Source organism: Clostridium sp. 'White wine YQ', assembly GCF_028728205.1.
Classification (GTDB): Bacteria; Bacillota; Clostridia; order Clostridiales; family Clostridiaceae; genus Clostridium_T.
In genome coordinates, this window is the sequence record NZ_JAQYUU010000001.1 from 865,071 (window position 1) to 922,741 (window position 57,671).

The 57,671-nt window shown below is 31.2% G+C and carries 60 protein-coding genes (2 of these 60 cut by a window edge); 40 read left to right on the top strand and 20 right to left on the bottom strand.

What is annotated here, in order from left to right:
• The 3 genes from PTZ02_RS04235 to PTZ02_RS04245 all read left to right on the top strand — a co-directional run.
• A protein-coding gene (locus tag PTZ02_RS04235) for a TetR family transcriptional regulator (RefSeq protein ID WP_274226571.1) crosses the window boundary here: on the top strand, positions 1-351 show its 3' portion. The gene continues 231 nt to the left of window position 1, outside the view; 351 of the gene's 582 nt are visible here — the last part of the coding sequence; its start codon lies beyond the left edge, outside the window; its stop codon occupies positions 349-351.
• A gap of 347 nt (positions 352-698) precedes the next feature.
• A complete protein-coding gene (locus PTZ02_RS04240) occupies positions 699-1,466 on the top strand; it encodes an EFR1 family ferrodoxin (RefSeq protein ID WP_274226572.1) in 768 nt (255 codons plus the stop codon).
• A 25-nt stretch (positions 1,467-1,491) separates the two neighbouring features.
• A complete protein-coding gene (locus PTZ02_RS04245) occupies positions 1,492-2,322 on the top strand; it encodes an SDR family oxidoreductase (protein ID WP_274226573.1) in 831 nt (276 codons plus the stop codon).
• 158 nt (positions 2,323-2,480) lie between these two features.
• Here the strand turns inward: PTZ02_RS04245 and PTZ02_RS04250 are convergent, their stop codons facing one another.
• The gene (locus PTZ02_RS04250) at positions 2,481-7,322 is read right to left on the bottom strand and encodes a TIM-barrel domain-containing protein (protein ID WP_274226574.1); all 4,842 of its coding nucleotides are present in this window, start codon (positions 7,320-7,322) and stop codon (positions 2,481-2,483) included.
• Between the two features lie 587 nt (positions 7,323-7,909).
• Here PTZ02_RS04250 and PTZ02_RS04255 point away from each other — a divergent pair.
• Together PTZ02_RS04255 and PTZ02_RS04260 are read left to right on the top strand one after the other, a co-directional pair.
• The gene (locus PTZ02_RS04255) at positions 7,910-8,479 is read left to right on the top strand and encodes a flavodoxin family protein (RefSeq protein ID WP_274226575.1); all 570 of its coding nucleotides are present in this window, start codon (positions 7,910-7,912) and stop codon (positions 8,477-8,479) included.
• Positions 8,480-8,781: 302 nt separating this feature from the next.
• A complete protein-coding gene (locus PTZ02_RS04260) occupies positions 8,782-9,651 on the top strand; it encodes an alpha/beta fold hydrolase (protein ID WP_274226576.1) in 870 nt (289 codons plus the stop codon).
• Between the two features lie 56 nt (positions 9,652-9,707).
• Here the strand turns inward: PTZ02_RS04260 and PTZ02_RS04265 are convergent, their stop codons facing one another.
• The gene (locus tag PTZ02_RS04265; protein WP_274226577.1) at positions 9,708-10,295 is read right to left on the bottom strand and encodes a TetR/AcrR family transcriptional regulator; all 588 of its coding nucleotides are present in this window, start codon (positions 10,293-10,295) and stop codon (positions 9,708-9,710) included.
• 157 nt (positions 10,296-10,452) lie between these two features.
• Between PTZ02_RS04265 and PTZ02_RS04270 the strand changes: the two genes are divergently transcribed.
• From PTZ02_RS04270 to PTZ02_RS04280, 3 genes are all read left to right on the top strand, one after another.
• Entirely contained in the window at positions 10,453-11,346 is an 894-nt protein-coding gene (locus tag PTZ02_RS04270) for a ketopantoate reductase family protein (RefSeq protein ID WP_274226578.1), read from the top strand.
• A gap of 184 nt (positions 11,347-11,530) precedes the next feature.
• Positions 11,531-12,409 (top strand): carbon-nitrogen hydrolase family protein, encoded by an 879-nt coding sequence (locus PTZ02_RS04275; RefSeq protein WP_274226579.1) that lies wholly within the window; start codon positions 11,531-11,533, stop codon positions 12,407-12,409.
• A 37-nt stretch (positions 12,410-12,446) separates the two neighbouring features.
• On the top strand, positions 12,447-12,980 hold the full coding sequence (locus PTZ02_RS04280; protein ID WP_274226580.1) for a GNAT family N-acetyltransferase: 534 nt from the start codon (positions 12,447-12,449) through the stop codon (positions 12,978-12,980).
• Positions 12,981-13,091: 111 nt separating this feature from the next.
• Here PTZ02_RS04280 and PTZ02_RS04285 read toward each other — a convergent pair whose 3' ends face one another.
• Positions 13,092-13,673: a TetR family transcriptional regulator gene (locus tag PTZ02_RS04285; protein WP_274226581.1), complete on the bottom strand. Its 582-nt coding sequence runs from the start codon at positions 13,671-13,673 to the stop codon at positions 13,092-13,094.
• Positions 13,674-13,879: 206 nt separating this feature from the next.
• Here PTZ02_RS04285 and PTZ02_RS04290 point away from each other — a divergent pair, with 206 nt between their 5' ends.
• The 3 genes from PTZ02_RS04290 (at position 13,880) to PTZ02_RS04300 (ending at position 16,540) form a co-directional block, all read left to right on the top strand.
• Complete coding sequence (locus PTZ02_RS04290; protein ID WP_274226582.1) at positions 13,880-14,641, top strand: EFR1 family ferrodoxin; 762 nt, start codon at positions 13,880-13,882, stop codon at positions 14,639-14,641.
• 186 nt (positions 14,642-14,827) lie between these two features.
• Entirely contained in the window at positions 14,828-15,760 is a 933-nt protein-coding gene (locus PTZ02_RS04295) for a hypothetical protein (protein ID WP_274226583.1), read from the top strand.
• A 204-nt stretch (positions 15,761-15,964) separates the two neighbouring features.
• Positions 15,965-16,540: a hypothetical protein gene (locus PTZ02_RS04300; RefSeq protein ID WP_274226584.1), complete on the top strand. Its 576-nt coding sequence runs from the start codon at positions 15,965-15,967 to the stop codon at positions 16,538-16,540.
• Between the two features lie 53 nt (positions 16,541-16,593).
• Here PTZ02_RS04300 and PTZ02_RS04305 read toward each other — a convergent pair whose 3' ends face one another.
• The gene (locus PTZ02_RS04305) at positions 16,594-17,748 is read right to left on the bottom strand and encodes an epoxide hydrolase family protein (RefSeq protein WP_274226585.1); all 1,155 of its coding nucleotides are present in this window, start codon (positions 17,746-17,748) and stop codon (positions 16,594-16,596) included.
• Positions 17,749-17,864: 116 nt separating this feature from the next.
• Here PTZ02_RS04305 and PTZ02_RS04310 point away from each other — a divergent pair, with 116 nt between their 5' ends.
• Positions 17,865-18,722 (top strand): helix-turn-helix domain-containing protein, encoded by an 858-nt coding sequence (locus tag PTZ02_RS04310; RefSeq protein WP_274226586.1) that lies wholly within the window; start codon positions 17,865-17,867, stop codon positions 18,720-18,722.
• 150 nt (positions 18,723-18,872) lie between these two features.
• Here PTZ02_RS04310 and PTZ02_RS04315 read toward each other — a convergent pair whose 3' ends face one another.
• Positions 18,873-20,105, bottom strand: coding sequence for a PucR family transcriptional regulator (locus tag PTZ02_RS04315; RefSeq protein WP_274226587.1), 1,233 nt, complete (start codon positions 20,103-20,105; stop codon positions 18,873-18,875).
• A 276-nt stretch (positions 20,106-20,381) separates the two neighbouring features.
• Here PTZ02_RS04315 and PTZ02_RS04320 point away from each other — a divergent pair, with 276 nt between their 5' ends.
• Positions 20,382-21,476 carry an amidohydrolase family protein gene (locus PTZ02_RS04320; RefSeq protein WP_274226588.1) on the top strand — a complete coding sequence of 365 codons (1,095 nt, stop codon included), beginning with the start codon at positions 20,382-20,384 and terminating at the stop codon, positions 21,474-21,476.
• A gap of 103 nt (positions 21,477-21,579) precedes the next feature.
• On the opposite strand, the gene PTZ02_RS04325 is transcribed toward PTZ02_RS04320, so the two are convergent.
• Positions 21,580-22,227, bottom strand: a complete 648-nt coding sequence (locus tag PTZ02_RS04325) for a pentapeptide repeat-containing protein (RefSeq protein ID WP_274226589.1) — start codon at positions 22,225-22,227, stop codon at positions 21,580-21,582.
• Positions 22,220-23,341 carry a DEAD/DEAH box helicase gene (locus tag PTZ02_RS04330; protein ID WP_274226590.1) on the bottom strand — a complete coding sequence of 374 codons (1,122 nt, stop codon included), beginning with the start codon at positions 23,339-23,341 and terminating at the stop codon, positions 22,220-22,222. The genes PTZ02_RS04325 and PTZ02_RS04330 overlap by 8 nt, the downstream gene beginning before the upstream one ends.
• Before the next feature lie 224 nt (positions 23,342-23,565).
• Between PTZ02_RS04330 and PTZ02_RS04335 the strand changes: the two genes are divergently transcribed.
• From PTZ02_RS04335 to PTZ02_RS04350, 4 genes are all read left to right on the top strand, one after another.
• Positions 23,566-24,135, top strand: coding sequence for an RNA polymerase sigma factor (locus PTZ02_RS04335; protein WP_274226591.1), 570 nt, complete (start codon positions 23,566-23,568; stop codon positions 24,133-24,135).
• Positions 24,128-25,051 carry a hypothetical protein gene (locus PTZ02_RS04340; protein ID WP_274226592.1) on the top strand — a complete coding sequence of 308 codons (924 nt, stop codon included), beginning with the start codon at positions 24,128-24,130 and terminating at the stop codon, positions 25,049-25,051. The genes PTZ02_RS04335 and PTZ02_RS04340 overlap by 8 nt, the downstream gene beginning before the upstream one ends.
• A gap of 100 nt (positions 25,052-25,151) precedes the next feature.
• Positions 25,152-26,186, top strand: coding sequence for a DUF362 domain-containing protein (locus PTZ02_RS04345; RefSeq protein ID WP_337992982.1), 1,035 nt, complete (start codon positions 25,152-25,154; stop codon positions 26,184-26,186).
• 12 nt (positions 26,187-26,198) lie between these two features.
• A complete protein-coding gene (locus tag PTZ02_RS04350) occupies positions 26,199-26,504 on the top strand; it encodes a hypothetical protein (protein ID WP_274226594.1) in 306 nt (101 codons plus the stop codon).
• 51 nt (positions 26,505-26,555) lie between these two features.
• Here PTZ02_RS04350 and PTZ02_RS04355 read toward each other — a convergent pair whose 3' ends face one another.
• On the bottom strand, positions 26,556-27,023 hold the full coding sequence (locus tag PTZ02_RS04355; RefSeq protein ID WP_274226595.1) for a flavodoxin: 468 nt from the start codon (positions 27,021-27,023) through the stop codon (positions 26,556-26,558).
• A 174-nt stretch (positions 27,024-27,197) separates the two neighbouring features.
• Between PTZ02_RS04355 and PTZ02_RS04360 the strand changes: the two genes are divergently transcribed.
• From PTZ02_RS04360 to PTZ02_RS04385, 6 genes are all read left to right on the top strand, one after another.
• Positions 27,198-27,746, top strand: coding sequence for a sigma-70 family RNA polymerase sigma factor (locus PTZ02_RS04360; RefSeq protein ID WP_274226596.1), 549 nt, complete (start codon positions 27,198-27,200; stop codon positions 27,744-27,746).
• Positions 27,739-28,407, top strand: a complete 669-nt coding sequence (locus PTZ02_RS04365; protein WP_274226597.1) for a hypothetical protein — start codon at positions 27,739-27,741, stop codon at positions 28,405-28,407. The genes PTZ02_RS04360 and PTZ02_RS04365 overlap by 8 nt, the downstream gene beginning before the upstream one ends.
• A gap of 19 nt (positions 28,408-28,426) precedes the next feature.
• Positions 28,427-28,852: a GTP pyrophosphokinase gene (locus tag PTZ02_RS04370; RefSeq protein WP_274226598.1), complete on the top strand. Its 426-nt coding sequence runs from the start codon at positions 28,427-28,429 to the stop codon at positions 28,850-28,852.
• A 177-nt stretch (positions 28,853-29,029) separates the two neighbouring features.
• A complete protein-coding gene (locus PTZ02_RS04375; protein ID WP_274226599.1) occupies positions 29,030-29,515 on the top strand; it encodes a helix-turn-helix domain-containing protein in 486 nt (161 codons plus the stop codon).
• A gap of 1 nt (position 29,516) precedes the next feature.
• On the top strand, positions 29,517-29,882 hold the full coding sequence (locus PTZ02_RS04380; RefSeq protein ID WP_274226600.1) for a DUF4180 domain-containing protein: 366 nt from the start codon (positions 29,517-29,519) through the stop codon (positions 29,880-29,882).
• A gap of 16 nt (positions 29,883-29,898) precedes the next feature.
• The gene (locus tag PTZ02_RS04385) at positions 29,899-30,738 is read left to right on the top strand and encodes an alpha/beta fold hydrolase (protein ID WP_274226601.1); all 840 of its coding nucleotides are present in this window, start codon (positions 29,899-29,901) and stop codon (positions 30,736-30,738) included.
• Positions 30,739-30,777: 39 nt separating this feature from the next.
• Here PTZ02_RS04385 and PTZ02_RS04390 read toward each other — a convergent pair whose 3' ends face one another.
• Positions 30,778-32,058 (bottom strand): methyl-accepting chemotaxis protein, encoded by a 1,281-nt coding sequence (locus tag PTZ02_RS04390; RefSeq protein ID WP_274226602.1) that lies wholly within the window; start codon positions 32,056-32,058, stop codon positions 30,778-30,780.
• A gap of 480 nt (positions 32,059-32,538) precedes the next feature.
• Here PTZ02_RS04390 and PTZ02_RS04395 point away from each other — a divergent pair, with 480 nt between their 5' ends.
• Together PTZ02_RS04395 and PTZ02_RS04400 are read left to right on the top strand one after the other, a co-directional pair.
• Positions 32,539-33,273 (top strand): EcsC family protein, encoded by a 735-nt coding sequence (locus tag PTZ02_RS04395; protein WP_274226603.1) that lies wholly within the window; start codon positions 32,539-32,541, stop codon positions 33,271-33,273.
• Between the two features lie 122 nt (positions 33,274-33,395).
• Entirely contained in the window at positions 33,396-34,592 is a 1,197-nt protein-coding gene (locus PTZ02_RS04400) for a glycosyltransferase family 4 protein (protein WP_274226604.1), read from the top strand.
• A gap of 35 nt (positions 34,593-34,627) precedes the next feature.
• On the opposite strand, the gene PTZ02_RS04405 is transcribed toward PTZ02_RS04400, so the two are convergent.
• From PTZ02_RS04405 to PTZ02_RS04415, 3 genes are all read right to left on the bottom strand, one after another.
• A complete protein-coding gene (locus tag PTZ02_RS04405; RefSeq protein ID WP_274226605.1) occupies positions 34,628-35,653 on the bottom strand; it encodes a lysylphosphatidylglycerol synthase transmembrane domain-containing protein in 1,026 nt (341 codons plus the stop codon).
• Positions 35,643-36,701 (bottom strand): glycosyltransferase family 4 protein, encoded by a 1,059-nt coding sequence (locus PTZ02_RS04410; RefSeq protein ID WP_274226606.1) that lies wholly within the window; start codon positions 36,699-36,701, stop codon positions 35,643-35,645. Before PTZ02_RS04410 ends, PTZ02_RS04405 begins: the two co-directional genes overlap by 11 nt.
• 94 nt (positions 36,702-36,795) lie before the next feature.
• The gene (locus PTZ02_RS04415; RefSeq protein ID WP_274226607.1) at positions 36,796-38,130 is read right to left on the bottom strand and encodes a helix-turn-helix domain-containing protein; all 1,335 of its coding nucleotides are present in this window, start codon (positions 38,128-38,130) and stop codon (positions 36,796-36,798) included.
• 260 nt (positions 38,131-38,390) lie between these two features.
• Here PTZ02_RS04415 and PTZ02_RS04420 point away from each other — a divergent pair, with 260 nt between their 5' ends.
• From PTZ02_RS04420 to PTZ02_RS04430, 3 genes are all read left to right on the top strand, one after another.
• Positions 38,391-39,188, top strand: coding sequence for a CPBP family intramembrane glutamic endopeptidase (locus tag PTZ02_RS04420; RefSeq protein WP_274226608.1), 798 nt, complete (start codon positions 38,391-38,393; stop codon positions 39,186-39,188).
• 163 nt (positions 39,189-39,351) lie between these two features.
• On the top strand, positions 39,352-40,611 hold the full coding sequence (locus PTZ02_RS04425) for a DNA polymerase Y family protein (protein WP_274226609.1): 1,260 nt from the start codon (positions 39,352-39,354) through the stop codon (positions 40,609-40,611).
• A 13-nt stretch (positions 40,612-40,624) separates the two neighbouring features.
• On the top strand, positions 40,625-40,888 hold the full coding sequence (locus tag PTZ02_RS04430) for a hypothetical protein (RefSeq protein WP_202767174.1): 264 nt from the start codon (positions 40,625-40,627) through the stop codon (positions 40,886-40,888).
• A 53-nt stretch (positions 40,889-40,941) separates the two neighbouring features.
• On the opposite strand, the gene PTZ02_RS04435 is transcribed toward PTZ02_RS04430, so the two are convergent.
• Together PTZ02_RS04435 and PTZ02_RS04440 are read right to left on the bottom strand one after the other, a co-directional pair.
• Complete coding sequence (locus tag PTZ02_RS04435) at positions 40,942-41,577, bottom strand: chloramphenicol acetyltransferase (protein WP_274226610.1); 636 nt, start codon at positions 41,575-41,577, stop codon at positions 40,942-40,944.
• Positions 41,578-41,609: 32 nt separating this feature from the next.
• Positions 41,610-42,209, bottom strand: coding sequence for a CPBP family intramembrane glutamic endopeptidase (locus PTZ02_RS04440; protein WP_274226611.1), 600 nt, complete (start codon positions 42,207-42,209; stop codon positions 41,610-41,612).
• A 287-nt stretch (positions 42,210-42,496) separates the two neighbouring features.
• Between PTZ02_RS04440 and PTZ02_RS04445 the strand changes: the two genes are divergently transcribed.
• The 7 genes from PTZ02_RS04445 (at position 42,497) to PTZ02_RS04475 (ending at position 45,389) form a co-directional block, all read left to right on the top strand.
• On the top strand, positions 42,497-42,829 hold the full coding sequence (locus tag PTZ02_RS04445) for an inorganic diphosphatase (RefSeq protein ID WP_274226612.1): 333 nt from the start codon (positions 42,497-42,499) through the stop codon (positions 42,827-42,829).
• A gap of 79 nt (positions 42,830-42,908) precedes the next feature.
• Complete coding sequence (locus tag PTZ02_RS04450; RefSeq protein ID WP_274226613.1) at positions 42,909-43,193, top strand: ArsR/SmtB family transcription factor; 285 nt, start codon at positions 42,909-42,911, stop codon at positions 43,191-43,193.
• Positions 43,194-43,366: 173 nt separating this feature from the next.
• Positions 43,367-43,684 carry a rhodanese-like domain-containing protein gene (locus PTZ02_RS04455; RefSeq protein ID WP_274226614.1) on the top strand — a complete coding sequence of 106 codons (318 nt, stop codon included), beginning with the start codon at positions 43,367-43,369 and terminating at the stop codon, positions 43,682-43,684.
• Positions 43,685-43,713: 29 nt separating this feature from the next.
• Complete coding sequence (locus tag PTZ02_RS04460; protein ID WP_274226615.1) at positions 43,714-44,076, top strand: C-GCAxxG-C-C family (seleno)protein; 363 nt, start codon at positions 43,714-43,716, stop codon at positions 44,074-44,076.
• Positions 44,077-44,101: 25 nt separating this feature from the next.
• A complete protein-coding gene (locus tag PTZ02_RS04465; RefSeq protein WP_274226616.1) occupies positions 44,102-44,422 on the top strand; it encodes a rhodanese-like domain-containing protein in 321 nt (106 codons plus the stop codon).
• 180 nt (positions 44,423-44,602) lie between these two features.
• Positions 44,603-44,866, top strand: coding sequence for an SHOCT domain-containing protein (locus PTZ02_RS04470; protein WP_274226617.1), 264 nt, complete (start codon positions 44,603-44,605; stop codon positions 44,864-44,866).
• A 154-nt stretch (positions 44,867-45,020) separates the two neighbouring features.
• Positions 45,021-45,389, top strand: coding sequence for a NifB/NifX family molybdenum-iron cluster-binding protein (locus PTZ02_RS04475; protein WP_274226618.1), 369 nt, complete (start codon positions 45,021-45,023; stop codon positions 45,387-45,389).
• A 43-nt stretch (positions 45,390-45,432) separates the two neighbouring features.
• On the opposite strand, the gene PTZ02_RS04480 is transcribed toward PTZ02_RS04475, so the two are convergent.
• The 4 genes from PTZ02_RS04480 to PTZ02_RS04495 form a co-directional block, all read right to left on the bottom strand.
• On the bottom strand, positions 45,433-47,922 hold the full coding sequence (locus PTZ02_RS04480; protein ID WP_274226619.1) for a CoA-disulfide reductase: 2,490 nt from the start codon (positions 47,920-47,922) through the stop codon (positions 45,433-45,435).
• Between the two features lie 16 nt (positions 47,923-47,938).
• Complete coding sequence (locus PTZ02_RS04485; protein ID WP_274226620.1) at positions 47,939-48,226, bottom strand: ArsR/SmtB family transcription factor; 288 nt, start codon at positions 48,224-48,226, stop codon at positions 47,939-47,941.
• A gap of 152 nt (positions 48,227-48,378) precedes the next feature.
• Complete coding sequence (locus PTZ02_RS04490; RefSeq protein WP_274226621.1) at positions 48,379-49,587, bottom strand: Bcr/CflA family efflux MFS transporter; 1,209 nt, start codon at positions 49,585-49,587, stop codon at positions 48,379-48,381.
• Positions 49,588-49,654: 67 nt separating this feature from the next.
• Positions 49,655-51,229, bottom strand: coding sequence for a ClC family H(+)/Cl(-) exchange transporter (locus tag PTZ02_RS04495; protein ID WP_274226622.1), 1,575 nt, complete (start codon positions 51,227-51,229; stop codon positions 49,655-49,657).
• A gap of 255 nt (positions 51,230-51,484) precedes the next feature.
• Here PTZ02_RS04495 and PTZ02_RS04500 point away from each other — a divergent pair, with 255 nt between their 5' ends.
• The 5 genes from PTZ02_RS04500 (at position 51,485) to PTZ02_RS04520 (ending at position 56,277) form a co-directional block, all read left to right on the top strand.
• Positions 51,485-52,912, top strand: a complete 1,428-nt coding sequence (locus tag PTZ02_RS04500; RefSeq protein WP_274226623.1) for a glycosyltransferase family 39 protein — start codon at positions 51,485-51,487, stop codon at positions 52,910-52,912.
• Positions 52,909-53,823, top strand: a complete 915-nt coding sequence (locus PTZ02_RS04505) for a glycosyltransferase family 2 protein (RefSeq protein ID WP_274226624.1) — start codon at positions 52,909-52,911, stop codon at positions 53,821-53,823. Before PTZ02_RS04500 ends, PTZ02_RS04505 begins: the two co-directional genes overlap by 4 nt.
• 14 nt (positions 53,824-53,837) lie before the next feature.
• On the top strand, positions 53,838-54,524 hold the full coding sequence (locus PTZ02_RS04510; protein WP_274226625.1) for a response regulator transcription factor: 687 nt from the start codon (positions 53,838-53,840) through the stop codon (positions 54,522-54,524).
• Positions 54,514-55,896 carry a HAMP domain-containing sensor histidine kinase gene (locus PTZ02_RS04515; RefSeq protein ID WP_274226626.1) on the top strand — a complete coding sequence of 461 codons (1,383 nt, stop codon included), beginning with the start codon at positions 54,514-54,516 and terminating at the stop codon, positions 55,894-55,896. The genes PTZ02_RS04510 and PTZ02_RS04515 overlap by 11 nt, the downstream gene beginning before the upstream one ends.
• A 99-nt stretch (positions 55,897-55,995) precedes the next feature.
• Positions 55,996-56,277, top strand: a complete 282-nt coding sequence (locus PTZ02_RS04520; RefSeq protein ID WP_274226627.1) for a YmaF family protein — start codon at positions 55,996-55,998, stop codon at positions 56,275-56,277.
• Positions 56,278-56,344: 67 nt separating this feature from the next.
• Here PTZ02_RS04520 and PTZ02_RS04525 read toward each other — a convergent pair whose 3' ends face one another.
• Positions 56,345-56,806 carry a peptidylprolyl isomerase gene (locus PTZ02_RS04525; protein WP_274228061.1) on the bottom strand — a complete coding sequence of 154 codons (462 nt, stop codon included), beginning with the start codon at positions 56,804-56,806 and terminating at the stop codon, positions 56,345-56,347.
• Between the two features lie 334 nt (positions 56,807-57,140).
• Positions 57,141-57,671: the 3' portion of a DUF2935 domain-containing protein gene (locus PTZ02_RS04530; RefSeq protein WP_274226628.1), read on the bottom strand. Its footprint extends 411 nt past the window's final position; 531 of the gene's 942 nt are visible here — the last part of the coding sequence; its start codon lies off the right edge, out of view — the gene reads right to left on this strand; it ends in the stop codon at positions 57,141-57,143.

The window sequence follows — 57,671 nt, forward strand, 5'->3', positions numbered from 1 at the left end:
CCTGCAGATATTAAGCTTTTTCGTTTACTTGAGGACTTTGCGGAAGCTAAACGTCGAAGTAGCGTTAATGATCCTGAAATGTTTGCAAATTATCTTAAACTTGCCCAAAGTTCTATGAATGTAATAGAAAAAAGTATTGAAGATGGAATAAGTAGGATTAAAGAGATTATAGAACAAGGAATTAAAGAGGGAATATTTTTTGAAGAGTTTCCCAATCAAGCAGCAATAGCTGTATATCATGCAACCAGCGCTTTTATCCATCCGAACTCATTCAAAGCTCATAATAGAAAGCAAAACATAGAATCTGTTATAAATCTTCTAATAAGAGGACTTAAAAACCCTAATAAATGAATCATTTTTAGCCCTGGACTTTCCGAATAGGATTGTTGAGGGCTTTATTTATATTTCCAAACTTTTCTCATACTTTACAAGAACTTGGTCAAGCTGACAGAGGAAAAAACATTTTAAAAAAACATTACAGGTTACATATTTGATGTATTGTAATTTGTAATGAGTTGTGATAATATTAATATCACAAGTTACAAAAAATAAATAGTGTAACTAGTAACAAATATATAAAAAACCACTGCTTGATACTCTGAATTTGCTAGAAAATATGTGGGTTAAGACAATTATTATGTCGGGAGACGGCACGAATCAAGATTTGAAAAATAGTAATTACTTTAGGGGGTTTTGAAATGTCAAAGAATATCATATTCTATTTTTCCGGTACTGGTAACAGTCTAAAAGTGGCAAAAGATATTGCTGCTACAATTGAAGACTGTGAGTTAATTTCAATGGGGAAATCGCACAAGTTAAGCGGTACATATGAGCGAATTGGCTTTGTGTATCCTGTTTATGGTGGAGGTTTGCCGGGGGCAGTTGAGAGGTTTGTAAAAGCACTTGACCTTGCAGAAAATAAAAGCAGCTTTATTTTTGCTGTTTGTACAAGCGGAAGCGGGAGTGCCGGCGGTTTGACAAATATCAGCAAAACCATTGATGGCAAGGGTGGAAAACTGAGCTACGGTGAAACAGTTAGGTGCTTTTCTAATTACGTTGGTTTGTACCCCATGGGAAGTAATGCTGATACTAAAGCAAAGGCACAAGCTCAGGCCACAAAGCAAGTTATTAAAGACATTCAAAGTCTATCTGTAAAGCCACCTTCTAAAAATAATCCAATGATACTACTTCATGGGCCTTTCATAAAGTGGCTGGCAAAAAGGGATAAAGCGTTCAATGTAAGCGAAGCTTGTAACAGCTGCGCAACCTGCAGTAAGGTTTGTCCTGTAGAAAATATAAAAATGCAAGACGGCAAGCCAATATTTTTACATCATTGCGAGCAGTGTGTTGCTTGTGTTCAGTGGTGTCCTAAACAAGCTATCAACATTAAGAATAAAACACAAAACCGTGGCCGTTATCATCACCCAGACATAACACTAGCTGATATGATTAACAAAAAATTATAAATAAATTTTTAAGGAGGATTTTACTATGCGTGTTTTTGTAACAGGAGCAACAGGATATATTGGTTCTGAGGTTGTACGTGAACTTATTAATGCTGGACATAAAGTTATTGGGTTAACACGTTCAGACAATGGTGCATTAAAATTAAAGGAAGCTGGAGCCGAAGTGCATCTAGGTTCACTTGATGATCTAGATAGCCTTCGAAGTGGAGCTGCAATTGCAGATGGAGTTATTCATCTAGCATTTAAGCACGATTTCTCTGATTTTGCTGGTTCACTTGCTACAGATTTAAAAGCAATCGAGGCTATAGGGGAAGTACTTGAGGGTACTGGCAAGCCATTTTTGACTACAGCTCATGCAAATGGTACAGCATCAGACAATGCTACTTTGGCACTTGCAAAACGTGGCGTGAGGGCATCAGTGGTGTCGCTCTCAACATCAGTACATGGGGATGGTGATAAGGGATTTGTTCCAAGATTAATCAATATTGCCCGTGAAAAAGGTTTCTCTGCATACATTGGTGACGGTTCCAACCGCTGGCCAGCAGTACATCGTAAAGATGCGGCAAGACTTTTTCGTTTAGCATTAGAAACTGCTCCGGCAGGGTCGAAGTTGGATGGGGTTGGAGATGAGGGGATACCGTTCCGTGATATTGCAAATGTAATAGGTCGTCATCTGAACTTACCAGTAGTCAGTATTAAACGCGAGGAGGCAGAGGCTCACTTTGGTTTCCTAGGTCCTATTGCAGCTTTTGACATGCCAAGGTCAAGTGCACAGACTCAAGAACTTTTGAACTGGAGGCCAGTGCATACTACCCTGATTGAGGATCTCGAACAAGGGGACTATTTTAAAAAATGATTTAGTGACAAATGCTACTAATCATGACTAATGAATGAAGAACTTCGTATTTTATATATAGAAAAAATTACTACAGAGAAAGTTTCTCTGTAGTAATTTTTTTATCAAGTCTAATATATTAAGATTTTGGTTTTTGGAATTACTTATCTATAATAATCCTATTCACTTTTACCTGACCAGATTTTAATAATTGCATCTGCATCAGCATTTAAGACTGTTTTAGCATTTTTCCCTACGTTTATAGCCCAAACATCGTTGTTAAGGTGTTTTTTGAAGTCCTGCATTTGTTTTATAGCATTGTCTTTCCTTCCCTTATCAAGCTGATGCTGCGCTTGGTTAAGACTGTTGTTAAGTTGAACTATTATTGGTCCACAGAGTTCATCTGTTTTAATATAGTTACATATGAGACTTCTCATAGAAGTTATACTTGTTGTCACTCTAAATGAGAAGTTATCCTCAAGAGTGTTGCCAGCATTGTCTTTAGCCGTTATAACAGCTGTATAGCTTCCTGGTTTTCCAATGAAGTCTAGTGTTAATTTGGTCTGAGTTTTAGGATCAATAGTATAGGTCTTATCTCCAATGACAAGTTGTGCTGAATCAATACCTGAGAGATTATCCCAAATGCTAAAGGTCAGTGGAAGATTATCATCAAACACTGCAGTTTTATTTATTACTTCTCCATTTAAGGTAAAGTTGTATGCTGGAGGAGTTTTATCCACCATAACGCTGATGGTGTCTGTTTTGGTTACCCCACGCAAAGTTACAGATACCGTAATGTTTGTTTTTCCTTCTCCTATTCCTGAAACAACTCCATTATTATCAACTGATGCTATCAATTTATTATCACTGCGGTATATTATTGTGCTGTGGCTTAAGTCTGTTTGACTGCCATCAGTTAAAACTCCACTTACTGACAATTTTGCTGTGTCTCCAGGCTTTAAAATAAATTTATCAGCAGTGAGAGTGATCTTATCTAGTGGTGGCACATATTTTACAGTGACTTTTGAAGTTACCTTTAAATCAATTGGAGTATCAGGCTGTTCTACATCTTCTGGTAGAGTGAAGGTGCCTGTTGCAGTCAACTGACCAGCCTTGCTGCTGTCAAAGTCTTCTATGCTCCAGTTTAGAGGAACTTCATAAACCTGCCCCCAATTGTCAGTAATAGTAGTGGTTTTAGAAAGGGTTAAAAGGGCTTCTTCCATACTAGTACCGCTTTCTATTTCTATATCAGGAACTGGCTGTATTTTTTCAAGGAGATTTTTTAACGGTGATAGGGTAGCTCCTTGAATAGAAGTATTTCCTCCTTCCATGTCATTTGTATATCTTACTGTTACAGTTTGAGCTTTAAACCCACTGCCAGGTATGAAATCTACAGTCCAGCAAGTATAGCCGTTGCCATTTGGAGAACTGAAATATTCAATAACAGGTTTTGATTTGCCATCTTCAGAAATAACCTCAAATTTTCCGTCATTTCTCCAGGTGGTTGTATAAACTTTTAATCTGCTTGGCTTGTCAACTTTCACCTTGATTTCAGATCCTTTGTTTGCACCCCATACATATACTGCTTGAGTCGCATTATCAGCGCTCTGAACAGGGGCGCCATCGTTCCAGGACATATTTATCTGTGAATCCCCCAAACGATTCTTACCTGCAGAGCTGATAAGATCTCCTATAAGCTGAGCTCCGCTCTTATAATTGTAGGAATTTGCATCATTCAGACCATAATGGGCCCAAGAGGTTGTACCTTCCTGAGATAAGTTAACTTTTCCAGTAAAGGCTTCTCCATGGCCTGTAATATAATCTTTTTGAGTAGGGTCCACTGCTGCAAGAGTTGCTCCCTGTATAGACGTGTTTCCGCCATATACATAGGTGCTATCAGTAGTATACCGAATGTATAATCTCTGTTTACCGACCTTACTGCTATCCGGATTTAAATCCAATGTCCACATATTATATTCGTTACCAGCAGGGGAGTCATAATATGCAACTGCAGGTTGTGTGACTCCATCCTTATTAACGTACTCAATAGGTATCTTCAAGCCGTTTTCATCCTCTTTGAATACCTCAAGCTTACCTTTTGCTTTCCAAGTAGTGGTATAAACCTTCAATCTCTGTGTTTCATGAGATGTAAGATCTACCGTAAACTCTGAAGCATTACCAGGATTGCGGATAAAGGATGAATTTATTACTCCGTCAGCCTTTTTCACTGGAGCGCCATCATTCCATGACATGGTGATTCTTGAATCCAACACCTGTTCAAGGCCTGCGTTTCCAATGACTTTTAGCTCACTAATCTGGTCATTTCCGTTTTTATGATTGAAACCAGTTGCACTTCCTAGGCCATATTGAGCCCATGCAATTTTTCCTTCTTCAGTTAGGTTAACAGCTTCTTTAAATAATTTTCCTTTAAAATCATTAACCTCGATTTTAGGATTTACAAGGGTAAGCTTATCTATAGCTGTTTTTAATGCCTTTGTTGCTGCATCTACCTCTATCTGTGAAGGGTCAGCACTATTATTCACTGATATTGCTGTATTACGAGTGTTCATTAATGCTTCCCAAGAATCTTTTGTATAATCTTCCTCAGAAGCTGATTGTAATATTTTATCTGCTTCGCTTAGTACTGATACTAAGCTGGATTTATCAGCGTTATTTGCTTCTACAGAGTAGGTTACTTCTATTACTCTTTTATCTGATACTGCTGCCTTGGGCACTACCACCTCAACAATATCACCATCACGTGAACCGCCATTGTTTACGAAAGGCATTGCATTTTCATCTTTGGTTTTAATTGAAAATTCAGTATTTACACCATCTACAGTAACGGATTTTGGAATAGGATTTTTCCATTCCGCAGTTTTATGCAGTCTTACTACCCATGAACGTTCACTTATGGCTCCATTAAAGGTTCCCTGAGCAGGGTCTATATTTACAGTGATTTTCTTAGTAGCATTGTCTACTTTGGCGTTCATTTCAGTAGTTCTAAAAGCTCCATCTTTATAGTCATTACTCTTTGTGTCGTCCTCATATAGCTGTCCTTTTGCCTCATTAACAACACTTGGATATAAGTCTAAAGTAACAGGATCCCATGGTTTTTCTCCGGTATATGACATTTCCGGAGCAAGTGGTACCATGGTTCCAGCTTTGATATACATTGGCATTTTATCAATTGGAACATTAGCAGTGATAGTCTGAGGGCCTGTTATTATGTTTCCGCTCCAGGCATCAATCCAGTTCCCTTCCGGAATCCATAAGGTTCTGGTAGCGTTCATGCTTGGGGTCGCAGCTCTCCATTTTAGACTAATTAGCGCATTTCTGGAACCTTCATTATATTCTATCTTGATAGAATGGGTTGTACCTTTAGCTAATGAGACATTTGCATCAAGTGTTGATGAATCATGAGGTCCCCATGCGTCTATCACAAGCTTGTCATCTATATACATACGGACTCCATCATCAATAGTGGTAGCCAAAATTGCATCCTGGTCTCCTACGGTAATATTTCCTGTCCATCTAGCGCTAAAGTTATCTGCTGGTACTCCACTTGCAGGGCTGTTGGTTCCCCAATTAAAATTCACTGAACTGTCAGTTCTGGTCAAAACCGGGCTGCCTGATAAATCACTATTTGCATAATATTCACCCTTAAGGCCCATTGAACCATCGCTTGTTTTTAGCCAGTCAGATGGAACAACATTATAACCGCTGGTTTCGTCCAATACAGGTGCTACAAGTATTCCATCTCCTAAAAGGTATTGAGTATTGCTACTTGCTTCTTTGTAACCAGGGTAATAAAAATCGCAGCGTCTTAGCATAGGCATTCCTGTATCATAGCTTTCTCTTGCTAGTGAATAGAAAAGTGGGAGTAAGCGGTATCTCATTTTAACAAAATCTCGTGTTATATTCTCTGCAGTTTCTCCAAAAGTCCAGGGCATTCTTGTTAAATTTAACGTACAGTGAGGCCTTGTTATAGGAGAAAGAGCACCATATTGAAGCCATCTTATATATCCTTCAGGGGTAGGGTTTGATGTATGTCCACCTAAATCAGCACTGATGTATGGATAGGCTGCATACATACCACTATAAACTGCATTATCAACCTCTCGCTGCAAGGATGCAAAGTCAGGTTGGATATCACCAGTCCACTGAATTGGGTAACGGTGTGATGCAATTGATGGAGCGGTGTTGCGGTATCCATTGTCTATTCCATCTACATTAGCCATAATCATGGAACGTTTGTTTTTATTAACGTCCGCGGTAATCCCATTATACATATACATTCCCCAGGTCTCTTTCACAAGACCAGTTGGTGGAGTTAATGCAACACTCCAGTTCCTGTCATACCACCAGGTATCTAGTCCTTTATCAAGTAAGCTTCTGAGTCCATTGTTTCGGAAAGTAACTTCCTTGGTATCCAATGCGCCTGCCACAGGTTCTGGATGGTCATTGAACATAACACTTACATTCTTGTCATGGGCCTCGCTTAAGAACTTAGTCATATCTGGAAAGCAATCAGTGGCTATATCATACCCAGTTGAACCATTTACACGCCAATCAGTATCAATAACCAGATTATCAAGTGGAATGTCATGTGCCCTGTAGTCATCTATTTGCTTTAGTGCTGAGTCCTCAGTATATTTGTACCAACGACTGTCCCAGTATCCTAAAGCACTGAGTGGTACCATATCTGTATGTCCTGTAAGGTCTAAAAAATCTTTTCGAAGCTGTTTGCCATCTCCATTGGGCAAAAATACATACATATCAGGAGCATTGTTGTTCAAATCCCAGCCATTGTTAACGGTTTCAGTTGGAGCTAGATTATAGCCCCATTCTGCTGGTACCATTCTAGGGTTGTCGGCAATTGCCCAAGCCATGGTTTTTTCGCTTATTGTGGGTAGCCAAACCTTTTCACTTGGCAGTGAGGTGTAGGTCCAAATCTTAGTTCCATCTGGTTTTGTGATGTCAATACCAGTTAGAGACGTTGCTCCCTGTGGTACTTTCACAATAAATTGGGATGTGTTTATATATTCGTAGCCGTCAACTGTTGTCCGTGTACACTCTGTCCCGGACCAGGAACGGTTCACAATAAAATACGTCTTGCGGTCTTCAAACCCCTTTGTCCCCTTTACTTCTAGTCTTACAAGGGTTGAAGACAAAACCTGTACCCTGACATTCCCTATGATGATTCCTGTTTTAGCTTCTTCAGAAGATACTTTGACTCCGACACTCGAATTTAACTGTCCTGTTGCATATGATTTGATTACGTATACATTGGTGAGCGCGAAGAAAAGCACAATCAGAAATGCTATGTGCCGTTTCAGTTTTCCTTTTAAATTCATTTTTACTTATCCCCCCCTAATTAAAGTGTAAAGTTACATAAAACACCTCCTTCCATATATTTCCATTATAGCAGTGGGCACTGCCACCTTCAAGTGAGATTTTATGTATTCTTAAAAGGCGTTATGTTGACTCATCAAAGGAATAAATGGACAATTTTTATTTAGGAATTAAGCACAGGGGATGTCTCTAAAAAGTGATTAATGTTATTATTGATAGGTAATGGGAATGATTTTGAGAGGGGATAATGAAATTGAAATTTTGTGTCTTGATGGCTAGTCCTAGATTAAAAGGAAATACAGTTGAATTGTTAAAACCATTTTTAGCTGAACTTGAAAATAATAAGGCTGATGTTAAATACATCTGCTTGTCAGAAAAACATATTTTGCCTTGCAAAGGGTGCTATGCCTGTCAGAATATAAGTGATAAATATGGTTGCATACAACAAGATGATGTATTGGAAATTATGGAAGAAATAATTGCCTGTGATTGTATCGTTTTGGCTACACCTATATATTCATGGTATTGCACAGCACCTATGAAGGCTTTGCTTGATAGGCATTATGGACTTAATAAGTTCTACGGTAGAGCTAAAGGTTCTTTATGGGAAGGTAAAAAGGTGGCAATAATAGCTACACATGGATATGATGCAGAATATGGTGCAGGTCCTTTTGAAACTGGCATAAAGAGATTATGTGAACATTCAAATTTAGAATATATGGGGATGTATTCTGTCCGAGATGAGGACAACATAGCATCATTTCAAACAGTGGATGCAAAGAATGGTGCAAGAATATTTGCAAGGAAGTTGCTCGCAAAATGATGATGATGTTTTATTTCCGTATACTATTAGAAGAATAATTGGAGAAGTAAAGATTAAATAGATAAGGCAGTACTTGAAATCAGGAATTGTGATGTTCAAGTACTGCTTTTGCATATTATAGCAGTGAAATGATTAACTTTATTACAGAACTGTTTAGTTCCTTGAGAGAAAAAGATAAAGCGATATATAATATTTAGAGAAGTTTAGGATAATAAAGATTTCTTCAAAGTATAGGTGTACAACAAGAATTTGAAGTTAAGTGAATTATAAATTTTAATAATAAAAAATAGGAGGTAATTAGTATGATTACAAAAGATAAAAATATAGAGTGCGGATATGTAACAACTGAAGGTGATAACTTATACTACGAAGTACGTGGTAATGGTAAAACTCTATTGTTGATTCCTGCTGGTGAGGGAAAATACTATTCAGGTCTTGCAGATATACTTAGCAATGAGTATAAAGTTATAACTTATGATCGTCGTGCAAATGGACGAAGTACGATAAATGACCCTCAGAATTTTGAGATTGGCCAGCAAAGTCGTGATGCTGTAGCTATTTTACACGCAGTAGGTGAGGAATCAAGTTTTGTATTTGGTAATAGTGCAGGTGCAGTAATTGCACTGGATATGGCAAAGACATATCCAGGTTCTGTTCTTGCTGTGATAGCCCACGAAGCACCAATGGCAAGGATGCATCCAGAAGCTCCAAAATGGCAACGATTTTTTGCTAGGGTATATTTAACAGCATTTCGCTTTGGGTCAACAGTTGCATCACTTAGGTTTATGTTTGGTGCTCAGGTTCCTGTAATAAAGATGATTAAGGCATCAAAAAAGGCAGAAGAATATATAAGAAAATACAACAGTCCAACAGATGAACATCATAAAAGTTCAAATAATGAAGCAGATATCCCAATGAAGCTTGAATTGCTCCAAGTTACTAACTATATGCCAGATGTTGAAAGACTTAAGAAGAGTGGTGTCAAGGTATTTATGGCAGTTGGAGAATGGTCTTTAAATAAGAAGACATGGTATGCAATAAGTAATAAAGTTTTAGCAGAGAAATTAGAGTGTGAGCTGGTGACCTTTCCAGGACATCATGGTTCCTTAGCGGATATGCCTGATGAATGGGCTTTAACGCTAAGGAATATATTACACAAGGTAGAATACTAAAGGGAGGATTTATACTAATGAATTGATATAAATCCTCGCTGAAAAAAATAAGATAGTTATACATTACTAGTGCGATATAAATCCAGACCTTTCATTACATAGGGACGGACAATATCTACAAGTAAATTGATTTGATTATTTTCACCAGATATAAACCAAGAATAAGTAGCACTATAGATAGCTGAACATGTCATGGCTGAAATGATTTTTATATTTAGGTTGTCTTTTATACTGAAAGTATTTCCTTTCGAAAATATATCTCCTATAGTTTGCTCAAGCATATTTTTTATCTTATTGTCAACAAGCGTAGCGATGGATTTGGAATTCCATCCGCATATCTTATAAAAAGTTACAATGTAATTGTGTGTTAATAAGATTAATTTGTTACATATTTCATCTGTAAATTCCTGAGCAGACATAACTTCTTCAGGAATCATCTTATAAAAAGCTTGTTCTGTAATTTCTTCTAACAAAGCATATTTATCTTCATAATGTGCATAAAAGGTAGCACGGTTAATAGAAGCTCTCTCTGCAATATCTTTTATAGTAATTGCATCAAATCCTTTTTTCTGTAATAAAATGCTGAAGGCGTCCCTTATTAATTGTCGTGTGCGTAAAACTCTTGGATCTTCTTGATTTACCATATATATTCCTTTCCAAAACATCAAATTTTAAAATTTGTTGTTTAAGCAACTTTTCATTTATTCTGATGGTTGTAGTCATAAGAGCATCGTACTAATATAATATCATACAGGTGTTGCTTAAACAACGTGTGAATAATTTTAAGAAAGGAATGACAATATGAATATAAAGCAAAAAAGAATTTTGATATTTGGAGCAGGGGTGGTTGGAAGTATATATGCACTCAGATTTGCTCAGTCTGGAATGGATGTCACACTACTATCGAGAGGAAAGAGGTTAGAGGAATTAAAAAATGATGGATTACGATATAACGACAATGGAAAGATAAAGAGTATGTCTATTAAGACAATCGAAAAATTGGAAGATGATGATATTTATGATTTCATCTTTGTTACTGTACGTTATGATCAGGCTGAATCTGCGCTGCATACAATTAAGAATAATCGTAGTAAAACTATTATCACCTTAACCAATACTATGGGATATGACCACTGGCTTGAAATTGTAGGAGACAGATTGCTTCCTGGATTTCCAGGCGCAGGTGGAGATATGAAGGAGGGTATTCTGTATGCACAATTTGGTTCCGAAAAGCATCAAGGAACTATTTTTGGTGAAATAAATGGACAAATTACCGAAAGAGTGAAAGAACTTGCGCAAATATTTGAAGCTTCAAATTTACATTATGAAATACAAGAAAACATAACAGCATTTCACATTTCCCATACAGCAACTGCTATAGTTATAAAACATTTTTATACCAATACTGGTATGATGGATATAGAAACAGCAAAAAGCGAAAGCACCTTACTAAACATTGCCACAGAGTTAAAACAAAATATACATATGGTAGCCCAAGCTGGAATTCCAGTAATCCCACCAGAAACTAAGGCATTAGGAGAAATGTCAGAAATGGATATTATTAATATGTACAGAAAGATGCTCAGCATAGAGTTTACCATTGATGTTTTGCTTGGAAACCATGCTGTAAGTGCAAAAGAAGAAATAATGCAGTTAGATGAGATATTTAATAAAAAGATACGTGATAGACCATGAAATAAACATTAAATTTATAAGTAACAGAAGTTTTTAGTCTTGATCAAGTATATTACTTGGTTAAGGCTATTTTTATTCTTATAAACCTGGTTCGTTAGCAATGCACTTTTACAAAATATGTTATAATAGAAAGATAATTGATTTTTAGTGAGATACAAGAAGTAATCTTAAAGGGGGCTTTAATATGGAAAATCTTAAAGTAGCTTTATTGCAGCTTATGCCTGAAGATACATTAGAGGGCAATATGCAGAAAGGATTGAACTATTGCAGAAGATCGAAAGAAATGGGTGCAGATATTGCATTGTTTCCTGAAATGTGGAGCGTCGGTTATAATATCCCTGAAGATATAGATGAATTGAAGGCAAATGCTGTATCTGCTAATAGTAATTTTGTTAATTCATTTGGTGAACTTGCAAAAGAACTTAATATGGCTATAGGAATAACATTTCTTGAAGCGTATGAGCCATTACCAAGGAACACCCTCTGTCTATTTGATCGTTTTGGTAACAAGGTACTTACCTATGCAAAGGTACATACCTGTGATTTTGGCGATGAATGTAGACTTACGGCAGGAGAAGATTTTTATGTTACTGATTTAGATACTAAGCAAGGTAATGTAAAAATAGGTGCAATGATTTGCTATGACAGGGAATTCCCAGAAAGTGCGAGAATTCTTATGCTAAAAGGCGCTGAGATTATTTTAGTACCAAACGCTTGCCCTATGGAGATAAATCGCATTTCACAACTGCGAGCAAGAGCATATGAAAATATGGTTGGTATTGCAACAGTAAATTATCCAAAAGGCAAACCTGACTGCAATGGCCATTCTTCTGCATTTGATGGAATTGCGTACAGGCCTTCAGATTTTAGTTCAAGAGATACCCTTATTATTGAAGCTGATGAACGAGAGGGAATTTATATAGCTGACTTTCCTATAGATGAAATCAGAGAGTATAGAAGTAGTGAAGTACATGGTAATGCATATAGACATCCACAGAAGTACAAATTACTTATTTCTGAAAGTATTGAAGAGCCATTCATCAGAAAGGATTACAGAAAATAGCAAAAGAAAGCAAATATTATAGAGAGTAGGGATATATATGAGATTAGAAACTGATAGAACAGTTCTTCGTCATTTTGAAGAAAAAGACTTAGAAGATTTATATGATTATTGCAGTCAAGATGGTGTTGGAGAAATGGCTGGATGGAAGCATCATGAAAGTCTATCAACTTCAAAAGAAGTGCTAAAAAGAAATATTCAAAATAGTAATGTTTATGCAATAGAAAATAAAGAAAATGGAAAAGTGATTGGCCATATTGCAGTGAATAATGATTCTGAGAATGGAAGAGAAGATACAAAAGAATTGGGTTTTGCACTTAATCGTGATTACCATAATAAAGGAATAATGACGGAAGTAACTTATAAGATTTTGGATTATCTATTTTCTAATGAAATAGAATACGTATATGCTTGTTGTTTTCAAGATAACAAATCATCTAAACGATTGATTGAAAAATGTGGGTTTACCCTCGAACAAGAAGGTTCATTCTATTCAGAATCTCTTGATAAAACATTTAAGTCCTATGAGTATGTTTATAGTAAGAATAATTGGAAGTTACAGAATAAACATTAATTATATGAAAGATATCACTTAACTATGAGCTTATAGTATAGGATATAGATAAATGTCTTAAGTAAGAAATAAGTTTAACAAATGAAGAAAATAAGCTTTAGCTAGTTGTAGCTAAAGCTTATTTTTTATACCAGTAAGAATAAAGTCTATCACATCTTGAATTAAGATTTCTTGATCAACTGGAGTTTTCTGCATTTTCCATCGATAAACAGCGTTATAAATTGAAGTGCTTATCATTGTTGAAATTAGTTCTATACGCATTATTTCATGTTCAGCCAATACGGGTTCAATTTTTAGAGCTGTATATATAATAGAATAAAGCTCTTCAGTTATCTTATTTCCGATTAGCGGAAGTATGGAAATATATCCGCAATCACAGGTAGCCTTTATCATTTCAAAGAAATCGCAAAGACAAAGAACCAAATTGCGTATTGAATGCTCGTTTATAGAGAGTTCCTCTTGAATCTTGCTTGATAGAAGTTCTGAGAATTTTTCAGCTATAAGTGTATCAAGAAGATCATATTTGTCAGTAAAATGTGCGTAGAAGGTTGTACGGTTTATGGTTGCAGTGGTGGTAATATCCTTCACCGTAATAGATTCGAAACCTTTTTTAGAGACCTCTGAAATAAACGCATTGATTATTAGGTCACGTGTTCTTTTTACTCTTGGATCATTTTCATTCATTGTTGCCATTGATAAACCTCCTCTCAAAAGAAATTATTTATTTAACGGACAGATTTAAAGGAGTGTTACCTAACCGACACTTCCTTAAATCTGTTGATTGTAAAGCATATAAGCATAGTATATATTCTTAGTATAAGAGACATGTGTTGCTTTTGCAATATGTGTTGAGTTTGACAGTAGTATTTAATTATCTATAATTTTAGGAGGAAGTTTTTATGATTTTTTATTTTAGCGGCACAGGTAATTCTGCAGCAATAGCAAAGAAAATTGCTTCAAATATTGAGAATGAGAAGGTTATTTTTATCCCGGATCTCTTAAATTCAAATGCGGACTTATCTATATATAACAATGAAGAAAGAATAGGTTTTGTTTTTCCATGTTATACGGCAAATCCACCAAAGATGGTTTTAGAGTTCTGTGAAAGATTATCAAAGCAGATTGATTTTAGCAATAAATATGTTTATTCAGTAATAAATTATGCTAATCATGTTGAGGCAGCATATTTAACCTTTAAGAAGAAATTACCCAAACTAGATAGTTGGTTTGAAATAACCATGCCTGGGAATATTATTTTGAGAAATTTTAATATTAGGGATAAAGAATATAATAAGAAATTATTAGATGATTCTGAAATTATAATCAGTAAATTTGTGCAAGATATTAAGGGAAAAAGAGCAATAATAATGTACAAAAACTCAGATATTAAAGCACTATTATCTACAAAACTTGGATTAGTGTTACATGAAATTGTATTTACCAGTCAACGTAAAAAGTTCTATGCAGATGATAACTGTGTAAACTGCGGAAAGTGTGAGAAAGTATGTCCAACTAATAATATAACCTTAAAAGATAAACCTCTTTGGGGAAATAACTGTACTGCCTGCCTTGCATGTATTAATAGATGTCCTAAAAAAGCAATTCAAAATGGGAAAGAAACAATAAAGAAGGATAGATATGTTCATCCAGATTATAAATAGAGTAGGAGCTGGTCATATGTTAATGATAGAAAAAGTAGAAGAGGTAGGGAAGGCCATTAAAAATTTTATTTAAAATTTGATGTGTTTTTCTACAATACATTTAATGTGGTTCTTGATATAATGTAGTTACCATGTATTTACAATAGTGAATACTATTAAAGATGTATCTAATATGAGAGGTGTATCATGAAGAAATTATCTCAAGAAGCGTATCAAGAAATTAGTGGATGGGTTCATAGGAATGCAAGGCCCCTTGATTTGGCATTGTGGCAATATCATTTTGAAAATGGAAGTAAGGATGCAGTAATTTCAGCATTAACATATTACCAAAATAGTGACGGTGGTTTTGGTAATACAATTGATGCCGACAATTGGAATCCAAATTCTACTCCCTATAATGCCTATATTGTAATAAAAATGCTTAGGCAAATAAATTTTACTGATGTTACTCATTCTATGTATCAATCAATATTCAACTATCTTGAAAATACTGAGTACAAAGCAGACTATGGCTGGTTTTTTACTATTCCATCAAATGATGGCTATCCTCATGGATGTTGGTGGGATTTTAATGAGCAAACAAACACATTTCAAAGCATTGGAATTACAGCAAGTCTGTGTGGTTTCATCCTAAGGTATTGTGATAATAAGTCTAAGGTATATGAAATGGCTTTTTCCTATACAAACATGCTAATAGAAAAACTTAAATCGAAAGCTGATTACGGAGATATGGGTGTTCAAGGGTATTGCGAATTACTAGAAGACATAGAAGCCTCAGATGTTAAGGATTACTTTGATTATGAATATCTTTGTGAAAAATTAGCTGTTTTGGTTCGCAACAAAATAAATAATGAAAAAGATAACTTTATGGCAAATCCTCTAGATTTCATTTTGTCACCTAAAAGCAGATTTTACGAAGAAAATAAAGTCGAAGTGGAGTTAGCTCTTGATTTATTAATAGAAGAAAGACCAGAATCTAGTGTTTGGAATATCCCTTGGGAATGGTATGATGGGGGAAAGTATTCTAAAGAATTTGCCATTAGCGAAAATTGGTGGAAAGCATATAAAGCGATGGAAAAACTTTTGCAGCTAAAGAGTTTTGGGAGACTAGACAATTAGTTTAATATTATATTATGATGAAAACTCTTACCCAAAAAATAGGTAAGAGTTTTTTTGTTAAATAAAAGAAGGATATTTCTATAATTAGGTTAGAAAATGGAAGCAATAAATAATGGTTAGAATAGTATGGTATAATTGTAAATATTATAACAAAGATGAATTTATGTATTTTATTTAGTATTGTGAAAGTAAAGAGGTGATTAAATGTTTGAAGAAGGTTTCCCTGATGATTTAAGAGATGATGTATTGCTAGTAGTTAAGTTAATTCCATTTAAAACTTTTTCAGACATAAGTATAGTTACATCAGCGGATTATATTCAGTATTTTCAAGAGGGGCGATTGATTAAATTCCCGCATCGCATATATTTCATTGATTTAGATAGTGAGTGCATGGATAAATTAACTTTACAACAACAAATGATTTTACATTGCATCTATACAAGAAGTTGCGATGGCTATGTCCGGCAAAAACATTTACGAGCACTACTTGAAAAGGAGTATGAAGAGTGGACTATCCCGTATATTGTAAAACTCTGTGACGAGTATGTTGTTCAAATAATAGAAATGACTTATGATATTTTGAAATTACAAAATACAGAAAAAATCAAGAAATTTTGTTGGGAAAATAGACAAGCTTTCTCGAGTAGTTATGATAGAATGACTAGTTATTGGAATGAATATTATAGATATGAATACAATTATTTTAGTGATTATATCGGAAGAAAATTGTTCATAGAATGTTTTGGTTATTCTAAGTCAGTTAAAAAAGCCATAAAATAGTCTGTGTAAACTTCAGAAATTAACAATAATGAAGTAAACACAGACTATTTATTTTAAATTTGATTTCTATAAGACTTAAAGAATGCTCGAAGTTCTTCAGCTAGAAGTTCAGGTTCTTCCATGGCAGTAAAATGGCCACCTCTAGGTAGTGTAGTCCATCGAGTTATATTTAGATTCTGCTTAGTCCACTCTTTAGGTGGAAGTAATATATCAGCAGGGAAAATAGCCATGCCTGTTGGTACATCAATAGAGCCCATTGGGGGTAAAGAATGTGTATTTTCATAATATATATTTGCTGAAGAGCCAATGGTATTTGTAATCCAATAAATCATTATATTAGTGAGGAGTTCATCCATGCTAAAGCTTTTACTTAAATCACCTTTACAATCACTCCAGGCACGAAATTTCTCAATAATCCAAGCTGCTAAGCCCACTGGAGAGTCAGAAAGTCCATATGCAAGAGTTTGAGGTTTGGTGGATTGAATAGACATATAAGCTCCTTCTTCAGAAATCCACTTAGAGGCAATTTTCTTATATTTAGCCTCTTCCACTAAAAGATCTAGATTATCCTGTGAAGTCATTAAAGTTTTTATAATACCAACATCTGTTAGATGGATTCCTATTAGAAGTTCAGGATGGTTTAATGCAAGATACCTTGTAACTCCAGAACCAACATCCCCTCCAGCAGCAGCAAATTTATTATATCCAAGTTTCTCAGTCATTAGCTTTGCCCAAAGTTCAGAAACACGAGAATTGTTCATTCCACCATGCTTAGGTTTACTAGAAAAACCGAACCCAGGTAGAGAAGGGATAATTACATCAAAGGAATCTTCAGGATTTCCTCCATATTTAACAGGATCAGTAAGTAGTGGTATAAGTTTTTTATAACGTATATAACTATCAGGCCATCCATGAGTTAAGATAATTGGAATAGGGTTAGGTCCTTTTCCTTTTTCGTGTATAAAATGAATATCTATCCCATCTATTTCACAATGAAACTGAGAAAAACTATTTAATTCAGCTTCTTGTGCACGCCAGTCAAAATCCTCTAACCAATAAGAAACAAGGGACTTAAGATAATTTATATCAGTGCCTCTTTCAAAGCCTAAACCTTCTAACTGATCTGGCCATTTAACATTTTTTAATCTGTATTCTAAATCATTAAGTACCTCATCAGATACTTTAATATTGAAGTGCTCTATAGACATAATAATTCTCCTTTCGTAACCTTTAAGTGTTTATCAATAGTTTATCATTTAGAAATTATGATACAATGAGATAAATGAAGCTTTAAACTATACTATTTGTTAATGGGGGAATGTTTATGCCTCAAATGGATCGTTACAAGAATAGAGCAGTATATATTGAATTTAATACAGAGGAGAATTTCGATAAACTTCCTTATGAAGATAGATTTACAATAGTTTTTGTAACAAATGGAAGCGTGAATTTAAAACTTAATGACTATCCAATAAAAGTTGTTGCTCCAAGTGTTCTTTGTTTATCAAAAGAGGATAGAATACAGGTTATTGAAAAGAATAATTTAGCCGCTCAGTCATTTTGCTTTCATCCGGACTTCTTTAATACCGCTTATTTTTCTGAAGAAACAGGATATATGTCAAACAGCTTAAAAATAGAAACAGGGCTTTCTCTCTTTAAAAAGGATAATATCAATACTGGTGTATATGCTGTAACTGAAAAAGCTTATCCTAAACTATATGAATGGTTTTTTATCATGGGAACAGAAGTACATGCACAGAGTGATTCTCTTTGGGTGTGCAGAATAAAGAAGTACCTAATACAAATATTAGGGTTGCTTGAGGAACTAAACAAAAGTGGTGAGCGATCACCTGTCCATTTGGTTTTAGAATATATACATACAAACTATAGTGATAAAATAAGTTTAGAGGATTTAACAAGATGTGCTCATTTAAATAGAGTGTCTCTAAATAAAATGTTTAAAGAGTTAACTAGCTATACTGCTATGGGATATTTACTTACATATAGGCTAAAACTCTCAGAGAGTCTTTTAACTCATACAGATATGAGCTTAAATGAAATTGCACGGGCTACTGGCTTTGAGTATGATACCTATTTTATAAAACAATTTACTGCAAAGAGAGGAATGACTCCAACGGAGTTTAGAAAATCTTCTCGGGAGTTTGTTTATTATTATCAATAAAAGAGACAACATTAAATATACATTCTTAGAACATTTATTTTTCGCTAGGGCTATTGGATTATATTTATGTTATAAACTATGAATCTTAGAAAAGTGCTAATCTTGTGAAGATGAGCACTTTTTTCTTTGCTTCTAATTTTAATTTCAAAATCAGGGTGTTTCAGCTTTTATCTCTAATAGTCTTATAGATAAAAAGATTTTGCATATTTCATCACCATGTTCTAAGCTTATACCAGTCATATCTTTTATTTTGTTGATACGGTAGAATAAAGTATTTCGATGAATGTTTAATATTTTTGCAGCTTCTCCTGGAGAAGAAGAATAAAAGATATACTGTTTCAATGTTTCTAGAAAGTTTGTTCCATTCTCTTTATCATAAACCATAAGCATTGAGACAGCCGGATGGCAAAAATCCATCTGATTATATCTATTTGAGATCAATTCATAGATGATATACAGAGTACAATCCTCAAAAAAGGAACAATTCATATTTCTTTTTAGACCTATCTCCATAGCGGTAACAGCATTCAAATAGTGTTTTTTTGAATCGTTCAAAAGAGTATACTTTTGGCTTATTCCAGCATATAAATTATTTTTACTCAAGAAGTGAGTAAAGTCACTATTGTTGGTGTTAAAAAGTTTATCAAATAGGAATTGATCAATAAAAGCTACAATTCCAGGATTATAAATAATACATTGAGTAATAGGAATGTAAGATTTTAAAGTTCTAAAAATAGTAGAAATCTTACTGTCAAAAGTTTCTTGCCTGTTACTTCCAATAACCATAATATAAAGATTATCTGCCCTAGCCCATTTTAAATAGTGTTGTTTGTTTTCTATAATAGACTCGTCAATCTGTTTTCCTTTTATAAGGTCAGCTAATAAATAATTTGGGAGATTGTTGTTATCTAAATTTAAAAGAATATTCTTTTGCAATTGAGCAGATATAAGTGCACTAACCTTGTCTATTAGCATGAAATCAATATCTTGAAAGGGGATGCCATTTTCGTAAACAACAAGTTCTCCAATTTCAATGATATCAATTTTTATGGAATTTATTAGAGTTCTATTTGAAGTAGTCTCTTTTATTAAAGTATCATTTATTTTATTTGAATATATTAGTGATAAGGTATCTTCTGAAAGGAAAATATTCTTATTTTCATCTGTAATAAATTGAAAAACATTTTCGGCATCATATGAAGAAGCCAAGAGCTTGCCGCTTGCATCCATTAGAATCAATGGTCTGTTAAATCTTTCTCTTGCTTTATCTATCAGATATTGAAGGCCTTTATTAGAACAAAAGCCATCAAAGAGATCCTGCATATAAAGTGCAAGTTTTATATCTACTTCATTTAGATTATCTATATCGAAGTTTTTTTTCATGGAAACCTCCTAATATTTTAATTGTGCTATAGCACAATTTCCTATGTTCTTATAAAAGAAAATTCAAATTTTAGTACATTGTTTATGCAATTACAGTATATTATAATCAGAAATATAAGGCAAGACGGCTATCTAAAGTGTATTGTACTGAAGCATAATACACTAATGAAGAATACTGAAAGTTATACTGCAGGTGATTATCCAGTATTATGAATGTGATTAAATCTGGTAGTTTTTCAGCCTTGAGAATATTGTAATTTCATAGGAGGTACTAAAATGTCTACTACCATAATAAAAAATGTGAAAATATTTAATGGTATTGAATGCATAGAGGCAGATAAAGTAGTAATTGAAAATGGATATATTACTGATAAAGCAGAAGGAGACATTGAGATTGATGGAAGTGGATGCACCTTACTTCCAGGATTTATAGATGCACACATTCATCTATATGAAAGTAAAAACCTAAAGGAAGCTTCAATGTATGGTGTTACAACTATGATGGATATGGGAACACGTTCACCGGAAGTAGTCGATAGTCTAAAAAATTTATCTGGCTTACCTGATATACGAAGCAGTTACTGTCCAGCTTTCGCTTCAGGAAGTAATATGCCAATTAAAATGGGGTATTCTGAATCCGCTTATGTAATAAGTGCGACTGATGCGGAACGTTTTGTAAATGAACAGATAGCAAATGGTGCAGATTACATTAAAGTTATTTTAGAGGAACAAAGTGTAAGTGTTAAGACTACGACATTTCCACTAGAAATTGTTGCTGCGATTGTTGTTCAGGCTCATATTAATGGCAAAAAAGTCATTGCACATGCTGTTTCAACTAACTCATTTAAAACTGCAATAAAAGCTGGCGTAGATGTAGTGACACATATTCCATTTGTTGAACCTTTAACAGAAGAGATTATTGAATTGATGAGCAAGAACGGTACTGTATCAGTTCCGACAATGGTAACAATGAAAGGGATTGTTGAATCTATTAAAAAATTTAATCCCTACGCGCCATTGAATTATGATTACGTTAAGGAATCAGTTGCAAAACTTTATAAAGCTGGTGTGACAATTATGGCAGGAAGTGATTCGAATACAGGTGATCCAACAACTCCATATTCTGCACCCTATGGTATTTCACTTCTTGATGAACTTAAACTAATGGTTGAGGCTGGTTTTACACCTATACAGGCAATACAAAGTGCAACAAGTATAACAGCAAAATATTTTGGCATGGATGACAGAGGAATTATTAAGCCAGGCTATAGGGCAGACCTTATTCTTATAAAAGGTGATCCAACTGTAGATATTAATGTAGTGAAGGATATTAAACAAGTTTGGATTCGTGGAAAGGAGACTATTAAATAATCATTAATAGCAGACAATTATAATTCATCCGTAAAAATACCTAAAGGTTTTGCTACAATGAGAAAAAAGGTCCGATTCAAATAAAAATCAGACCTTTTTTATATTAATTTATCTCAGCATTTTTCAAAAACTTTATTATATAACTTAAAGTGTAAAAATCTCTATCTAAATTAGTGCTAATGTAATTTAAGCCCTTTATTAATGTTTCTTCTTCAAAGTTTTCCAAAAGAATCATTATATTTAAGTTATTAAGACTACCATCTTTTGTATCTAGAACCCTTGAAGCTTTTATATGTTCATTTTTTAAAGCATTAAATGCAGCAGTTTGCAAACTTTCACTTATTTCTATATTAGGCATTTCACTAAAAATTCTTATTTGTGGATTTTGGGTATTTAAATTTTTAACATTAGTTAAATCAGTTGATAAGAATATAGTATTGATAAACTTTGCATCCTTGAAATTAACACCTTCTAATTTTACAGAGTCAAAGATGGTGTTTTCAAAAACTGCATCCTTAAAGTCGCTGTCTTTCAAATTAGTTCCTATAAACTCAGCCCATTTAAAACTACAACTAAAAAAATTAGTTGATTTAAAATGTGCCCCTCTAAAACTTACATAATCAAAATTTGAACCTTCAAAATCACAATTATAGCAATTGCTTCTGGATAGGTTTTTATACATAAAGTTTTTATCTTTTTTCTCAATATTATTATAATTGAAGTTTCCTTTAACACTTTGATTTCTAGCCATTACTTCCTCCATCTAATACTCTTCTTGAAATTTTAAGCTTTATTGTTCTTTCTATTTCATCTAGCATTTTCTTATCTTTAGGATCAATAAATAGGCAAGTATAGCCTTCTTCTCCAGCTCTTCCTGTTCTACCAATACGGTGAATATAGCTTTCAACAGTTTCTGGAATATCATAATTATATATATGACCAACTCCATTTATATCTAACCCTCTAGAAGCAACATCTGTGGCAATTAAGTATTGGAAATCACCATTTCTAAAAGCTTTCATAATTTTTTCACGCTTTGCTTGCAGTACATCACTATGAAGTTTTTTACAGTCATATCCGCGTTTATGAAGTGCAGCCTCAAGATCATCAGCTCTTCTTTTGGTTCTGCAGAATATTATGGCCATAAAAGGATTATCTTCATCTAGAACTTTACATAAAGAATCTTGCTTCCATCTATCTGTTGTTTCAACTACCTCTTGCTTTATTGTATCTAGAGTAACTTCTTCTTTTTTTATAGATATTGAGAAAGGATCCTTCATATATCTATAGGCTAATTTTTTTACATCAGAATTTAATGTTGCAGAAAAGCATAGTGTCTGACGGTTTTTATTGGTTTCTTTTATGATAGTTTCAACTTCATTTTTAAAACCCATTAAAAGCATTTGATCAGCTTCATCTAATACAAAAGTTTTTAATTTACTTAGGTTTATGGTTTTTCTTTCAATATGATCAAGAAGTCTTCCAGGAGTTGCAATAACTAGATGAATGTTTCCTCTAAGCTTCTTTAGTTGAGACCCTATATCTTTTCCACCATAAGCAGCTAATATGTTTATGTTCTTGCCCTTTTTTAGCTTCTTAGCTTCTTCAGTTATTTGAAGAGCTAGTTCTCTAGTAGGTGTTAAAATTAGAGCCTGAACTACATTTGAGTCTGGGTTTATATTTTCAAAAAGAGGAAGTAAAAATGCAAGAGTTTTACCAGTTCCAGTTTGTGCTTCAGCTATAACATCTTTTCCATCCTTTATAAGGTTAATGCTTTGAGCTTGTATTGGAGTTGGCTCTTTAATCCCTTGGTTTTTTAATACCCTCATTATATCTTCACTAATACCTAATTCTTTAAAATTCATATGTTCTACCTTTCGTTATTAACTTAAATTTTTCCTGTTAGTGCTAGTTAATAATACCACAGTAATAGTATTATCTCTATTAAATTTTTAATTCTAATAGAGGTAAGCGGAAATATTTGTTTTATAATTAATTTAACTAGAAATAATTATATAAATTAATGAACCTTTTGTAGAGATAGCTGCTCATTTATTATGTAGTTCCTAGGAGCAAGGAGGAGAAAGGCTTGGATAAAATAGATCTAATAAAAAAATTCCAATTTGGTGACGTAGATAGCTTTGAACAATTATATAAAATTTATAGTAAAAAGGCTTTTGGTTCAGCTTATCTTATATCTGGTGATAAGGATATTGCTGAAGATATTGTCCAGGAGACTTTTTTTCAGTGTTTTAAGGAAATTAAGAAGCTTAAAGAACCCCTTGCATTTGATGTTTGGTTTTATAAGACTCTAGTTAGATATGCTTGGAAAATATCCGCAAAGCATAAAAAGACAATACCTTTAGAAGACATTGATTATGAGAGTTTAAGTTCAGAGATGGATTATAGAGAAACAAAGTTAATGCTTGATCAAGCTATAGAAAAGCTTTCACCTTCTTTAAAAACAGTAATAATTTTATATTATTTTAATGACATGTCAATTAAAGAAATCTCAAAGATACTTGGATGCTTTCAAGGAACAGTTAAATCTCGTTTATATAATGCAAAGAAAGCACTTAAAAAGGTACTTGTTGAAAGTGAAATAGAAGCTTTTTATAAAGAAATCAATGGAATAAAGGAGTGTAAGGTTAATGATTGATGAATCAAAGCTTGAAGATGATATTAAATTGATATTAGAAGCAAAAACTGAAAAAGTTAAGTTATCTAAAGAAATGTTTTCAAATATAGTAAAGAGGCTAGAAAATAATAAAGAAGAAAGTAAATTTATAATTCCAAGGGGTATATTTAGGAGAAGCATAGCTGCTTCCTTATCAGGAATCTGTATCCTTATGTTCATCTTATTTATTACTTCAGGTGAGATTAGAACATTTGCTTATGAAACAGCAAATAATATAAAATCAATTTTTGTATTAGATAAGTATAAGGATGGATATAAGCTTGCTCAAAAAACAACGTCAGAAGAAGTGCTTATGCCAACATTTACTCAAAGTACAAAATTAAATGATGAGGAACTTTCTAATAAATTAGGCTTTAAGGTTGTATTTCCAAGTTCACTTAAAGATGGATATGAGTATTATGGAAGAGCAGAATCAGTTGGAATTAACAAGAAAGTAAGTGATGAAGTTAGTGAAAAGCTTCAAGGAAAATTACAGAAAGCTATAAATGATGAGAATACATTTAAGGATTTAAAAGACTACTTACCATTTAGAAGTGTGTTTGGAATGTATAAAGATAAGAATGGAAATATAATATATTTAACTATGACATCTTCAGAAATTAAGGTAAGAAGTGATGATGCTGAAACATCTAATAAAGTTGAACTAAATAAATGTGATGCTTATTGGATTCAAGAGGTAGAGCCAGATTATACATTAACTAATGAAGAGGGAATATTCAAAGCAGATATTCACATAAGGCCAGAAAATATAACTAAAAAGCATTTTTTAACTTGGCAGTATAGAGGAGTTAACTATTATCTTAATACCTATAAAGCTGAAGAAATCAAGCTAGAAGATGCGGTAAAAATGGCTAATTCATTTATGGAGCAGCAATAAGGAGTTTATTATAATGGAAAATAAAACTTTTCACTGCAATTATTGGTAACTTAGGAGTATAATATATTTAAGATTTTAACTAACGTGTAGTGGAGGATATATGGTGAACAAGGTATATTTTAAAGGGATTGATTCTTATTCTAAAACTGAAGAAATTAGTGCAGCAGCAGGTGAACTTTTAGAGAAATTAGTAAAAGAGGAAAATATAAAGCTTGAAAACTTTATACCGCTTAAAGTTCATTTTGGTGAAAGTGGAAATAAGACTTTTATTGAGTCTAAAAATTTTGGAGGAATAATAAATTATTTAAAAGATAGAAAAATAGAAAGTGCATATATAGAAACCAATGTTTTGTATAAGGGAGAAAGAACAACAAGAGAGAGACATATAAAGCTTGCAAAGGAGCATGGTTTTACCGAGCTTCCTGTAATAATTGCAGATGGAGAACATGGTGAAGCTTACGAAGAAGTCGAGATAAATAAAAAGAATTTCAATAAGTGCAAGATAGGTAAAGAAATAGCAGATAAAAAGCAATTAATCGTTATAAGTCACTTTAAAGGACATGCGTTAGCAGGCTTTGGAGGAGCTATAAAACAACTTGGTATGGGTTGCGCGGCAAGAGGAGGTAAGCTTGCACAGCATGCAAACTCTATACCTAAAATTAGTGCATTAAAATGTAAGGCTTGTAGCGCTTGTGCAAAAAGATGTCCGGAGAATGCAATAACTCTAAATAAGAAAGCAAAGATAGATAAAGACAAATGTGTTGGTTGTGCGTCATGCATGGCAATATGTCCACATGGTGCTATAACCAATAGCTGGTTTGCATCTATTTCTAAATCTTTTAATGAAAGACTATCTGAATATGCTTATGCAGCAGCAAAGGATAAAAAGAATATTTATATAACCTTTGCCTTTAACATTACTAAAAATTGTGACTGTGAAGGACATAATATGAAACCAATAGTTGATGATGTGGGAGTTTTTGCATCCCTAGATCCAGTAGCTATTGATAAGGCATGTTTGGATATGATTGATAAGGACAATAATAGAACTGTATTTAGAAGAGGGAGATATACTCTTGATTACGCAGAAAGTATAGGCTTAGGCAGCCAAGAGTATGAGCTTATAGAGGTTTAGGTGAGGATATTTGTGAAAAAGAGAAAGTATATAATACTAGGTGTAATTATAGTTCTTTTAGCTTGCGGAATATTTATGTACTCAGAGATGCGAATATCTAAAGGTGTTGTGTATGATTATATAAAAGCTAGAAGTGGGGAAGAAGTAGCAGACAAAGTTAAAATAGTTCCTACACTAAAATATTCTAAAAAATTTGGATACGAAATTGATGTTTATAGTTACGATAAAATAACTGGTATTAATGAAGTAATATTCTTTAATATGAAAAGAGATAAAGACAGAACCTGGAACATAGATAGTATAAAGACGAATCCATAAATGAAATATCGATTAACAATAAAATCCACTAGTTTAACTAGTGGATTTATATTATAGGCTAATTTTTTTAAGCCAATTTTTAATTTGCTCTCTATCAAAATTACTCATGGTTTCAAAACCAGAAAGGATAGTTGATTTGGGACATTCCTTCTCAATATTAATTTGAATTTGTCCTAATCCACCACCGCCGTGAGTACAGAAAGGAATAATTGTTTTTCCTTGCAAATCTACGTTTCTTAAAAAACTTAATATGGGTGGAGCAAATGATTTAAACCAATTAGGTGTTCCTAAAAAAATGTAGTCATAGGACTCAACTGATTCAACTCCAGATAGTAACTTAGGGCAATATCCTCTCTCAATTTCATTTCTTACTTCCTTTGTTGCTGTATTATAATTAAAGGCATAGGATTTTTCAGGAATTAACTCTCTAATATCTCCTTTAGTTTGCTCTGCTATTTCTTCTGCTAATCTTTTTGTTGTATTAGAAAAAGAATAAAACACTACTAATATTTTACTCATTATTACCTCCACAAAGTCTTATTTATCTTCATATTACATAAATGATCATTACGTTACTTAATTATAACATTAATTTAAATACATGGAATTATAAAATTAAATAGGCAAATTTTATAAATATTTGACAGAAACTTATAGTTATAAGTTAATAATAGATAGAAGGAGGGGAAAGACATGGGAGAGTTTAATGAAAGTGAAATTATACAAGGCATTAAAGCTATGAACATGGACAGCTTCCAAAAACTTATGACTCATTATGGAAAATTAGTTTATTACGTGGCCAGTAAAATATTAAACGAACCTTATGAAAAAGAAAGCATTGAAGAGTGCTATAATGATGTGTTTATGACTATATGGTCTAATATTGATTGCTTTGATTATAACAGAGGAAACTTTAAAGCATGGTTAATATCTATAACTAAATACAAAGCATTAAATATTAAAAGAAAAAGTTTAAGAGAAAATAATGTTTTAGAATATATGGATGAGATTACTTCAATATATGATGATGGCTTAGAGAAAATTGAGAATAAAGAACTAATAAATGAACTTCTTGAGAATTTAGAAGAAAAGGACAAGACTATATTTCTTAAAAGATATTTAGAGGGAGTTCCAATTAAAGAAATAGGAGAAGAACTTGGATATTCAGAGGAATATATATACACAAGAATTTCTAGAGCTAAGAAGAAAATTAAAAGAATAGTAGGTGATTATAATGGATGATAGAGAATTATTAAAGTTATTAAACACCGTGGAATATTCAGAGGAAGAGATAAATGCAATTGAAGAAAGTGCACTAGAAGCAACTAATAGTGTAGGAGAAGATTTATATAATGTAAAAAATGATAAGATATTAAGAAAAGTAGCTTTTATGAGACTAGAGGGGAAAGTTAAGGAAAGTCTTCTTGAGGATGAAAAAATAGAATATAAAATGATTATGCTTCAAAGTAATTATGAAAAAGAGATTTTTAGAATATATGCTGCATCAGATTGGGGAATACCTAGAGTATATATTGCTCTATTCATTACGAATAAGAGAATATTTGCATATAAAATGAGTAAGTTATATGAGGTGTTAGAGGAATATTGTAATGAAATAAAGAATCTAGAACATCTAGTAGATTTATGGGAAAAGTGCGATACCATTACTTTTGAGTTTAATGATGAATATACTATATCTGCAAGAGCATATGGTGAAGATAATAGAAGAGTTTTTATGGAAGCAATTAAGTATTTAAATGAAATCAAAGGTATTAAAATTGAAGAGTATAAGAAAGTTAAGGTAAGTATACTTGCTTGGATTATTAGTCTTATTATTGTTCTACTAAGTATAGGCATATTTTTATCAACTACTAATGATGCGATAAGGCAAATTTTTAAGTAATTTATTTTGGAGGTGTAAAATGCTTGAAAAAGCAATTATTATAGCAACAAAAGCTCATATGGGGCAAGTTGACAAAGCTGGAGAAGTATATATTCTTCATCCACTTAGAGTTATGCTTTCAGGGAAAACAGAGCATGAGAGAATATGCGGGGTATTACATGATGTAATAGAAGACTCAGAGATTACCTTAGAATATTTAAGAAAAGAAGGCTTTTCAGAAGAAATTCTAGATGCTTTAGATGCCTTAACAAGAAAATCTAATGAGAGCTACGATGAGTTTACAGAAAGGGTTATTCATAATAAATTAGCTTGTCATATAAAACTAGCGGATCTAAATGACAATATGAATTTATCCAGGATTAAAAATCCTACAGAAGAAGATTATAAAAGGATAGAAAAGTATAGTAAAGCATCTGATAGAATAATTAAGAGGCTTAAAGATTAGATTAATTGATTTACTTTATGAATATGAGTAGCTGCAAATGAAATTGTAGCTACTTTTTTGTTTAAACAAATAACAATAAAGTGAAACAAAGTACAACAAAATACAATAAAGTATTGACAATAGCAATAAAACTCAATATAATTTCACTATAGGATAGTAAAGAAAGGAAAGATTATAATGGAAGATAAATTTTATTCGATTGATCAAATCGCAGAGATTTTAGATATGCATCATAAAACTATAAGAAAGTTTATAACAGAAGGTAAGCTTAGGGCAAATAAAGTAGGAAAGCAGTGGAGGATTACAGGGCACGATTTAAGTTTATTTATGGAGAGTAATAACTTAAATGTTAGTAAGGAAAATGAACACAAAGAACAAGCTATTGAGTTTTCAACTAACGGAGAAAATATAAGAAAATCAAGTGGAAGGATTAATGTATCTACTGTAGTAGATATCAATGAAATTAATTCGGATCAATATATGAGAATATCTAATACATTAATAGCTCTACTAAATAGTAAGGATCCTAGCATGGGAAATTCAACGATTAACGTAAAGTATTATGAAAAGGAAAATAAGTTAAAGGTACTACTTTGGGGAGAGGTAAAATTCACTGAAGATATGCTTAGCTTTATTACAATGCTTGTAGATGGAGGAAAATAAAATGAATTATGAAGTAATAAAAAAAGAAGATTTAGTATATATTGTTTTCGATTCTAATGAAGAACAATTAAAGAGAGAAGAAGAAGCAACAGATTATATATCTAAGTGTTGGGAAAATGACACAAATTATTTAGTGTTTTATGATAAAGCACTTTCTGATGATTTCTTTAATTTAAAAACAAGACTAGCAGGAATGGTGTTACAAAAGTTTATGAATTATAAGATTAAGGTTGGAGTTATTATAGAAAATGAAGATAGACTAAATGACAGGTTTAGAGAAATGATATTAGAGTCAAATAAGGGAAATGATTTTAGAACCTTTAAGGATATAAATGAGACTGAGGAGTGGTTATTAAAACTAAGATAAAATGGGGGAGAGATAATTGAATGCAAAAACCGTTTTTAAATCGGTACAAGGAAAAAATGATATATTAAAATACTACGATTCTTTTATTGAAAAGATTGATTTTCCACATGAGATAATTAATCTAAATTCATGTTTAGGAAATACATTTATTATAGCAAGTGGGAAAAAGGAAGCTCCTCCTATTATATTATTTCATGGGAGTGGAATGAATTCTTTTATGTGGCTAAAAGATATAAAAGAGTATTCTCTTAATTATAGAGTGTATGCTATAGACATACCAGGAGAGCCAGGTAAAAGCAATGAATATCAAGCTTCTTTAAATGGAATGGATTATGTTTCTTGGGTTAATGATGTTTTAAATGAATTATCAATAGAAAAATCAAGTTTTGTAGGTATTTCTTTAGGTGCTTGGATGGCATTAAAATTTGCCGTGAATCACCCTGAGAAAGTAGATAAACTTGTGCTTATTTCTCCATCAGGAATAGGACCACAGAAAAAATCCTTTATCTTTAAAGCTTTGTATTATTCATGTTTAGGAGAAAAAGGTGTTAAAAAGCTAGCTTATAAAATTAATGGAAATAAAGAAATGCCCGAGGCTATCTTAAAATATCAAAGATTAATCACTAAGAATTTTATCTATAGAAGAGAGGTAATACCTATATTTTTAGATGAGGAATTGAAGAGATTAGATATGCCAGTAGCACTATTTGTAGGGGAAAATGATATAATGCTACATTCCCTAAAAACTGCAAAGAGGTTGAGTGAATTACTACCTAAATCCAATATCAATATATTGAAGGATAAAGGACATTCTCTTACCGGCCTTGTAGATGAAATAATAGGATTTTTAAACTAAGAAAAATGGCTTACTTAAATAAGTAAGCCATTTTTTATATTATACTTTAAATATCTTTGTAAGCTTATTCATATCCTCAGACAGTGTTACAAGTTCACCTGAGGTTTTATCAATCTTAGTAAATAAAATTTCTTGTGTATTAAGCTTTTCCTGAATATCATTTGAAACAGTAAGTCCACTATCTATAGTAATACTTATATCTTCAATTGTTGCAGTCATTTCTTCAAGAGAAGCAGCTTGGGTAGTTACTCCATCAGTTATATCTGATAACATAGAGAAAGTACTTTGAATACTATCAATAATTTTATCTATACTTAATTTTACTTCATCTGATTTAGATACACCAACTGCAACCTTTTCTCCAGCTGTATTAACTGCTGATACTACATTTTTGGTCTTTATATTCATATCTTTAATAAGATTTCCGATATCTTGTAAAGAAGTATTTGTATCCTCAGCAAGTTTTCTTATTTCTTCAGCAACTACAGAGAAACCTTTACCTGCTTCACCAGCTCTAGCAGCTTCAATAGCAGCATTTAAGGCTAAGAGGTTTGTTTGTTCTGAAATTTGAGAAATAATACTAATTATTTCAGATATTTTATTACTTTGTGCTTCAAGTCCAAGTACTTCAGTATTTACTTCTTTTGTGTTAGTAACAAGATCTTTTATAGCAACTACAATGGAATCAACTGAAGATTTACCTTCCTCAGCAGCAGAGTGTACACCTTTTGCATACTCTTCAATTTTTGAAGCAAGTTCTGCAGTTTTTTGGGAGTTATCTGTTATTCCAGATAGAGCAATGGAAGTTTGTTTAATGCTTTCAGCATTCTCATAAGAATGAGATATAAGCTTATTAACACCTTCATCTATTTCTTTAACTTTTTCATTAGCTTGTGTAATTATTTGATTTAAATCTTCAGCGGATAGAGTAACCTTTCCGGAAGAATTTTGTATTGTGGATATTAGAGTTTTTAAGTTTTCTTGAGCTGTTAAAAGTGATTCAATAAGTTGTCCAATTTCTCCATGTTGTAAAGTATCAATACTTGCAGTAAGATCATTATTTGAGATTGAATCAGCTAGCAAAACACTTTTCTTTAAAGGCTTTATTAGAAGGCCTTCAGATAGAAAAAATGCTATTGCCTGAAAGATAATAATAAAGATTACTGATTTACTAATAACTGAAGGAGTAACTATTTGAAAAAAGTTACCGTATGTATTATATGATAAGCTAGTCATTATACCTATATTTGATAATAGCATAGCTAAAAATACTAATCCCATAATACGAGTACGTATTGAAACATTTTTGATTTTATCCATAATTATATGCACCTACCTTGATGAAATTTTAAAAATATTTACAAAGTCTTTTCCTAATTAATCTTTTTAATATTATAGGGTTTTAAGTTCAACTAATAATTTATTCATGCCTAAAAATGTCCAGAAACCGATATTTTCAAACAAGAATAAATTAAGTTTCCTATAAAAAACCCAATAAGATATATCTAGCTGTTATCAATTCCATCTTCCCATGTGACTTTAATAAAGGAAGGCTGTCCCACCTCCAGTAGAAATTTAAATTTTGTCGTTTTTACATAACAATTAATATGGTATCATATTGGCTAATTATATCAAAGTCTAAAAACAAAACAATATTGATGATAAATCTCATTTTCAGTAATTTACTATAGTATTTGCTAAATTTTATGAATATTCTAATGTTTATCTAAAATTTAATAAGAAATTAATAAAAATGATATAATATATGATAAATAACTAATATTATCAAGGAGAATTAACATGTATGATCATAATAGAGTAGTAATTTCTGAATTAAATAGATGGAAACGTGAAATGAGAATGAAACCTTCTATTTTTAATAGAGCTTCAAAAGGAGTTCAAAATAAGTTTAATGGAATTCTACCTGAAAAATATCATGAGATAATGACTGCTGCAATAAAAAATATGACCAAAGGAGTTTTGCTTGGTTCAGAATATATAGCTAAGAAGCCGATTGAAGGAAAATCATTAGAGCTTAGAGATGAGCTTGCCAAAGAAAAAATTAATTTTTACAAAAATACTGCTATTATAGAAGGAGCGGGTACAGGTGCAGGCGGTTTTTTATTAGGGCTTGCAGATTTTCCATTATTACTTAGTATAAAAATTAAATTTTTGTATGAGATAGCTGCTATTTATGGCTTCGATGTAAAAGATTATAGAGAAAGATTATATATTCTTTATGTATTTCAATTAGCTTTTTCAAGTCAAGCAAAGACTAATGAAATTTTTGAAGTGATGGATCAGTGGGAAAAAAATGTAGCAACCTTACCCCAAAATATTAATAAATTTGACTGGCGTGAATTTCAACAAGAATATAGAGATTATATAGATTTGGCAAAACTTCTACAATTAGTACCCTTTATAGGAGCATTTGTAGGTGCGTATGCAAATTCAAAACTTTTAGATAAGCTTGGCAAAACTGCAATGAATGCCTATAGGATGAGAATATTAGAAATTAAAAAAGTTGAATATTAAATATTTATAAAATACCTAAATATAATAATTTAGGTATTTTATTTTTTTATAGGTTTTCTTTCTCTATAAATGGAAACAATAACTATATAAGGGTTAATAATATTTGCTAGGAGGCAAAATTAATGAGAATTTTAATAACAACAGATACCTATTTTCCTGTAATAAACGGAGTTTCTACTTCAGTTAATAATTTATATAAGGAATTAAAATATAGAGGCCATTCAGTTAAGATTTTAACCTTGTCTAGTACTGGAGACGAAAGAGTTGATGGGGATATATATTTCTTGAAATCCATTGGAATAGGGGTGTATCCTGATGCTAGAATTAAGTTTCCTTTACATAATAAATTAATAAATGAAATTATAAAATGGAAACCAGATGTTATTCATTCTCAAACAGAATTTTCTATGATGTTCGTGGCTAAATACATTTCAAATAAGCTAGATATTCCTCATATGCATACATATCACACCATGTATGAAAATTATTTGGATTATTTATTAGGGGGAAAGATAATTAGGAAAAAGACCTCAGCAAAAATAACTAAACTGCTATTAAATAGTTTAGATAGTGTTATCGCTCCAACTGAAAAGACAAAAAAAGCCCTATTGAGTTACGGAGTAAATAAGCCTATTTATGTAGTTCCAACGGGAATAGACTTAAGTAGATTTAATCAGAAAATATCTTATGAAGAAATGTATAATATTAAATTGAAATTAGGAATTAGCATGAATGATAGGGTTATAGCTTATATCGGGAGAATTGGAGAGGAGAAAAATATAAGTGAAATTTTGGAGCTTTTTCCTAACTTAATAAAGGAATTTAAAAATATAAAACTCCTAATAGTAGGGGGCGGGCCATACTTAAATAATCTAAAAGATAAAGTTAAAGAAATGAATATAAAAGATAATGTTATTTTTACAGGAATGATAGATTCAAAAGAAATTCATATATATTATAGAATAGCCGAAATATTTGTCACAGCGTCCACTAGTGAAACACAAGGATTAACTTATATAGAAGCTTTAAGCAGTGGATGTCCTGTGGTTTGCAAATATGATCCGTGTATAGATGGGGTAATAGAACAAGGGGAAAATGGATTTTCATATAAAAATAAAGCTCATTTTGAATATTATATTAGTAAAATACTTAGAGATGGATATCTAAGAGCTCATATGAGGAAAAAAGCCATTGCCAAGGCTAATAGATACTCAAGTAATATTTTTGGATATGAAATGCTAGATAAATATTATCGTATTACACATGCAAATGAAGAAGTAAGTGCTGATTTAATAAAGTTAACTAACTCCAGAAGCTAATAAGAGAAAAGAAAAACCAGTATGGTAAAACATAACTATACTAGTTTTTCTTTTTTTAGTTTTATATGTGGAATTATTAATGTGAAAATACCACTCACAGCTACAGTTAGGTAATAAGTTAGTATTCTCCATAAAAATATTGCGGTAATAATTGTACCTGATTTAAAAAATAAGCTGTAAATCAAATAAAATCCACCTTCAGCACCACCCTCAGCACCAGGAAGAGGAATAATTGCCATGAAATTTATTAAAAAGATTTGGGCAGCAATCATTGTGAATATATCTGCGGAATTAAATCCGAAGCTTCTATAAATACAGTATGGAATAGTAAAAAAGGCTAACCATTGAAAAAATGTGTATATAGAAGCATAAATGCACATTTTTACATTCTTAGTCATTAGAGCAGCATTCTCATGAAATTTCTCTAATTCAACTTCAAGTTTTTCAAAGGTATAACCGCTGTTTCTCATAAACTTGAATCTCTTTAGAATATTAAAAACAAATAAGAATATTTTTTTAGTTAGGTTTTTATTAACTGAAAATAATATTGCAAGGATCATAATTAATATGTGCACAATAATACCCGAAATGCATAGGTATAAGAAGTATTTAACCTTTGTATTAAAGTAATTAAATTTAAATACAAAAGCTAAGAGCAAAATAACTATATTTATAGCTTGGTGTATTATAAATTTTATCATTAAAATGGAACCAGCTGTTCCAGCAGGAATTTCACATTCTGTCATTGCATATAGCTGAGCAGGATGACTTCCGGCAGAAAAAGGGGTAACAGCAGCAAAAAACAAACCAACCATTTCAATATTAAAAGATTTAATTAATAAGTTTTTAGTTTTAGTAAACGCTTTGGCAATAACATAAAATGCTAACATTTCAAGAAACCAAAATAAAAGTATCATTAAAACAGATAAAAGTATCCAAGAGGTATTTAAGCTTTTTAGTTCCTCTATTAAGGTGTTTAACCCTTTAGTAAAAAGAAAAAATGATAAAAATATTACTGCGCATACAATTACTATAATTATGTTAAGCACTTTATTTTTCATTCGTATTTCTCCTAAAAGGTGTATTACGATTGGAATATATTTCATCATAGAACTTTTTCCACATTTTTAAGACATAATCCTTAGAATAAAATTCATGACATTTCCAAGAGCTATTGCACCAATTTTTATATTCTCCATTTTTAGCTTGTAAGGCTTTTATTATTTCAGTAAAGTCTGATACGTCATTTCCTTTTAAATAATAGTTAAATAATATATTACTATATATATCTAAATCTCTTAAAAGGACAGGAATCTTTAATGCCATAGCTTCAAGGATTGACATAGGAAATAGTTCATTATAAGAAGGTAAAAACATTAAATCGCAAATATTATAAATATTATTCATTTCTTCTCTATTAATAATTCCCAAGAACTTGACGTTTGGAGGAGGGTTTTCTATAACCTTTTTAAGTTCTTTATATCCATCAGTTATAGAACCAAAAGAAAAGCCGCCTGCCCATATAAATTGAATATCAGGAAGGTTTTCAGCAACCTTAATAAAGTCCATAACACCTTTCCTAGTTTGAACTTGACCAACTCCTAGAACAACAAACTTTTCTAGTGGAATTCCATACTTTTCTTTAAGTAAATCTATTTCTCCTTCATCATATCTATAGAAATTATCCTCGGATACAAAGTTAGGTATATAAGTTACCTTATTTTCATCTATCTTGTATTTTTTAAGAACATCAATGAAATAGGGATTAACCACAACTAAATGATCAACACTTTTATAAAAATAAATCATATATTTATAAAATACCTTTTTTATAAAGCTAGGAAGCTTTAAACTTTCCTCTATTGTTTCTGGTACAAAGTGAACATAAGCAACGCTTGTTCCAAGAAATTTTGATAAAGGAATACTTAAGAAAAATTTGAAGTCAATGGTATGGTAGTGCATTATATCGCAAAAGTTAAGATTATTTATTTTGATTTTATAATCATCATTAAGACCATTTTTAACTAAATCAACTTGTTCAAGATAAGCTGACAAAACTCCTTGACCTTTTACCTTATCAGCTGAAGAAAGCATATTAATAGTAGGCATTAAAATAATTCCTCCTTTAAGTGAATGTAGCTTTATATTAATACGCTTAGTTTTTGTAAATTTTCATTCTATATTCTAGTTTAGGAAATTAAATTTAAAAAAGTATAGAACTATCTTTATTAATTCTATCTTGAATTTCATTATATTTCTTTAAATATGAAAAAGCATTTTGATAATCATTTATGTCTGAATATACTTCACTTAGACTTTTATAGGCATCAGCTAGGAATTTTGAATCATCAAAAATAGACATTTTGGCTATGGCCAACTTAATACTGTCTATAGCGTCATTATGCTTTCCAAGTTTGTTAAAGATTAGTCCTTCATAAACTCTCCCAGACCACATATTCAAATAATCGTATTTATGCATTTCCTTTGAAGAATAATTGACTTTAATGATGTTTTTATATGCAAGCTCATATTGGTGTAAAGTATAATAGGCTTTAGCCAATATCAGGTTATAAGTATATACATCATTTCCTATAAAATCTCTACTTATTCTAGCATATTCTATAGCTTTTTCAGGGTTTCCAGAATCTAAAGCATCCGTAGCCAATATAATATTTATTTTAGATAAGCAATCATTATTTTTGCTAAAGTTTGCAAATTGGAGAGCTTTATCAATACAATTAGTAAATTCAGCTCTATTACCTTTTAGGTAGTTAAAAAAACCTAAAATTCTATAAAATTCATCTGTTTTATAATAAATAGAGGTTTTATTAGATAGTTCTAGAGCTGTTTCTAGATCTTTAATAGCATCATTAATATTACCTTTAGCTGATAAAATAAGTATTCTATAATAATAAAGCTCAATTTCGAATAAAGGCTCAGAAGTTATGTTTTTATAATATAATTCAAATGCTTTATTTGAAATATTTAAACATTCTTCATAGTTAAATTCTAAGTAGTATATTTTTGCTAATTCAACATATGCTTTTGCAGCTTCAATATAGAGAAAGTCATCAATATAAGATTTGATAGAAAGACTTAAGAATTTTTTGCTTCCATCAAAATCACCAAGTGCTACTAAGGCGTTTCCTAGCTTAAATAATATTTCTCCATAAAGCTTAAAATTTTTAATAGGAGCAATATCAGAATTTATTAATTTTTCTCCTTGTTCCTTAGCTTCTTCAATTTGATTTGAATCAATGAGGGTATTAAGATTTTTAATTTTAGATTCAAGTTCACGTCGTGATTCATAATTTTGTTTAAGTGACAGAGTATCTTCGAGTTCATCCTCTAGAAAATAACTAATAGGTTTATTTAGTATTTTGGCTATATATTGAAGTGTTTTCATGGATGGATTAGATACGTTATTTTCAATTTGACTTAACATACTCTTAGTCATTTCCCCTCCAGCTAATTGAGATTGAGTCATATTTAGTTCTTTTCGAAGAGTTTTAATTTTTTCACCAACTGTAGTTATCAAATCTTTCATCCTTTCTATATATAAATGCACAAAAAGGTTAAGTGCCATTAAACTTTCTATCTTGATTAATTATGAATAAATTCTCTATATAAGAATATTATAAGATATTTAAATTAAATATACAACATTTAAAGGAAAAATAAGAAAAATGTTTAATATAATTTAACAAAAAGTTATTGACAATGAATGGTGAAGTATTATAATTTAATTAAAGTTAAATTATACTTAACTTTTGAATTTTAAAAAATGGAGTGATTGATTTGTTAATATTAGGTGTCATCTCAAAGATTCTTTTAGTTTTATTTTTATGTATTCTAATATCTCTAATGGCAAATGCCAGTGCAAAAGTAATAGGAATTGATATTAAAGATGTTAAACAACGTACTAATGTTAAATTCTTATTCTTGGCAGTAATTTTTAATCTTTTATTTATTCTAGCAGTTGCAGTTATATTAAAATTTATTGATAATAAAAACTTAAGTATATTAAATTGGACATTAAACTTAAAGAGTATAGTGTTTTCATTAAGTGGTATTTTAGCTACTTTTTTATTAGCAGTAACTTATGTATATATACTTAATAAAAGAGGGATCATTGAGGCTGAGTATAAGCCAAGTAGGATTTTGAATTTTAAAGGATTATTTGCATTTTTTGTTATATTCATTGCGGCACTTCAGGAAGAAGTTATGTTTAGAGGATATATAAATACTGTATTGAGTGTTTATGGGATATTAGCATCAATGTTTTTATCAACTTTAATTTTTACTTTATGGCATTTTATAACTAATAAAGTTAGTCTGTATCAGTGCATTGATTGGTTCCTAGGAGGGATAATGCTGTTTTATATATACTTAGTAAGTGGTTCAATTTGGGTTGCAGCAATAATACATTTCAGCCGAAACTTTGCAAATGTATTAGTTTTTAATATTGCAGAGGGAAATTCTTTGGTAACTTTTAAGAAACCTGTAACTCCTTTTTATAAAACAACCTATACTTTAATTCTTTCATTACTTATAATGATATTTGCATATTTATATTATGGAAACATTCCTTTATAATATAATATTTGTATATAAATAATAGAAAAATAGTCATTAGACAAGCTAATGGCTATTTTTTCATATAAAGCTAAAAAATACTTTACACAGAACAAATGTTCGCATATAATAGAGCTAGAAAAGAAAGAGCTTCAACTTCAATCAATAAAAAGGGATGTATATTATGAATAAACAAAATAGGCTAATATTTCATATTGATGTTAATTCAGCTTACTTATCCTGGGAAGCAAGCTATAGAAAGCAACAGGGTGAAAAAGTAGATTTACGTGATATTCCTTCTGTAGTAGGCGGCAGTGAAGAGAGTAGACATGGAATAGTTCTTGCAAAGTCTATTCCAGCAAAAAAATATAAGATTAACACAGGGGAAACCTTATTTACAGCAAGACAAAAATGCCCAGATCTAGTGGTTGTACCGCCTAGATACTGGCTTTATATGCAATGCAGTAATGCATTAAATGCAATATTGGAAGAATATACACCTAAGATACAAAGATTTTCAGTGGATGAGAGCTTTCTTGATTTTTCAAATATGGAACATATATATCCAGATTATATGAAGCTAGCGGAGGAGATTAAAGATAGGATTAAAAAAGAGTTAGGCTTTACAGTAAATATAGGGATATCAGCCAATAAACTATTGGCAAAGGTCGCTTCAGACTTCAAAAAACCAGACAATATACATACATTATTTTCCTGGGAAATAAAGGAAAAAATGTGGAAGCTACCGGTAGAGGATTTATTTATGGTAGGAAGAGCTACTTTACCTAAATTAAATAAGCTTAATATATTTACAATTGGGGATTTAGCTAATTATGATCTAGATATCTTAAGGTATTATCTAAAAAGCCATGGCACTTTAATATGGAATTATGCAAATGGAATTGATAGTTCCGAGGTAAGAAGTGATACGCATATTGATATGAAAGGAATAGGTAATTCTACAACAATTCCTTTTGATGTGGAGGATAGAAAAACAGCACATCTTATATTACTTTCTCTTTCAGAAATGGTAGGAACAAGACTTAGAAATTCTGAAAATTGCTGCAGAGTTATTTCAATTAGTATCAGAAGTAAAGACTTTTTTAATTATTCTCACCAAAGAAAATTATATTGTCCAACAGACTCTACCCAGATAATCTCAGAGGTAGCTTGTAATTTGTTTGATGAGAAGTGGAAAGGTGAGCCTATAAGACATATGGGAGTACAGGTTACTGATTTTTGTACAAATGAATTTTATCAATATGGATTATTTGATCGTAAGGATATAGACAAAATAAGAGCATTAGATAAAACCATTGATAAAATACGTCTTAAGTATGGTTCAAAGTCCGTACTAAGATCTTCGTTTTTACATTCAGGCATAAAAAATATGAGTGGGGGAGTGGGAGAAGAGGACTATAAGATTATGTCAAGTTTATTATGAGGAGTTGAGACCTATGAAAGTAATCTTCAAGACAATTGAGATGATAGCTTGGTTTACAGAGGATGGTACCCCAAGGCCCATAAGATTTAAAGTGAAGAATGAGGATGAATCAACAACTGTTATAAAGGTTGATAGAGTACTTTATAAGGAAAAAGAAAAAATAGCAGGAAATCCAATGATACTTTTTAGATGTCAAAGCGTGATTAATGAAGCTAGTAGAGTTTATGAACTTAAATATGAAATGAATACATGTAAGTGGTTGATATATAAGATGTAGAAAAAAGACTATTAGGATAGTTACTTATCCCTAATAGTCTTTTAAGTTATGTTTTACAGATACTTAGAAGGATTATCTAATATTTCTTGAAGGATATTAAAATACTTACCAATATGTATTCCATCAGCTAAGGCATGATGAAGCTGTACAGAGATTGGCATCTTTATTTTACCACCTTCTTCAAAGTATTTTCCCCAGGCTATTCTTGGTATACTATCAACTGGATTCATATGAAGAGGGTGAATTATATTAGTAAAGGAGATCCATGGAATGCATGTAGTATATAATAGATCATCACGTCCAGGCTCATTTTTGATAATAACATTATTTTTTACATCATTTATATCCTTCAATGTGTTAGATTTAAAGTCCTTAAAATCATCAATAAAGTTTGATGTACAAAAACCAAATAATTCTTCATCTGCGAGTACTGTAAAAGAAGGGTGCACAACTTCATGTTCAATAACCCTATCTTCTCTAATTCTAAATCTAAATTCCTTTATGTTATTTGCAGCTTTCGATACAGCATATAAGGTTGATACAAAAAAAGGAAGTTTGTTTTCTTTAATATATTTATAAAACTTTGTAATATCAACATTTCCACCAATATTAAAATGTGGGTATTCAAATTCTTTAAAGAACTTATAATGGTCTTTTCTTTTCCAGTTATCCATATCTATAAACTTCATTAGAATATCACTCTCCTTCAAATGTTCCTTTGTTAAATATTAGACACTATGTTCATAATGCTGTGTAGAATTAGACTAGGGACTATGCTACCATTTGCTTCTTTTTCATTAATGTAGAATTGTAGAAAACCTACTGTTGCAGCAGCTAGAAAAAGAATAATACCAAAAGCATAAGCTTTATAAGCAATTATGAATGCTAAACCATGTGGGAGCCCAAAAAGTATTGATTGAATCAAATTTCCTGTTAAATAACCAAATTTATTTGCAAGCCTTTTCCCTATAAAACCTCTAAAGAATACTTCCTCAGATAGTGCATTTTGAAAAATAGCTTTTATTAGAACAATGGCTATTATTTCAGCAGTAAAGCCCTTACCACTAGCATCTAAAGAATATACCATTCCTTTTGGAATAATATTAAACCTCTCAAATATAAAAATAGGTCCGCCCATAATTATAACTGAAATAATGAGTATTAAAAGAGCTTTGCTTAACCATTTACTATTTCTGGGTTTGTATAAACCAATCCATTTAAAAAAACCAAGCTTCTCTTTATTAAATAGCATATAAGCTATCCACGGTATTCCAATTAGTATAATACATTGAAATATAGTTGATAGAATCTGATCTCTCATAATACAATCTCCCCAAAAGTAAAAATATTACTATTCTATTATACAGTAAAAAAGAAAGGTGTTTCATACTATATACATAAAGCGAATAAATTTCCTAAGATAATTTTATTTTATAAAATAAAAGAGGCGTGAATTTCATAAAATAAGTTTGGAGTTGACAAAAAGAATTTAACCAAATACTATATAAGTGTATTAGAAATATGTAATATACTTATATATAGTGTGGAGATATAAAAAAATAATAGAACATAGATATTATCAGAAACATAAAGTAGAGAGGTAGTTACATGGAATCTTATCTAGGTAAAAGAGTTAAAGTCAAAATAGATAGGCCATTGGGGTCTAAACACCCAGAGCATAATTTCATATATTCATTAAATTATGGATTTATTCCCAATACTACATCTGGAGATGGAGAAGAAATTGATGTATATATTATTGGTGAATTTGAGCCATTAGAAATATATGAAGGATATGTTATAGCAATAATAAAAAGAGCAAATGATATTGAGGATAAATTAGTAGCTTGTAAAGAATTAAATAAATATAACAAAGAGCAAATAAAAGCATTAGTAGAATTTCAAGAAAGATTTTTTGAGTCTACAATAATAATTTATTAGACATTAAAAAGTGAATAGTAAGAAAGGAGGATTTAGTGAGAGATGGGTAATTGTAATACACTTTCACTAAAGATAAAAAATGAAAGAATATGCAAAAGAAATAGCAGAACTATTAAAGGTTTTAGCGAATGAAAATAGATTAATGATTGTATGTCACTTGATTGAAGGACCACTAAATGTAAGTGAACTTCATGGACGTTTAGATAACCTTACTCAATCAGCTTTATCTCAACATCTTTCAATGTTAAAAGCACATAGAATATTGGAGTCAAATAAAAATGGGCTTACAATAACCTATTCTATTAGAGATGAGAGAGTTGTAAAGTTAATTGAAGTATTAAAAGCAAATTATTGTGAGATTTAAATTAAAAAGCTAAGTCTAAAAAGTTAATCCTTTTAGATTTAGCTTTTTTGCCTATATTTTATTGAATTGGATTTAAAAAGTATTGACAAAAGTAATAGAACTTCATATTATATTAGTATATTAGAAATATCTAAATTACTTATATTAATAAAATGAAATTTAGGAGGATTATTATGTTTGGATTTTTGATGAATAAGAAATATAATTCAATAAAGGTTAATGAAATTGATGGGTTAGGGAAAATAAATCTAATTGATATTAGAGAACCTTATGAATATAAAAGTGGCCATGTTCCTAATGCAAAAAATATTCCAATGAACAAAGTTTTAGAGAGTGCAGAGAAGTATTTGGATAAAGAAAAGGAATATCATATAATTTGCCAATCAGGAGGAAGAAGCACAAGAGCCTGTGGAATATTGGCATCAAAGGGTTATAAAGTTATAAATGTAAGCGGCGGTACAGGTGGATATAGAGGACAGTTAAAAAGATAATAATTATTAATGTTTTAGGAGGCATTCAAATGACGAAAGCATCAGAATACCATAAGCAAGGATATACTTGCGGAGAAGCAATAATTAAGAGATTTAATGAAGAAAATAATACAGATATTCCAATAGCATTAGGAAGTGGTATGGGAACAGGCTTTACAGTGGGAAGTATATGTGGGGCAGCGGGAGCTGCAACTGCTATAATTGGATATTTAAAAGGAAGAGAAAGTAATGAAGAAACTAATAGTGCTAGACAATATACAAGAGAATTAATGTCAAGTATAAGAGAAAAATATGGATCAGAGTTGTGTAAGGATTTAAAAAAAGATAGAATAGGGTGTGCAGAAATAATAGAGCATACTTATGAAACTCTAAATGAAATAATAAAAAAGTAAGATTTAAATTATAGGAGGAAAAGATATGTTTTCAGGTTTTAATAAAAGTGATTATAATACAATAAGTGTTCATGATTTAGATGATAGATTAGGCAAGATAGAACTAATAGATGTAAGAGAAGACTATGAGTATAGCGGAGGTCATGTACCAACAGCTAAAAATATACCTATGGGAAGAATTATTTCAGAGCCAGATAAATATCTTGATAAAGCAAAAGAGTATCATATAATTTGTCAATCAGGAGCAAGAAGTGCAAGAACTTGTACAGAATTATCAATGAAAGGGTTTAAGGTTGTTAATATTTCAGGGGGAACAGGATCTTATATTCGTCCATTAGAAAGATAAGTTATATAAGCTAGTATATTAATGCGATTTTAAATAAATCTAGATGCATTAGTATACTAGCTTTATTATTTTATTAGGATTATAGAAAAAATTAATTCTCCATAATTCCCCCACATTTAAATAATATAATCAAATCAAAGAAAGAACTTAATAAGAAATAATACATAAGGAGGGATTTATATGTTCTGTAATGGATTTGGTTATGGAAGATTTGGTGGTAATGGATATGGATATGGAGGTGCAGGTTTTATGATGATGATACCAATGCTTATAATTCTTTTATTAGTAATTTATTTTGTATATAAAGCTATAAGTAGAAAAGATATAAATTTATCAGCTAATAGGACTTCATCAAATGCAATAGATATATTAAATGAGAGATTTGCAAAAGGTGAAATAAGTGAAGAAGAATATAGTGCTAGAAAAAAGCAATTGTTAAAATAGGATAAACTATCAAAAAAACAGATTCGTAAGAGTCTGTTTTTTCTTGCGTAGTTTTACAATAGACCTTACTATATTGTTAATATTAAGGAAGAATAGTAAACTTAAATTAAATAATAGAAATAGCAAATGGCAACAATGAATGGAGGTAAGAAAAATGAAAATAGCTATACCCAATAATGGAGACTTAGTAAATCAACACTTTGGAATGAGCAAAAGTTTTGCAATAGTAAGTGTAGAAGAAAATAAAATTTTAAATGTAGAAGAAGTATCGGCAGAAGAACTTTCTCATCAGCATCAAGGTTTGGCAAATTTACTTGTAAATGAGGGAGCTAGTGTAGTTATAGTCGGAGGAATTGGAGGAGGAGCTGTAGCAAGCTTACAGCAAAATGGTCTAAAAGTAATAAAAGGTGCCACTGGAGAGTATATAAAAGTCGTTGAAGAATATCTTAAAGGAACACTAGAGGACAAAGATGTAACCTGCAACCATCACGGAGAACATCATCATGGTGGACATCACCACTAAAATAAAAAAAGTAAGATAGCTTTAAGCCATCTTACTTTTTTCTTTATATAAATAAGTTAACGTTAGAATCTTCAGCTTCTCCTAAATAATAACCAACTCCACCTATTTTAACTCCATCAATTAACTCTTCTTTGTGAAGTCCCATAACATCCATGGACATTTGGCAAGCAACAATTTCGATTCCACTATCTATAGCTGATTGTATTAAATCCTCAAGAGATGAAATATTTTTATCCTTCATAACTTTACGAATCATTTTTCCACCCATGCCCATCATGTTCATATTAGATAGTTTAAGTCTCTTGCTTCCTCTTGGCATCATTAACCCAAACATCTTATCCATAAAGCCTTTTTGTACACTAACTGCCTCATGTTTTCTAAGAATATTAAGTCCCCAGAAGGTAAAGAACATGGTAACTTTTTTACCCATTGAAGCTGCGCCGTTAGCTATTATAAAAGATGCAATTGCTTTATCTAGATCACCACTAAATACAACCATTGTCTTGTTATCTTTTATAGGCATAGTAGGCATATTCTCATTAACTATTTTACTTTTAGTATTTTTTTTTATATAGGCTATTATATTTCCACCAGTTTTTGATATATCCATTAATTCATTGTTTGTTCTTTTGCACCAAGCTTTAATATCTTCATAAAAACCAGGGTCAGAGGCAGAAACTTTAAGGATTTGCCCATCTTTTAAATCATCAATAGAAGCTTTAACCTGCATTAGTGGACCAGGACAGCAAAGTCCGCAGGCATCTAGCTCTTTATCATATTTACCTTTAGATGCCTCATCTGTCCTTACTACCTGAGTATCAGGATCAATAGTTAGGGCAGAGTGATTACCATTGTTATCATCATGGTCATCTGACTCAGTTTGCTTTGGAGAAAAGTCTAGCATGGATGTAGTTTTATATCCTCCAGTAACATTTAAAACCTTAAAGCCATTTTGACTCAAAATTCTATCTGCAATATATCCTCTTAAACCTACTTGGCAATATTCAACTATAGTTTTATCCTTATCTAATTCATTAAGTCTTTCTCTTAAATCATCTACAGGTATATTTACTGCACCTTCTAAGTGCCCATTGTTAAATTCAACTCCAGAACGAACGTCTACTAGCATATAGTCATCGTTTTTGAATTCATCAATATCTTTCCAAGCAATTACATTACTTCTTCCAGCTAAGGCATTTTGAGCTACAAAACCAGCCATGTTAACTGGATCTTTAGCAGAAGAGAAAGGTGGAGCATAAGAAAGTTCAAGTTCAGCTAAATCATCTACTGTACCATTAAGTCTTATAGTAGTAGCTATAACATCAATTCTTTTATCAACGCCATCAAAGCCAATTCCTTGAGCACCTAATATTTTTCCTTCATCATTGAATATCAATTTAAGTGACATAGGAATTGCTCCTGGATAATAAGAAGCATGAGATACAGGGTGAACATATATAACCTTGTAAGGCATATTTGCTCTTTGAAGAGTTCTTTCATTAGCCCCAGTACCAGCAGCAGTTAATCCAAATATCTTGATTATAGAAGTACCTTGAGTTCCTTTATAGGTTGAATTTAAACCAGCTATATTATCAGCAGCAATTCTACCTTGTTTATTGGCTGGACCAGCTAAAGGAATAGCAGTTTTTTGTTTAGTTATAAAGTCTACAACCTCTACAGCATCACCTACAGCATAAACACCTTCGATATTTGTTTCCATTTTTTCATTAACAATGATATGACCTCTTGGTCCAAATTCTAAACCACTGTCTTTTATAAAAGTAGTATCTGGAGCTACCCCTATAGCCAATATAACTAAATCAGCGGTAACTTTTGTATCACTATTTAAAGTAACTTCAACTTGATTTTCTACATCATTAAAAGATTTAACTCCATCGTTAAGTATTAGCTTAACTCCATTTTCCACTAATTCTTTTTCAGCAAGAACAACCATATCAGAATCAAAAGGTGCAAGAATATGAGGAGCAGCTTCAACAAGAGTAACATCTAAGCCTCTTTCCTTCAGGTTTTCTGCCATTTCAACCCCTACGTAGCCACCACCTATAACTACAGCGCTTTTAACTCCTTTTTTATCAACATATGCTTTTATAGCATCAGTATCTGGAATATTTCTTAATGTGTAAATATTTTTGCTGTCTATTCCAGGAATATTAGGTCTTAAGGCTTTTGCCCCTGGAGAGAGTATTAAGTAATCAAAGTTTTCTTCATAAGTTCCTTTATCTTTACTATTAACTTTAACCATTTTATTTTTTGCATCTATACTTATAACTTCACTGTTATTTCTAACATCTATATTAAACCTTGCCTTCATTGCTTCAGGTGTTTGAACTAAAAGTTTACTTCTTTCCTTTATTGTTTCTCCAATATAGTAAGGTAATCCACAATTAGCAAAAGAGATATATTCATCCCTTTCAAACATAATTATCTCAGCAGTTTCATCTAATCTTCTAAGTCTAGCAGCAGCAGAAGCTCCACCTGCAACCCCACCAACTATTAAAACTTTTTTACTCATATTAATACCTCCAAAATTAATTATTTTCACCAAAAAATAGTTTAATTAAATTTTCAACTTGAGAATTACAAACTTTATAAAATATTTCAAGACCGTTTCTCCTGCCTTCTATGATACCTGCAGTTCTTAATCTTTGTAGATGTTGAGATATTGTAGATTGAGGCGTGTCCAAGCAGTCTTGCATGTAAGTAACATTACATTCACCGTGTTCTAATAATCCACGTACGATGCAAAGTCTTACTGGATGAGCCAGTACTTTAAGCATCTCTGAAACATCATTATACTTATCAAAATCTTTATCCATAGTGTTTCCTACTTTCTAGAGTATGATATATAAATTATTATATTCATATATTACGATATAGTGATAAATAAGTCAATGAATTTCCATGAAAGTAGAAGTAAAAAGACAGTGGTAAGTTTTATACCACTGTCTTTTAAAAGTTTAAGTCGTGATTATACGTGCTTTTTAGAAAAGCTTAGCCAAATTGTTAAGCTAATAATTGAAGTTATCATATATAGAAGTCCCATAAGAGTTATTCTATTTAAAATTCCAGAGGAAATTATAAGCATTCCAATGCACCCGAAAAATGTAAAAGCACAGCTCATAATTGAAGAAGCAGCACCAGTGTCGCCATTAACTTGATCGAGCATAATATGTGTGGTTTGAGGACGTATTAAGCTACCAAAGAAGGATGCTGGCATTAGTGAGAGCATAAAGGTTATAGGACTGATTTTACCAATCATAAACATAAATAATCCACTAGCACACATAACTACATAAGCAATAGTTATATAGGGTACTTTAGGAAAGTGCTTGGACAACTTAACATAACACAAAGGTCCAATAAGAAAGAAAATTGAATTTGCAGCAAAGTAATAACTATATACCTTTTCGCTTACACCAAAATTATCAACGAAAATATATGAAGAAGAAGATATAAAGGACATAGATGCAATGGACATAATAGAGAAGGTAAAGACTAGTGACATAAATTTTATGTTCTTTGAAACAACTCCAAGATTTCCAATAGATCTAAATATGCTTCCCATGTAACGTTCTTCTATAGTTTCTTCCATAGCTATGCTTCCGGCTAAAGTTAATACTCCTAAAAGAGTTAATACCACAAAAACACCTCTCCAAGAAAGTAAACTTAATATTATTGCACCAATAACAGGTGAAATTATAGGGGAGAGCATTCCCATAGATTGAACTAATGCTAATATAGTGAGACGCTTTCTTCCACTATAAGAATCTTTAACTATAGCAGTAGATACTGCAGTGGCAGCTCCACATCCAATTGATTGAAGTATTCTAAATAAAATAAGTTCATAGACATTCTGAGAGAAAACACATAATAAACTTGCAATAGTATAAATAGAAAGTCCTACAATTAAGATTTTTCTTCTACCATACTTGTCGCTAAGTGGTCCCCATAAAATAGTCCCTAAAGCATAAAAGATAAAGAAAAATATTAGTGTAAGATTTATAACACTAGCACTGGTATTAAAACTATCTACCATTTTAGGGAGTGCAGGTAAATATATATCCGTAGAAAGTGGAATAAAGGCACTTAGCAGAGTTATGAAAACAACAAAGCCTTTCTCACCTAGATATTTCTGAGTTTTTGAATTAGATAAATGTTCATTTGTTTCTAGCTCCATTTGTCCTCCTTGTATTATAGTAATTTATTATATGACTATTACGATTTTTATAGTATATAGGAATGGGTTAATATTGTCCACACTTATCCATTAAATTATCATTTATCAAAGAAGCCATGTTTTCATCAACTAAAACATTTATATAATCTCCAGAGTAAATAATAGTATCACCTCTTGGAATTATTTCTTTTTCCCCTCGTTTAATTGCAACCAGCAGGCAGTTATCAGGTAAGCTTAATTCTCTTATAGGTTTACCATCCATTTCAGAATCTACAAATACAGGTATTTCAAGAATAAGTTTATCTTTAGAATTTTCTGATGAAGTTGTTAAGTTAGTACCTTTTAATAATCTATCTAAAAGAGATTCGTATACGGGTTCAGATCTTAACAAATCTGCAATAATATAAGCAACTAATGAAACTATGCTTAAAGATAATAAATGGGTTAGAGAGCCTGTCATTTCAGTTATTAATATGCTTCCAGTAATGGGAGCTCTTACAATTGCAGCAAAATATCCAGCCATTGCTAAGATAATAAAATTATTCATATATTCTGGATTTAAGTTAAAAAATTGAATTAGTATATGTACATATATACTCCCAGTTATAGCCCCTAAAACTAAAAGAGGAAAAAATATTCCTCCTGGAGCACCAGAACCAAAACTGATCATGGAATATATAAATTTTACGACTAAAATGATTAGGATTACTTTAAAAGTAAAACTTCCAGAAATTAATGAATTTATAATTGAATGGCCACTACCAAGTACTTCAGGTAAAAATAATCCTAATATGCCTGAAATGATGAAAGGTACTAAAAGTTTGAACTTATTTGGGAGCCATTTTTGATTATCATATACTTTTAAGGTTTTTAAAAGTACATAATTATAGAAAACACCAAATAATCCAACTACAATTCCAAGAATAATAATATATCCATAAGCATCAATAGGAAGAGGATTAATATGATTAAAATTAAATACTGGGTTTAATCCAAAGAAATGCTTAGAAACAACATCAGCAGTTAAGGATGCTGACATTGCAGAAAGCAATACTAAAGGAGAAAAATGCTTATGAACTTCCTCAAGAGCAAACATTACTCCCGCGAGAGGTGCATTAAAGGCTGCAGCAAGCCCAGCACTTGCTCCGCTTGTAATAAGATACTTTTCCTCTATTTTCATTCTTTTAAATATCTTGCCGACACCTTGTCCAACGGCAGCTCCTAATTGAATTGATGGGCCTTCTCTTCCTAAAGATAAACCAGAACCAATGGATATAACTCCACCAATAAATTTTTTAATAATTACAGGAAACCAATTCATTCTAAGTTTCCCTTTTAATATAGCTTCAACTTGGGGAATTCCACTACCACTTATTAAAGGCTCACTAATAACTAGCTTACCAACAATAAGTGCAGCAACAATTAAACCCAAAAATCCAACAATAATCATTAAGTGATTAGAAGCTTGCATTTCTAAAAATTTATTTCTTAATTCTTCAGCTTTTTCAAGGGTAAGTCTATAAAAAACAATTAATAATCCAGTAAAAATACCAACAATGATTCCTTCTAGCATTAGCGTTAATTTAACATTATGCCAATGAGATAGAACATGGTGTATAGTATGTTTATTTTTATTTGACATCTATATTCAACTCCATTTTTTATAATAAAAGACCTCTCTTATTATAGGACTATGGATATGTATTATCAATTAATGAGAGGGGAGTACATCTTATATATACAAGAATAAATAAGAAGTAAACGTATTAAACTTACTGTTTTAGGTATATTCAATTAATTAAAGGATGTATTATTAAGAATTCTTCATAGAATCTTCATTATTTTTCAAATAGTTTCTTGAAATTTACTAGCTATCATGGAAATAAGAGGTGATGAAGTGAAGAAAGGATTATCAATCTTTATAAATAAGTGTCTAAAAGTATTATTGCTTTTAGTGGTTTTTGTAACTTATGGCTTATATATACGTTATGTTGCGGATTATAAATCACTAAACATGGAACTTGTAGCCTTATTTAGCCTAACTACCATAGCATTACTTATTGCAATAAAAAAAGGGTTTAGCACTAGGAGAATATTACTGGGCATAATGATTTTTGCCTTCTTAATAAGGCTTGCATGGATACTTTCAATAAATAGTGTTCCAGTATCAGATTTTGCAGGTATGTACGAAAGAAGTGAGCTCGTATTAAATGGAGAATATTCTATATTTAAAGGATTTAATTACTATGCAAGATTTCCACACTTAACTATACCAGTACTTTATTTTGCACTAATAAGACTTATTTCTCCAGTTCCATTATTAACTCTTAAACTAATTAATGTTATAAGTTCAACTATTGGGGTATTTATATGCTATAAGATATCAAAAGAAATATTTAAGGAAGAGAAAAAATCAATATGGGGAATGTATTTAGCAGCCATATATCCTGCCACAATAATTTATACAGCAGCTTATTGTACGGAGAATATAGCAATATCTTTTTATTTAGAAAGTGTATATCTATTTATTTTAGTTATAAAAGACAAAAAACCTAAGGAGTATTTATTATTAGCTGGACTAATCTTATCAATAGGTAATTTCTTTAGAATGGTAGCTCCAGTTATGGTTATTGCCTTTACATTATATGCCTTAGTTTATATTAAGAAATCCTTTAAATATAAGACAGTAGCAATAGCCTATATTCTAATTGCATTTATTATTCCATTAGTAACAGTTAATGCGACTTTAAAGAAGCTAGGAATCACGGAATATAATCTATGGCATGGGAGTGAAACTCCTTGGACATCAATATTAAAGGGAAGTAATATGACTACGTTTGGTAGGTGGAATGAGGAGGATGCGAAAGTAGCAGCGGCATTTAATGGCAACTACATTGAAACAGAACATGCATCAAAGGAACTAGTAAAAGAAAGATATATAGAGACTTCACCAGGAAGACTATTATATTTTTGGGGGAGAAAGTTTACTTTTCAGTGGAGCGAAGGAGATTTTGGAGGGATATATTGGAGTGAGAGAGATATAGAACCTAAAGATATAACCCTAGATTTAAATAATTATGGGCAAGCATATAGACAATTGTTTTATTTAATAATGATGGTACTTACTTATAAGGGTTTATATAATAGGCAGCAATATTTAAAGAATCCAATTATAAATCTACTTTATATAATCTATTGTGGTTATGGGCTTTTGTATATGATAACGGAATCACAAGATAGATATTCCTTTATAGTAAGTTGGTTATTTATTATATTGCCATTAACGGCATTTAAAGAAAAAAGTATAGAAGGAGAAAATATATGAAAGATAGATTAATATCAATAGTAATACCTATGTATTCAGAAGAAAATTTAATTCATGAATGTTATAAAAGAGTGAAACAGGTGGTAGAAAATAATAAGTTGAATTATGAAATGATATTTATTAATGATGGATCTAAAGATAAAACCTTAGAAAAGTTAAAAGAGGTAAGCACTATAGATAAAAATTGTAAGGTGATAGATTTTTCAAGAAACTTCGGACATCAAATAGCTATTACTGCAGGTATAAATAATGCAAAAGGGGACGCTGTTGTTGTAATAGATGGAGATCTTCAAGATCCACCAGAACTTATAATTAACATGATAGAAAAATGGGAACAAGGATATGATGTGGTCTATGGAAAAAGAACTGAAAGAAAAGGAGAAAGCTTCTTTAAGCTTATAACAGCAAAATATTTTTATAAGTTTCTAGGTTATATGTCAGATATAAACATACCAAGAAACACAGGAGATTTTAGGCTTATGGATAGAGCAGTAGTAGAATATTTAAAGAATATGCCAGAGAAAAACAGATTTATACGGGGAATGGTATCTTGGATTGGATTTAAACAAACTTATGTGGAATTTGAAAGGGATAAGAGACTAAATGGATATACTAAGTATTCTCTCAAAAAGATGATTAAACTAGCAGAAGATGGAATAATATCATTTTCAACTAAACCTATAAAGTTTATAATAAAATTGGGAATTATTATGGAGTTTATCTCAAGTGTGCTTTTAATATATGGATTAATAAATAATTCTGATCATACGTTAATTCTATTTTCTATGGTAGCCTTTTTTATAGGAATTCAAGTAATTTCCTTAGGTATTATAGGATTATATGTATCTAGAATATATGAAGAAAGCAAGGATAGACCTTTATATGTAGTAAAGGAAAAAATAAACTTTTAGAAGGGTGATAAGTATTGAGTAGTACTATTTTAGTTGTTGATGATAATAGTGAAATAAGAGAATTAATAGAAATTTATCTTATAAATGAAGGATATAAGGTTATTTTAGCTGAGGATGGAATAGATGCAATAAATAAACTTAATGATAATGATATAGACTTAATTATACTTGACATAATGATGCCAAAACTTGATGGAATAAAAGCTTGCTTAAAAATAAGAGAGAAGAAAAAGCTACCTATAATTTTATTATCAGCAAAGTCTGAGGATTGTGATAAGATATTGGGCTTAAACGTGGGAGCTGATGACTATGTAACCAAGCCATTTAATCCAATAGAGCTTATGGCAAGGGTAAAATCACAGCTTAGAAGATATATAGAATTTTCAGGTAAAAGTGATTCTAAGAATTTAATTATAGATAATCTAGAAATAAATAAGGATTCAAGAGAAGTTTATGTAGATGGAGAATTTGTAAGGTTAACGCCAATAGAGTTTAATATATTAGATTTACTAGTAGAAAATAGAGGACGAGTATTAAGCAATAGACAAATATATGAAAATGTTTGGGATGAACCTTATTTTAATGCAAGTAATATAGTAGCTTCACATATTAAAAATATAAGAGAGAAAATTGAGATTAACCCTAAGAATCCTGAATTTATAAAATTAGTATGGGGAGTTGGGTATAAATTTGATAAATAAAATAAAGAAAGTATTTTTTGGAAGTTTAAGTAGAAGCCTTTTAATTATAAATATCTTAGCACTTTTAGTTACAGTAGTATCAACAATGATTTTTATAGAAAATGACAAAGGTGAATATCCAGAAGGCTTAATAAACAAGGCAAATGAGGCCTATGTTGAAAGTAGTAGATTTGTTACTAGAAAGAGTGATTCATGTGAAGAGTATTTAGATAAAGTAGCTAAGCTTAACAACTTTAATATGGCTATAGCAGATAATGATGGACAGATTCTTTTAAAATCTAGTAATGTAAGTAAAACAGGAAATAAAAATTATATACCTTTTTCTTATATAGATTTAAGTCATCCATTTAAAGATGAAAAATCAGTTTTTTATAGAGTATATGAAGTGAAAATTGATAATGAAAAATGTTATTTATATGTATGGAAAAATACAACTATAAAGTCTAGTGGATATTATATATGGCAGCTTATAGCACCTATTATTTTAATGATAGCTATAATATATCTACTTATAAATAGAAAGGCACGATATATAGGGAAAATAGCTAAAGGAGTAGAAATTTTATCATCTGGAGATTTAGATTATACCATTAATGAAAAAGGAAGAGATGAATTAAATGTATTAGCAAAAGAAATAAATAATATGTCTAAAAATCTTAAGCAGATGAGAGAAAAAGAGCAAGAAGAAGAAAAACAAAAGTATGAATTAATAACAAATATATCCCATGACTTAAGAACTCCACTTACATCCTTAATAGGTTATTTAGAGCTTATTAATAAAAAAAGTGCTTTAGATGAAGATATAAATAAATATTCTAATGTTTCTTTGGATAATGCAAATAGATTAAAAAGCTTGATAGACGATTTATTTGAATATTCAAAGCTAGAAAGTAAGGACATTAAACTTAATAAAAGTGAAATAAATGTTGTAGAAATAATAGGTCAATGTTTAGGAGAACTGGAGCTAGAGAGTAAAAATGCCAATATAGATTTTGTAAGTGATTTCTCAGAAGAAGAGGTTATACTAAATATTGATGGAGATAAGATAGCTAGAGTGTTTCAAAATATATTTACCAATGCAATAAAGTACAGCAAAAAGGGCACAGAAGTAAATATAGAAATTAAAGAATCTCCTAGTGAAGTAGAGTTTATAGTAAGAAATGAATATAGAGAATTAGAGAAAGATAAGGTAAATAAAATATTTGAGAGATTCTATAGAGGAGATACTTCAAGAAACTTAAAGGTTGAAGGTTCAGGATTAGGGCTACCTATAGTAAAAAGCATAGTGAATCTTCATGGAGGAAAAGTTTTTGTTAAATGCGATGAAGAAAAAGAAACATTAGAAGTTCATATAGTTTTGTTAAAAAGTTAAGGCTGCTTTAGGGCAGCTCTTTTTATGTATAATTTATTTATCATATTTTAAACTACATCATATATTGTAATTGTATAAAAATATTTTGGAGAAAGTTAAATGGATAAGCATTCTCATAGCATCTCAGGTGAAACTACCATAAATGATGGACACATTCATAATTACGGAGAAGTGACTTCAATTGAACCAAGTGGAGTGCCTCATATACATTACATTAAAGGAATAACTACTTATCATGAAGATCATGCACATGAATATGAAACTAGAACAGGTCCATCAATAACTATGCCTAATGGACTTCACTATCATTACTATGAAGCACAAGTAAAGTTTGCAGACGGACATCATCATTTTATCCGTGGGTATACTAGTGCAGAGTAGATAGACTAGCTTTATATTAAAGAGATTAAAAAAGCCTCGATAATTAATTTTATCAAGGCTTTCAAAATTATTGTATTTCAACAGTAACTTTCTTCATTTTTTGGTCAGTAAGTGGCTTATCTTGAGAATTTCTTTTTACACTAACGATTTTATCTGCAACGTCCATACCTTCAGTTACTTTACCAAAAGCAGCATACTTCCCATCAAGACTTGGAGCGTCCTTTACCATAATAAAGAATTGAGAACTTGCAGAGTCTGGATCATTAGTTCTTGCCATTGAAAGAACCCCTCTTGTATGTTTTAAGTCGTTCTTGAAGCCATTTTCACTAAATTCTCCAGGAATAGTTTTATCTGATCCTCCAGTACCTGTACCAGTTGGATCTCCTCCTTGAATCATAAAGTCAGGAATTACTCTATGAAAAATTACTCCGTCATAGAAGTTCTTTTGAATTAAGTCTACAAAATTATCTACAGTTTTAGGTGCAACATCAGGATAAAGTTCTGCTTTAATCTTAGATCCATCTTCCATTTCTATAGTTACAATAGGCTTTTTACCACTGTATTTACTTTTATAATCGTTACTTGATTTTGAAGTGTTAGCAGTGTTACTTGGTGCTTTTGTACAGCCACTTAGTGTAATGACTAAAGCTGCACAGGAAAGAAGTAAAATCTTTTTTATTAAACCTTTACTTTTCATATTTTAATCCTCCAGAAAAAGTATAGTAGTATTATGTAATGTTACCAAATATTAAAAATAAATTCAATATTATTGTGGTTTAAATTAAAATACTGGAATAGCCTATAATTATAAGCTATTCCAGTATTTTTTTCATGTTTTTATATAAATAGTAGGTGAGGTATCTTTAAATATATGAATTTGAAACTGAATTATTAAATATTTTTAATAAACGTAAGTAATGGTTTGCTTCACGTAAGGTATGGTCAGCTAATAAAGGTATTATTATAGATCTAATCTTACACTCTAATATACCTTCAGTGCCTTGTGCTTTAAACTTACTTATTCGAGCAGTTGCATTAAGACTATCTTCTGTGACTTTAGCTAGTGGTATTGTCATAGTCATAGATTCTTTTGCCTCTAAAGTCAATTGGTCAAATTCATTTCCGAAGTTTTCAGCTACTTTTTTTAGTTCATTTTCAGTTGGATCAAGAAGACCGTGTATAAATTTTGAATGTTCTGCCATAATTCTATTCCAGAAACTTTCCTGTTCATAAGCTTCTCTCTCTAAATTGACTTCTTGATGATTCTGCAATTTTTGAATTATATTAAGATAAAATTTTGCTTCTCTTAAAATATGATCAACAAGTAGCGGATAATTATCTGTAAATATCCTACAAGATAAGATATCTGATAGGAGCTTAGTTTTATAATTTAT

What these genes read in the sequence shown, in the direction of transcription:
- PTZ02_RS04240 (WP_274226572.1), top strand. Translation starts at nt 699, where the DNA reads ATGTCAAAGAATATCATATTCTATTTTTCCGGTACTGGTAACAGTCTA.
- PTZ02_RS04245 (WP_274226573.1), top strand. Translation starts at nt 1,492, where the DNA reads ATGCGTGTTTTTGTAACAGGAGCAACAGGATATATTGGTTCTGAGGTT.
- PTZ02_RS04260 (WP_274226576.1), top strand. Translation starts at nt 8,782, where the DNA reads ATGATTACAAAAGATAAAAATATAGAGTGCGGATATGTAACAACTGAA.
- PTZ02_RS04265 (WP_274226577.1), bottom strand. Translation starts at nt 10,295, where the DNA reads ATGGTAAATCAAGAAGATCCAAGAGTTTTACGCACACGACAATTAATA.
- PTZ02_RS04270 (WP_274226578.1), top strand. Translation starts at nt 10,453, where the DNA reads ATGAATATAAAGCAAAAAAGAATTTTGATATTTGGAGCAGGGGTGGTT.
- PTZ02_RS04275 (WP_274226579.1), top strand. Translation starts at nt 11,531, where the DNA reads ATGGAAAATCTTAAAGTAGCTTTATTGCAGCTTATGCCTGAAGATACA.
- PTZ02_RS04280 (WP_274226580.1), top strand. Translation starts at nt 12,447, where the DNA reads ATGAGATTAGAAACTGATAGAACAGTTCTTCGTCATTTTGAAGAAAAA.
- PTZ02_RS04285 (WP_274226581.1), bottom strand. Translation starts at nt 13,673, where the DNA reads ATGGCAACAATGAATGAAAATGATCCAAGAGTAAAAAGAACACGTGAC.
- PTZ02_RS04290 (WP_274226582.1), top strand. Translation starts at nt 13,880, where the DNA reads ATGATTTTTTATTTTAGCGGCACAGGTAATTCTGCAGCAATAGCAAAG.
- PTZ02_RS04295 (WP_274226583.1), top strand. Translation starts at nt 14,828, where the DNA reads ATGAAGAAATTATCTCAAGAAGCGTATCAAGAAATTAGTGGATGGGTT.
- PTZ02_RS04300 (WP_274226584.1), top strand. Translation starts at nt 15,965, where the DNA reads ATGTTTGAAGAAGGTTTCCCTGATGATTTAAGAGATGATGTATTGCTA.
- PTZ02_RS04305 (WP_274226585.1), bottom strand. Translation starts at nt 17,748, where the DNA reads ATGTCTATAGAGCACTTCAATATTAAAGTATCTGATGAGGTACTTAAT.
- PTZ02_RS04310 (WP_274226586.1), top strand. Translation starts at nt 17,865, where the DNA reads ATGCCTCAAATGGATCGTTACAAGAATAGAGCAGTATATATTGAATTT.
- PTZ02_RS04315 (WP_274226587.1), bottom strand. Translation starts at nt 20,105, where the DNA reads ATGAAAAAAAACTTCGATATAGATAATCTAAATGAAGTAGATATAAAA.
- PTZ02_RS04320 (WP_274226588.1), top strand. Translation starts at nt 20,382, where the DNA reads ATGTCTACTACCATAATAAAAAATGTGAAAATATTTAATGGTATTGAA.
- PTZ02_RS04325 (WP_274226589.1), bottom strand. Translation starts at nt 22,227, where the DNA reads ATGGCTAGAAATCAAAGTGTTAAAGGAAACTTCAATTATAATAATATT.
- PTZ02_RS04330 (WP_274226590.1), bottom strand. Translation starts at nt 23,341, where the DNA reads ATGAATTTTAAAGAATTAGGTATTAGTGAAGATATAATGAGGGTATTA.
- PTZ02_RS04340 (WP_274226592.1), top strand. Translation starts at nt 24,128, where the DNA reads ATGATTGATGAATCAAAGCTTGAAGATGATATTAAATTGATATTAGAA.
- PTZ02_RS04345 (WP_337992982.1), top strand. Translation starts at nt 25,152, where the DNA reads ATGGTGAACAAGGTATATTTTAAAGGGATTGATTCTTATTCTAAAACT.
- PTZ02_RS04355 (WP_274226595.1), bottom strand. Translation starts at nt 27,023, where the DNA reads ATGAGTAAAATATTAGTAGTGTTTTATTCTTTTTCTAATACAACAAAA.
- PTZ02_RS04360 (WP_274226596.1), top strand. Translation starts at nt 27,198, where the DNA reads ATGGGAGAGTTTAATGAAAGTGAAATTATACAAGGCATTAAAGCTATG.
- PTZ02_RS04365 (WP_274226597.1), top strand. Translation starts at nt 27,739, where the DNA reads ATGGATGATAGAGAATTATTAAAGTTATTAAACACCGTGGAATATTCA.
- PTZ02_RS04370 (WP_274226598.1), top strand. Translation starts at nt 28,427, where the DNA reads ATGCTTGAAAAAGCAATTATTATAGCAACAAAAGCTCATATGGGGCAA.
- PTZ02_RS04375 (WP_274226599.1), top strand. Translation starts at nt 29,030, where the DNA reads ATGGAAGATAAATTTTATTCGATTGATCAAATCGCAGAGATTTTAGAT.
- PTZ02_RS04380 (WP_274226600.1), top strand. Translation starts at nt 29,517, where the DNA reads ATGAATTATGAAGTAATAAAAAAAGAAGATTTAGTATATATTGTTTTC.
- PTZ02_RS04390 (WP_274226602.1), bottom strand. Translation starts at nt 32,058, where the DNA reads ATGGATAAAATCAAAAATGTTTCAATACGTACTCGTATTATGGGATTA.
- PTZ02_RS04395 (WP_274226603.1), top strand. Translation starts at nt 32,539, where the DNA reads ATGTATGATCATAATAGAGTAGTAATTTCTGAATTAAATAGATGGAAA.
- PTZ02_RS04400 (WP_274226604.1), top strand. Translation starts at nt 33,396, where the DNA reads ATGAGAATTTTAATAACAACAGATACCTATTTTCCTGTAATAAACGGA.
- PTZ02_RS04405 (WP_274226605.1), bottom strand. Translation starts at nt 35,653, where the DNA reads ATGAAAAATAAAGTGCTTAACATAATTATAGTAATTGTATGCGCAGTA.
- PTZ02_RS04410 (WP_274226606.1), bottom strand. Translation starts at nt 36,701, where the DNA reads ATGCCTACTATTAATATGCTTTCTTCAGCTGATAAGGTAAAAGGTCAA.
- PTZ02_RS04425 (WP_274226609.1), top strand. Translation starts at nt 39,352, where the DNA reads ATGAATAAACAAAATAGGCTAATATTTCATATTGATGTTAATTCAGCT.
- PTZ02_RS04430 (WP_202767174.1), top strand. Translation starts at nt 40,625, where the DNA reads ATGAAAGTAATCTTCAAGACAATTGAGATGATAGCTTGGTTTACAGAG.
- PTZ02_RS04435 (WP_274226610.1), bottom strand. Translation starts at nt 41,577, where the DNA reads ATGAAGTTTATAGATATGGATAACTGGAAAAGAAAAGACCATTATAAG.
- PTZ02_RS04440 (WP_274226611.1), bottom strand. Translation starts at nt 42,209, where the DNA reads ATGAGAGATCAGATTCTATCAACTATATTTCAATGTATTATACTAATT.
- PTZ02_RS04445 (WP_274226612.1), top strand. Translation starts at nt 42,497, where the DNA reads ATGGAATCTTATCTAGGTAAAAGAGTTAAAGTCAAAATAGATAGGCCA.
- PTZ02_RS04450 (WP_274226613.1), top strand. Translation starts at nt 42,909, where the DNA reads ATGAAAGAATATGCAAAAGAAATAGCAGAACTATTAAAGGTTTTAGCG.
- PTZ02_RS04455 (WP_274226614.1), top strand. Translation starts at nt 43,367, where the DNA reads ATGTTTGGATTTTTGATGAATAAGAAATATAATTCAATAAAGGTTAAT.
- PTZ02_RS04460 (WP_274226615.1), top strand. Translation starts at nt 43,714, where the DNA reads ATGACGAAAGCATCAGAATACCATAAGCAAGGATATACTTGCGGAGAA.
- PTZ02_RS04465 (WP_274226616.1), top strand. Translation starts at nt 44,102, where the DNA reads ATGTTTTCAGGTTTTAATAAAAGTGATTATAATACAATAAGTGTTCAT.
- PTZ02_RS04470 (WP_274226617.1), top strand. Translation starts at nt 44,603, where the DNA reads ATGTTCTGTAATGGATTTGGTTATGGAAGATTTGGTGGTAATGGATAT.
- PTZ02_RS04475 (WP_274226618.1), top strand. Translation starts at nt 45,021, where the DNA reads ATGAAAATAGCTATACCCAATAATGGAGACTTAGTAAATCAACACTTT.
- PTZ02_RS04480 (WP_274226619.1), bottom strand. Translation starts at nt 47,922, where the DNA reads ATGAGTAAAAAAGTTTTAATAGTTGGTGGGGTTGCAGGTGGAGCTTCT.
- PTZ02_RS04485 (WP_274226620.1), bottom strand. Translation starts at nt 48,226, where the DNA reads ATGGATAAAGATTTTGATAAGTATAATGATGTTTCAGAGATGCTTAAA.
- PTZ02_RS04490 (WP_274226621.1), bottom strand. Translation starts at nt 49,587, where the DNA reads ATGGAGCTAGAAACAAATGAACATTTATCTAATTCAAAAACTCAGAAA.
- PTZ02_RS04495 (WP_274226622.1), bottom strand. Translation starts at nt 51,229, where the DNA reads ATGTCAAATAAAAATAAACATACTATACACCATGTTCTATCTCATTGG.
- PTZ02_RS04505 (WP_274226624.1), top strand. Translation starts at nt 52,909, where the DNA reads ATGAAAGATAGATTAATATCAATAGTAATACCTATGTATTCAGAAGAA.
- PTZ02_RS04520 (WP_274226627.1), top strand. Translation starts at nt 55,996, where the DNA reads ATGGATAAGCATTCTCATAGCATCTCAGGTGAAACTACCATAAATGAT.
- PTZ02_RS04525 (WP_274228061.1), bottom strand. Translation starts at nt 56,806, where the DNA reads ATGGAAGATGGATCTAAGATTAAAGCAGAACTTTATCCTGATGTTGCA.